The organism is Faecalibacterium sp. AF27-11BH, assembly GCF_003603005.1.
GTDB classification, from domain to species: Bacteria; Bacillota; Clostridia; order Oscillospirales; family Ruminococcaceae; genus Faecalibacterium; species Faecalibacterium taiwanense.
In genome coordinates this window covers 1-55,007 of record NZ_QVGS01000015.1, presented here as the reverse complement: position 1 = coordinate 55,007, position 55,007 = coordinate 1, and the positions used below count along the sequence as shown (strand labels likewise).

Sequence of the window (55,007 nt, the reverse complement as noted above, 5' to 3'; positions counted from 1 at the left end):
AGTTGCAAATAAAAATACTATTTCCGCTATTTATGCTCAGAGCGAAGCGGAGAGCATTCCAAATCGTCTCTCCCGCTTTAATGCGCCTTCACAAAATCCTCCGGCGAGACTTCACCGTTCTGGCGGAGCACCTGTTTCAGCACCTGCATCACGCCGTATTCCCGGTGGGACGGTGCCAGAAACGGCACCTGCGCCCGCAGCGGTCCGCTGCCGTTCTCCATCAAAAAGCCGTACTTCGCGGTGGTGAGCATCTCGGCATCGTTGTAGGTGTCGCCAAAGGCCATCATGCTGTCGGCCGGAATGCCCAGCAGTGCACCCACCTTTGCCAGTGCTGCACCCTTGTGCACACCTGGGTTCATCACGTCCACCCAGTTTCTGCCTGCCACTGCCACCGAGAATGCACCGCCATTTCCGGTGTGGAATGCGCCGTAGATCCGGTCGAAGGCTTTCTGCGAGTCGTCGTTGGGCAGATAGACGGTAAACTTATCCGCCGCCGCTTCCACCGCAGTCAGGTCATCCACGTATTCCACCCGGGTATAAAAATTCTTGAAAACTTTATCGTATTTCTCGTCCTGCTTTTCCGCGTAGGCCGCCTGCAGTCCGCACAAAAGGCCCACGTCTCCGGCCTGCTTTGTGCTGCGGGCCAGCTGCCGCCAGCCCTCGGCAGGCATTTCGGACACAAACAGGTCTTTCCCCTTCCAGCGGGCAGCGCCGCCGTTGTCGCCAATGAGAATGATCTCCTCCAGCAGATCCGGGAACATCGTTTCCAGTGTGTACAGAGGCCGCCCGCTGGCCGCGGCAAACAAGATGCCCTGCCCGGCCAGTGCACGGATGGTCTCGGTAAACTTTGGCGGCAACTGGCTGTACTCGTCCAGAAGGGTCGCGTCCATGTCCGATGCGATCAGGCGAATGCGGTCCATTGCAGTTTCCTCACTTATCCGATGTAGCTGATGTTCACGTCCATATCGCCCTTATAGCCGGGCAGGCGTGCCGTGCAGGTGCCCTGCCACAGGGCGCAGTCGATGGGGCTGCTGGCAACACCATAATGCGCGTTCCAGATGGTATATTTTTTCAGGCTGTTCAGATCGACACGCTTGCGGTACCACAGGGTAGAGGCATACACACCGGGTTTGTAGCCCTGTGCCTTGACCTCCTCACAGAAGGCGATGGCGCACTTGGTGCGGTCCTCCATACCCAGACCGTCGGCGCGGCCGGAACCATTGGAAGCGCCGGATGCTTCGGTGTCAAAGAAGATGGGGTAATCCAGCTTGCGTCCGTTCAGTACGTAGGCGCAGGCAAAGGCTTCCTCCTTGGCTTCCTCCTCGGTGGTAGCCTGACTGAAGAAATACACGCCCACCTTCAGGCCCGCATTCTTCACATTGGTGAAATGCTCCTCGAACATGGGGTCCAGCACCAGCGTGCCGGAAGCACCATAGCCGCGGTAGCCGATGCGGACGATCACAAAGCTCACGCCTGCCTTTTTGATCTGGTTCCAGTCGATGTTCTTCTGATACTTGGAAACATCCACACCGAAGGTCTTGCCATTTTCCAGCACACCGTCCGCATTGAAGTAATAGAGTTTATTGTCGATGCACTGGATGCCGGTCACCGGCTTGTTGGTGGTCTGGCTGTAGTAGTAGGTCTTGCCGCCGGAGGTGCGCCAGCCGGAATAGACCGGCTCCGGCTGAGACTCGTCTTTTCCCAGCCAGCCGAACAGGAAATTGAGCAGCCAGCTGAAAAATCCGTTCTCATCGCTCAGGTCGATGCACTGGGCCTCGGCGGCATCCATGGCACCGGCATCCAGCGCGGCACGGATTTCTTCCGGTGTCAGCACCACGCTGTTTTCCGGCGTGTGCTGGTTCGTGCTGTTCTCCTCCGCTTCAGTGGCCTGTACAGGCGGTGCTTCCGGGTCCTGTGCAGCAAGCTCCGGGGTCTCCGTCTGCAGGGTGGGCATTGCCGTTTCCTGCTGTGCAGAAACAGTCTCGGTCACTGCCGCGGTACTTTCTTCCGGCTGTGCAGCCAGTGCCAGCGGTGCGCCCATTGAAAAGGTCATTGCCAATGCCAGAACTGCCGCTGCACACCGCGTTTTGCCGCGGGTGCTGCGGGCAGTCAGTTTATTCCAGAACGTTTTTTTCATGCTGTGCTCCATACCTCATGTATTTTTATCGGGATGCCGCCCTTCGCAAAAAGGGCAGCGTTTCATCTTCTCAATACTCTTTCAGTATACACCCGCGGGCAAGCCCCCGTCAATTGCCGCACACTGCAAAGCGCAGCTCCGAAAAGCTGCCGCCCCGGTATCAGAAAATGCTCCAAAATAGATACGTCTCAGCCCGCAAAAACATTGCACAAAGCCAAAAATTGCAGATATTTCCAGCAAAATCAGCATTTTGTCTTGTTGTCTTGACATGTGTATGGTATTATACTTGACATGCAGTTTTTGCATTGAATCCACCATCTTGAAACAGAAAGGCAGTTTCTCATGTCAAATGTGAAAGATTTCTTAAAACGCAAGGATATCGTCATCACCCCGCAGCGCTATCTCATTGAAGCGCTGGGTGCCATGGCGCAGGGCCTGTTTGCCAGCCTGCTGATCGGCACCATCATCAAGACGCTGGGCCAGCAGACCGGCCTTAACGTGCTGGTAGACCTTGGCGGCTACGCCACGGCCATGAGCGGCCCGGCCATGGCCTGCGCCATTGGCTGGGCGCTGCACTGCCCGCCGCTGGTGCTGTTCAGCCTGATCACCGTAGGCTACTCGGCCAATGCTCTGGGCGGCGCAGGCGGCCCGCTGGCCGTGCTCATCATTGCCATCGTGGCTTCCGAGCTGGGCAAGGCCGTGAGCAAGGAGACCCGCGTGGACATCCTCGTGACCCCGCTGGTGACCATTTTTTCCGGCGTGGGCCTTTCCATGCTGATCGCCGCACCCATTGGCGCTGCCGCAAGTCAGGTGGGCACCCTGATCATGTGGGCCACCGAACAGGCTCCGCTGGTCATGGGCATTCTGGTATCCGTCATTGTGGGCGTGGCGCTGACCCTGCCCATTTCCTCTGCCGCCATCTGCGCCGCGCTGGGTCTGACCGGCCTTGCCGGCGGTGCCGCCGTGGCAGGCTGCTGCGCCCAGATGATCGGCTTTGCCGTGATGAGCTACAAGGAGAACGGCGTGGGCGGTCTGGTCAGTCAGGGCCTTGGCACCAGCATGCTGCAGATGGGCAACATCGTCAAGAACCCCCGTATCTGGATCGCGCCCACACTGGCCAGTGCCATCACCGGCCCGCTGGCCACCTGCGTGTTCCACTTTGAGATGAACGGTGCCGCTGTCTCTTCCGGCATGGGCACCTGCGGTCTGGTGGGCCAGATCGGCGTGTACACCGGCTGGGTCAGCGACATTGCCGCCGGTACCAAAGCCGCCATCACCCCGATGGACTGGGCTGCCATGGTGCTGCTGTGCTTTGTTCTGCCCGCCGTGCTGAGTGTGATCTTCTGCGAGATCGAGCGCAAGCTGGGCTGGATCAAAGAGGGCGATCTGAAGCTGAACTAACTTTTAGAATTGTCTCCGCTTCGCTCTGACAATATCAGCAGAAAAATATTTTTATATATAGCAACGCCGGAATGACTGCGGTCATTCCGGCGTTGCCTTTTCACGATAAGGGGCCGGGCGGTGAACAGCCTTTTGCTACCGTCAGCCTGCAGCTGTCGCGCAGCAGATGGAGCACAAGCTTGCCCGCACGGTTCGTCGCGTAAGCGACTCAAAATCGGCGCAACACAAAAAATCCTCTAGCGCAGCGACTTGGATTTTTTGTATGGAGCCCAACTGCTTTGGGGTTACTAGGGGCGAGCAGCCCCTAGTTCGTGCCTCCCGCGCCTCGAAAGTAGCGGAGACCTTGCCGCGCTGAACACGCGGCATTTGCTGCGCAAACCGGTCTGCGGCTTAAAAGCCCCACTGGGGCTTTCATGCCCTGCGGGCACCGCCGTCCTTTCTGGTTCTCTTTTGGCACGCAAAAGAGAACGTACCCAGCGGCGATACATTTTTCAAAAGCCATTAAACCCAACCCACACGCCTACGCTCTGCACAGGAAGCGCTCAAACGATTCGTTTCCCGTCCAGCACTGCCTGCGTGAGGGTGTCGCCTTCATACACCAGCTTGAGGGAGAAATAAGGCCGTTCCTCATTCAGCAGCCGGAAGAAGATTTTGTCGCCCTCCCAGATGGGCAGTTCAGCCGCCTTATCCTTCGGCACCCATTCCAGCACGCCTTCCCTGCAGGCATCGCCCTGCACCATCTCGCCCGTCCATTCATCAGCGGTGTACAGGTGGATGAACTCGGTCATGTTGCCCCAAATAAAGGTCAGCAGACCCCGGGCGCGGAAGCGCTTCAGCGTCAGGCCGGTCTCCTCCTTCACTTCCCGCAGCAGGCAGTCCTCCGGGCTTTCAAACCGCTCAAACTTTCCGCCTACACCGATCCATTTGTCGTGGTTGTAGTCGTCCTGCTTTTTGATGCGGTGCAGCATCAGGTAGGCATCCTCCCGTTCCAAATAACACAGCGTGGTGCTGAAAATGGGAAATTCCGGGTTCATGAAGGCTCCTAGATTCATTGCGTTCTCCTTCTGATCTTGTTTTTGTGGAAAATGCCGTTTTTCGCTGCGGCCCCTCCCGTGAAAAAACACCCCGGCAAAGCCCGCAGGCTTTGCCGGGGTGCAAACCAAAAATAACTTTTTCCTCTGAATATGCCAGAGCAACGCGGCGGCAATTTAAAATCATTGCCCCTTCCGGCTTGCTCTTCCCTTGCCCGCATTGTTCAGCTTGCGCACAAGGTCGTTCTGATGCTTGCGCTGGCTGGGCGTGGGCTGCGGGTCTTTGGCCTCCTCGGCACGGCGGCCGCTCTGGGCGGTGTCCGGATCGATGCGTTCCAGCGTCCACTCCTGATTGCCGCCTGCTACAAAGTTCCAGATCTGGGCCTGTGCACCGTTGGCGGTGTTCATGCCCACAAGGTCAATGTATTTATCCGCCAGCACATTGCGGATGCGGGTGCGCCCGCTGCGGGTGGGCTCCAGCGCCCAGCACTGACTCAGCCCGCTGGTGCGGTCCCACTGGTGCAGCCATGTGCCCTCCACCACACCGCCAAGGGCCAGATCCATCATCTTGCCGGTAAAGCGGTTGCAGATGCGCCAGCGGCCCTCGCCTGCATCCACGAACTGCCACTGCTGCCACGGATGGCCTGCATAGCTCCACAGCTGGATGGCCGCGCCGTTCTCGGTGTTGAAGTTCTTTACTTCCAGTACCTTTCCATTGGGGGCTTTGATGATATAAAATTCATTTTCCAGAATGACTGCCTGTGATGCCTTTGCCATAGAGCACGACTCCTTTCCAGTTTGGTAGCCCTATTATAGCGTATTTGTCCTTTGGCAGCAAGAATGCTTTTCCATAATCTTTTTACGTTTTATTGTGCATTTTGACATGATTCCCGCAACGATAACGTTTACGCGCAACAAAACCGTCTCTGCAGGGAATTTCTTTACACTCCGGCCTGTCTTGTGATACAATAAAGGCACACGCTTTTAGGGAGGGATTTGGAATGACCAACGAAACCTTGGAAACCATTAAAAGCCGCCGCAGCTGCCGTGCCTATAAGCCGGAGCAGATCACCGACGAAGAGCTGAATGCCGTGCTGGAAGCCGGCACCTACGCTGCCAGCGCCATGGGCCGCCAGAGCGCAAAGATCGTGGTGGTGCAGGACGCTGCCACCCGCGCCCAGCTCACCCGCATGAACGCCGCTGTCATGGGCAAGGACACCGACCCTATGTACGGCGCTCCTACCATTCTGGTAGTGCTGGCCGATGCCGGTTCCAAAAATGCCGTGCAGGACGGCAGCCTTGTCATGGGCAATCTGATGCTGGCCGCGGCCTCGCTGGGGCTGGGCAGCTGCTGGATCAACCGCGCAAAGGAAGAGTTTGAATCCGACGAGGGCAAGGCCCTGCTCCGGCAGTGGGGCATCGAGGGCGATTGGGTCGGCGTCGGCCACTGCATTCTGGGCTATCCTGCTGCAGACCCCAAGCCCGCCGCCCCCCGCAAGCCGGATTATATCGTAAAAGTATAAGGAGAACTATGAAGCCTGATTACAAGCTGGTCGCCAAGGCCAAATACATCCACGCCACCGCCGACCTTGCCAGTGAACTCTGGCATGAGGTGTACAAGCGCTATTACCCCGCAAAGCAGCTGGACACCCTTGTGGAAGAGCTGCAGAGCGCCGATGCCATTGAGGAGGACATCGACAACGATGTGAACTACTTCCTCGTGGTTCTGGGCGGCAAGACCATCGGCTACTTTGCGTGGAAGATGGAGAACACCGCCCTGCATCTGATGCACCTGTACCTCAGGCCCGAATACCGCGGCAAGGCACTGGGCCGGGACATCGTGCTCTCCTGCGAGCGGCTGGCCCGCGGCGAGGGCAAGGGCCGTGTGTGGTGCACCGTGCACGCCAAGGCCCTGCCGGTGCAGCAGTTCTTCAAGGCCCTGCGCTACCGCAATTTAAAGCCCGCCGAGCAGGAAAACGGCACCGTCCCCCGGGACGAAGTGGTATTTGAGCACACGCTGGGCTAAAAAGCCGCAAATGCTATTGAAATTTCTCCCCGTTTGTACTACACTGGTGTAGTGTAATAAAGTGTCTGCCTGTGGGCGGCATCTGCAAAAAAGGAGAACAACATGGCAAAAGATCATCCTACCGGCCAGTCCGGTCTGTATCAGGCATTTTTGCAGCTCAAGACCCCGGAACAGTGCTACCGTTTTTTACAGGATGTGTGCAGCTATTCCGAGCTGAGCGCAATGGAGCAGCGCTACAACATTGCCGAAATGCTGGTGGACAAGCGCATCTACACCGAGATCATGGATAAGACCGGTGCATCCAGCGCCATCATCAGCCGGGTAAGCCGGGTGCTGAGTGCCAACGACAGCGTGTTACGCGCCTTGCTGGAAGCGGAAAAAGCTGCCGACGATCAAAACTGAACTTCCACACAAACCATGCCGCGTGCCGCCCGTGCGGTATGCGGCTTTTATCATTCAACCGGGAAGGCAGAAGTCCCCACGCCAGCGGGGTACTTCTATCGTTTTTCCTCATGCGGCGCAGATGTGCCGTCTTCATCAGAAATCAGGGAGGTTTGATTTTCATGAGCAAAGCTGTTGTATTTTTTGCCGAGGGCACCGAGGAATGTGAAGCCCTGCTGGTGGTCGATCTGCTGCGCCGCGCCAAGGTGGAGGTGACCGTGGCCAGCGCATCCGGCAGCCGCGAGATCGTGAGCAGCCACAAGGTGCATATCACCGCCGACGCACTGGCCGAAGAGGTGGATTATTCGGATGTGGACATGGTGGTGCTGCCCGGCGGCATCCCCGGCACCCCGAACCTTGCCGCCAACAAGACCGTTACCGACACCTGCGTTTCCTTTGCAAAGAGCGGCAAAAAGGTAGCTGCCATCTGCGCAGCACCCAGCGTGCTGGCATCTCTCGGCCTGCTGGAGGGCAGAAAAGCCACGGCGCACGCCGGTTTCCAAGACAAATTGGCCGGTGCCGAGGTGCTGGATACCGAAGTGGTAGTGGACGGCAATATCACCACCAGCTACGGTCTGGGCGGTGCCATCCCCTTTGCGCTGGAGCTGGTGCGCCAGCTGGCCGGGCAGGCTGAGGCCGACCGCATCCAGAACGCCATCGCCTACCGCCACTGAGGGAGGGAGTCAGTATGCGTTTTGTTACCTGCCGCCTGCCGGACGGCGTGGAAGATCCGGCCATTCTTTCGCCGGACGGCACACAGATCTGGCCGCTGAGCTGGCTGGGCCTTTCCTATGAAACCTTGTCCGATGCCATCCCCTTTCTGACCCCGCAGGTGCGGGCAGGCCTGCAGCTTGCCATTGCGGGCATCCCGGCCCTGCCCGTGGATGCCGTGCAGCTGCAAAGCCCTATTCCCTGCCCGGCGCAGGATGTGGTGTGCCTTGGCATCAACTACATGGCCCACTCGGACGAAGCGGAGAAATACTCTGCCGATGCCTTTGCAACCAAACATCAGGATGCCATTTATTTTTCCAAGCGCGTTTCCCGCGCTGTGCCGGACGGCGGCTTTATTGAAGCTCACACTGACCTTGTGCAGAAGCTGGACTACGAATGCGAACTGGCTGTGGTTCTGGGCAAAGATGCCAGGGATGTGCCCGCCGGGCAGACAAAAGACTATGTGTTCGGCTACACCATCCTGAACGATGTTTCCGCCCGCGATGTGCAGACCGCCCACAAGCAGTGGTATTTCGGCAAAAGTCTGGACGGCTTCACGCCCATCGGCCCCTGCATCGTTACCGCAGACGAATTCGACACCTACCCGCCCAAGCTCGGCATCCGAAGCTTCGTCAACGGCGAAAAGCGGCAGGACTCGAACACCGGCCTGCAGATTTTTGACATCGACCATGTTATTCACGAGCTTTCGCAGGGCATGACCCTGAAGGCCGGCACCGTCATTGCCACCGGCACCCCGGCAGGCGTGGGCATGGGCATGGACCCGCCGCAGTTTCTGAAGCCCGGCGACACGGTGCGCTGCGAGATCGACGGCATTGGCAGTCTGACCAACACCGTGCGGTGAGCACTGGCATTTGTGCCAAACATTCACTGCGTTTTCCGTCTGTTTGCATGAAAATCCGCAGCGGCACTGCTCTTTTGCGGGTAGGTGTGGTATACTGGAACACGCGAAATACTGCGGCCGCTGGCCGTCAAAAAGGGGTAAATGAAACATGAAAGAATACGCATTCGGCATCGATCTGGGCGGCACCACCGCCAAGATCGGCCTGTTCAAGACCACCGGCGAACTGCTGGAAAAGTGGGAAGTTCCCACCGACACCTCCAACGCCGGTGAGCACATTCTGAAAAATCTGGCCTCTGCCGTGCAGGGCAAGATGCAGGAAAAAGGCCTTGCCGCTGAGCAGGTAGAGGGCGTGGGCGTGGGCGTGCCCGGCCCTGTGCTGGACAGCCGCATCGTGCCCATCATCTGCGCAAACCTCGGCGGCTGGGGCAAGCATAATGTAGCCGAAGAGCTGAGCACCATGCTGGGCGGCATCCGGGTCCTTGTGGGCAATGACGCCAACGTGGCTGCTCTGGGCGAGATCTGGATGGGTGCAGCCAAGGGCTGCCGCAGCGCAGTCATGGTCACGCTGGGCACCGGCGTGGGCGGCGGCGTCATCGTCAACGGCAAGGTCATCGATGGCACCCACGGTGCCGGCGGCGAGATCGGCCACATCACGGTGGACCGCCACGAGACCGCCGCCTGCGGCTGCGGCAAGCACGGATGTCTGGAGCAGTATTCCAGTGCTACGGGCGTTGTGCGCTGCATGAAGAAGCTGCTGGACGAGAACCCGGACACCCCCTGCACCCTGCGCGGCACCGAGTTTGCCGCCAAGGACGTGTTTGATGCCGCCCGCAATGGCGACGCCCTTGCCGCCCGCGAGGTGGACGAGATGACCGATACCCTTGGCATGGCGCTGGCGACCATTGCCGCCACCGTGGACCCGGAGATGTTCATGGTGGGCGGCGGCGTATCCCGCGCCGGTGATGTGCTGTTTGCCCCGCTGCGGGAGCATTTCAAGGTCTATGCCTTCAAGTCCTGCCGTGAGACCCCCATCGTGCCCGCCATCCTCGGCAACGATGCCGGTATCTATGGTTCTGTGCGCCTGATCGTGGGTGAATAATTCAGCGGTATTTTTTCAGAAACTTAAAAACCCGGAAACGACGGTCGTTTCCGGGTTTTTCTTTGTACGTTCAATAAAATTTACAGCGTATCTTCCCCCGGCAGCTGATTCCACAGGCGGTAGTAGACGCCCTGCTTTGCCAGCAGCTGGTCGTGGGTGCCGGATTCCACGATGCCCTCTTCGCCCAGCACAAGGATGCGGTCGTAGTCCTTGATGGTGGTCAGGCGGTGGGCGATGGTCAGGGTGGTGCGGCCATGGGCCAGCTTTTCAAGGCTCTGGCCCACCAGGATCTCGCTTTCGTTGTCCAGTGCGCTGGTGGCCTCGTCCAGAATGAGGATGGGCGGGTTCTTCAGGAACACCCGCGCAATGGCGATGCGCTGCTTCTGTCCGCCAGAGAGCTTGACACCGCGCTCGCCCACGTAGGTGTCAAAGCCGTCCTTCAGGGCCAGAATGAACTTCTCCGCCCCGGCCAGACGCGCCGCTTCCATGATCTCTTCGCGGGTGGCGCCGGGCTTGCCGTAGGCGATGTTTTGGGCCACCGTGCCGCTGAACAGATACACGTCCTGCTGCACGATGCCGATATCCTGCCGCAGGCTTTTCAGGGTGACATGGCGGATGTCCTGCCCATCGATCAGGATGCGGCCGCTGGTCACCTCGTAGAAGCGGGGGATGAGGTTGCACAGGGTGGTCTTGCCGCCGCCCGAAGGGCCGACCAACGCCAGCCGTTCGCCCGGCCGGATATCCAGACTGACGTTGTGCAGCACCTTGTTGTGGTCATCCGGGTACTCAAAGCTGACGTTTTCAAACCGGATGTCACCGGGGCCGGGCTGCAGCGGTACCGCATCCGGGACATCGCCGATGGTCACAGGGGTGTCCATGATCTCGGCAAAGCGCTCGATGCCGGTCATGCCGCGCTGGAACTGCTCGGCAAACTCCACGATGCGGCGGATGGTGGCAATAAGGGTGGTGACATACAGCATATAGGCCACCATGTCACCGGCGGTGATCCTGCCGTACACCAGCGAGAGGCCGCCTGCCAGAATGACCACCAGATACATCAGGCCGTCGAACAGGCGGGTGGAGGTGTTGAAGGCACCCATGGCGTAGTAGCCGAGAGTCTTGATCTGCTCAAAATCCTTGTTGCCCTTTGCAAACTTCTCGCGTTCCTCATCCTCGGCGGCAAAGGCCTTCACGACACCCTGCCCCAGCAGGCTGTCCTCGATGGTGGAGTTCAGCTCGCCGATCTGCACGCGCTGCTGGCGGAACCGCGCCCGCAGCCGTCCGTTCAGGTAAACGGACACCACGCCCATCAGCGGCACGCAGGCGAACACCGCCAGCGTCAGCGGCACACTGGCCCGGCACAGGATAATAAAGGACACCACGATCTTGATGGCCGCAATGAAAAATTCCTCCGGGCAGTGGTGGGCGAACTCGGTCACATCGAACAGGTCGTTGGTGATGCGGCCCATGATAGTGCCTACCTTGGTGTTGTTGTAGTAGGTGTGGTCCAGCTTGAGCAGGTGGTCAAAGGCATCGCGGCGCATATCCGTCTCGATGTGCACGCCCATGATATGACCGATGCTGGACATGTAATAGCTGGCTGCACCGTCGATGATGCGCAGCACAAAATAGAGTGCTGCCAGCCGCAGCACGATGCCCGCCGTCAGGGTGATGCCCACGCCCATGGCGGCGTTGGTGATGGTGCTCATGATCTTGGGCAGCACGATATCGCACAGGGTGGTCAGCGCTGCACAGAACAGGTCCAGAAACAGGGTCATTTTGTACTTTGCCAGATAGGGCAGAAAACGCCGGATCAGCGCACCGCTGCCTGCGTGGTGCGCCCCGGGGTCGTTGATCTTGGTTTTTGACATGGTTCCTCCGTTTTTTGGTTTCTTTAGGCCTTTACGATTCAGGATGTTTCAGATACTTTTCAGTGGGCTCGCCCTCTCAGTCAAATCCTTCGGATTTGCCAGCTCTCCCAAAGGGAGAGCCCTTGGCAAAGAGATGAAGTTTGCGTGGACTGCCAAAGGCTCCCACTCTGGGGGAGCTGTCGCGCAAGCGACTGAGAGGGCGAGGCCGTTTTTATTTTTACACTTTTTTACTGTAATCCCGCTCGCCGTAGATGGCGGTGCCGATGCGCACAAGGGTGGCACCCTCCCGGATGGCGTTTTCAAAGTCGCCGCTCATGCCCATGGAGAGGGTCTCCATGGACACGTTGGAATAGCCGCGCTCTCCGGCCTGCACAAACAGCTTGTACACCTCGGCCAGATAGCGGCGGTTGCGGGTATCGTCGTCGTTCACAGGCGGAATGGCCATCAGCCCCTTGACCCGGATGTGCTCCTGTGCGGCAGCAGCATCCAGCAGCGGCCAGAGCGCTTCCGGTGCCACGCCGGTCTTGCTCTCCTCGCCGCCGATGTTCACCTCCAGCAGCACGTTCTGCACGATGCCGGCCTTGGCTGCTTCCTTCTCGATAGCGTTCAGCAGATGCTCACTGTCCACGCTTTGGATGAGGCTGGCACGGCCCAGCACTTTTTTAATTTTGTTCGTCTGCAGATGGCCGATAAAGTGGCTGGGCTTGCCGCAGTAAGCACCTGCGTCAAAGTTTGCGCACAGCTCCTGCACATGGTTCTCACCGAACACATCAATGGGCAGGGCTGCGCTTGCAGCCACGGTCTGTGCCGTGCGGGTCTTGCAGGCGGCGCACAGCTGCACCGCTGCCGGGTCGCGGCCTGCTTCACGGGCCGCGGCTGCCATCTTTTCCCGGATCTCTGCCACGGCCTCCTGCATCTGTTCCAGATTCTTTTCTGCCATGATGCTCAGTCCTCCTCGGTATACTTGGCGCGTTCGCCGCCGATGAGCTTTGGGCGGGTGCGGGCGCACAGAATGTTCGCTTCACCAATTTTGGAAAGGCTCAGCCGCACCGGCACCGCCACCCGCTTCAGGTGCATCCCGATCAGGGTGCCGCCGATATCAATGCCTGCATGGGCACGGATCTCTTCCACGGCCACCGGCTCCCGGAACTTCTTCCAGCAGGTAGTGGCCCAGCTGCCGCCTGCGTGGGGGCGGGGCACCACGCACACCTCTTCCCAGCCGTATTTTTCGGCGGCTTCCCGCTCGATGATAATAGCGCGGTTCAGATGCTCACAGCACTGCGCGGCCAGCCAGATGCCGTTTTCAGCCAGCACTGGGGCAATGCCCGCGTACACGGCCTGCGCGGCTTCCAGACTGGAATCCTTGCCGATGTGCCCGCCCACGATCTCGCTGGACGAGCAGCCCACCACGAACACATCGCCCTTTTTCAGCTTTGCTTCGGCCAGCAGTTCGGTCACTGCCTGCCGGGCCTGCGTCTCGATCTGTTTTTTGAATTCTTCTGTCATAAAAAACACCTCGGTTTTTATCAAAAATCAAAGATTTGCACTGCGCACCTTTTCGCTGCCTGCAAGGCCGAGATACAGCCTGCTCTCCACCGGGCACAGAGCTGTCACACCGCCTGCACCCTTGCTGGAGACCGTCCGCTTCCAGCTGCCGTCTGCCGTATCTACAGCTTCCGCGCAGGGCGCATCGGCAGGCAGACTGAACAGCTTTTCCTGTAGATTCCGGCCTGCACGCAGGGCAATGCCCCGCAGCAGGGTGCTGTCGGCGTTCTTTTCCAGCCAGCTGCTGCGCGCCCACCGGTAGCCGATGTACAGGGTGCCGTCTGCATCCATAGCAAGCGCACCGGGATACCCCGGCAGGCCGGAAACAAAGCTCTGGCAGTTTTTACCGCCCGCCGTCAGGTCGCGGGCATCGGCGGCAGCGCTCCACACACAGCGGTTCCCAAGGTCAGCCACGAACAGCGTGCTGCCGTCCCGGCTCAGGGCCAGCCCGGAAGCACCGGCCACACCGCCCAGCACCTTCTGCACCGTGCGTGCTGCCGGGTCGTATACATACACGCAGCCCGTGCCGGTGTGGGCCAGCAGTTCGGTGCGCAGAGTGCTCTCCAGCCCGTCCGCGGCACCGGCAGCGGCAGCAACCGCAAAGTAGATCCTGCCGTCCGGCGCGGCTTCCACCGCTGAGACAGCCCCCAGCGGTGCACCGTCGATCTGGGTCACTACCTGCTCCACCGCCGTGCCCCAGCTGTCGTGGGCGGCGCGGCACAGGCTGCCGCCGCCGGGCGTGAGGATGCTCAGCCACAGGTCCCCGCTGCCGTCAAAGGCAAAACCGGTCAGCTCACCGTCCACGGAAAGGATGGCCGCATCGTGTCCGCCGTCGGTGCGCACAAGGTCGCTCGTGCGCTTTTTTAAGGCTGCGCCGTCGTATGCTGCGGCATACACAAGGCCGTCCTGTGTGCGGATGCAGTCCACACCCTGATATTCGCCCAGATCCAGCGTTCCCTTATGGTCGGCGGCAAGGGCCGTCTGTGCTGCACCGGTGTCCTGCCGTACATCAGGGGCATCGTACGCCTGCGGCGGCGTATCGATGGGCCGGAACACCAGTGCATACACCAGCGCCAGCAGGATGCACACGCCAAACACCGTGCTGGCCGTGCGGAACCGCTTGAGCAGCGCGTCCCGCTCCACCGCCATCTGGGCCGCATACTCGGCACGGCGGCGGGCGGCGCGGGCATTGGCGCGGTTTGCCCGGCGCATCCAGCGATCCACGAACAATGCCACCTGCGGCCCGATGGTGAGCGACGCAATGGCAAGGATGAGCAGAAATTCAATAAGTCCGATCCTCATAGGGCTTTTTCCTTTATCTTCAGAGCTTTTTCAGGGGGATATCCCCTTATCATTTCAGTATAGCATCTGTGGCGCGGCAGTTCAAGCACCCAACTCTGTCTCCCGGCTTTTGCCGCCGCCTGCCGCCTTTTTCTCCATCTTTCCTGCCAAAGCCTTTTTTGCCGTGCTGAAATATGCTATACTGATTATAAATATGGCATTCTGCACCGGAATGCCGCGTGTCAGTGTAAAAGAGGATAACATGGAAGCATTCAAATATAATGTGCAGCCGGGCCGCTACCGGCATTTCAAGGGCAACGAATACGAAGTGCTGGGCATGGCCCGCCACAGCGAGACCGAAGAGGAAATGGTGGTGTACCGCGCCCTGTACGGGGAACGCGGGCTTTGGGTGCGTCCTGCCGCCATGTGGTGCGAGACCGTGGAGCGGGACGGCAAAGTGCAGCCGCGCTTTGTGCGCATTGAGGAGTGAACCGGCAGTTTTTGCCGATGGGATAAAACGGAGGGTGATACTTTTGTACAGTGAACAAAAACAGGCGCTTGCCGCCGAACTGAGCTTCAAGCATCCGGCAGTGCTGGCTGTCAGCGGTTCCGCAGGCAGCGGCAAGACCGCTCTGCTGGCCGCGCTGCTGCCGGTGCTCAAGAGCCGCGGGCTGAAGGTGGGCATGATCCGCGAGGCTGACGATCTGCGCCTGCCCGCCGAGACCGACCGCCTGCATGAGGCCGGTGCCGAGGGTGTGGCCGTGTTTACTGCCGGGCGCTATCTGCTTACCGAGCAGTTCCGCCTGAACGAGCAGGACCTGCTGGCTTTGTTCGAGCGCCACGGCTACGACCTTGTACTGCTGGAAGGCTTTGGCGACAGCGGCTGGGCCAAGATCGAAGTGGTGCGCAGCTCGGTCAGCCCGGTGGGCACCGCGTTCCAGCCCATGGCCATCGTGGGCGATGTGCCGGGCGCTGATTTCGCACTGGACGATCCTGCTGCTCTGGCAGACTGGATCGAGAACCAGATGCCGTCCCTGTAACGGAGGTTCTGCATGAAACTCATCCGTACCGAAGACGCTGTCGGGCAGGTGCTCTGCCACGACATTACACAGATCATTCCCGGCCAGTTCAAGGGAGCACGCTTCCGCAAAGGGCACATCGTCCAGCCGGAGGATATCCCCGTGTTGCTTTCCATTGGCAAAGAGAATCTCTATGTCTGGGAGAAGCGCCCCGGCATCCTGCACGAGGACGAAGCCGCTGCCCTTTTGTACAAGGCAGCGGCGGGCCGCAACATCCACGGCACTGAGCCGAAGGAAGGCAAGATCGAACTGGTTGCCGACTGCGACGGTCTTTTGAAGATCGACCGCGCCGCCCTGCTGGCCGTGAACCGCACACCCCAAATGATGATCGCTACCATCCACGGCGACCTGCCCGTGAAAAAGGGCCAGAAGCTGGCCGGCACCCGCATCATCCCGCTGGTGATCGAGCAGGAGAAGATGGATGCCATGCAGGCTGCGGCAGGCAGCGAGCCCATCCTGAACGTGCTGCCTTTCCACCCGAAAAAGTTTGCGGCCATCACCACCGGCAGCGAGGTATTCAAGGGACGCATCGAGGACAAATTCACCCCCATTCTGGTGGGCAAGCTGGCCGAATACGGCTGCGAGATGACCTATCACAAAACCTGCGACGATGACCCCGCCGGGATCACCGCCGCCATTCTGGAAGCAAAGGCCGCAGGCTGCGAGCTGATCTTTACCACCGGCGGCATGAGCGTAGACCCCGACGATCGCACGCCGCTTGCCATCAAGAACACCGGTGCCGAGATCATCACCTATGGCGCACCGGTGCTGCCGGGTGCCATGTTCCTTGTGAGCTATCTGGACGGTGTGCCGGTGTGCGGCCTGCCCGGCTGCGTGATGTACGCCAAGCGCACCATTTTTGACCTGCTGCTGCCGCGCCTGCTGGCCGACGACCCCATCACTGCCGAGGACATTGCCCGGCTGGGCGAGGGCGGGCTGTGCTTAGGCTGCGCCGAATGCCACTGGCCCAACTGCGGCTTCGGGCATTGCTGAAACCCTCTCAGTCAAAGCCTTACGGCTTTGCCAGCTCTCCCAAAGGGGAGAGCTTTATCAAGGTAAAAATTATGAGCGAAACAAAACTTTCTCATTTTGATGCGTCCGGCAGCGCCGTGATGGTGGATGTGAGCGAAAAGCCCGTCACTGCACGGCAGGCTGTGGCCCGCGGCATCATCACTATGAATGCGGCAGCCTTTGCCGCTGTTCGGGACGGCACCGCCCAGAAGGGCGACGTGCTGGGCGTGGCCCGCATTGCAGGCATCATGGCGGCCAAGCGCACCAGTGAGCTGATCCCCCTGTGCCATCCGCTGCCGCTGAGCAAGCTGACTGTGGATTTTCACCTTCTGCCCGAACAGCAGGCCGTAGAGGCCGTGTGCACCGCCAGGACCATCGGCGTGACCGGCGTGGAAATGGAAGCTCTTACCGGCGTTTCTGCCGCGCTGCTCACCATCTACGATATGTGCAAGGCCGTGGATAAGGGCATGGAGCTGGGCGAGATCCACTTGGTCGAGAAGACCGGCGGCAAGAGCGGGCACTATGTGCGGGCCGAGGGCGGCTATGTTTGATGCATACGGCCGCAATATCCACTATCTACGCCTTTCGGTCACCGACCTGTGCAACCTGCGCTGCCGCTACTGTATGCCGGACGGCGTGCCAAAGCTGGCTCACGAAGATATTCTGACCTATGAGGAATTTCTGCGGCTGGCTGCGCTGTTCGCCCAGTGCGGCATCGACACGGTGCGCATCACCGGCGGTGAACCGCTGGTGCGCCGGGGCGTGGAACAACTGACGGCGGGCCTGAAAGCCATTCCCGGCATCCGCCGCGTTGCCCTTACCACCAACGGCGTGCTGCTGGCCCAGAAGCTGCCCGCCCTGCTGGCGGCGGGCCTTGACAGCGTGAACATCAGCCTTGACACCTTGCACCCGGAGACCTTCCGGCGCATCACCGGCAAAGACGAGCTTGCCGCCGTGCAAAACGGCATCCGGGCGGCCCTTGCCAGCGGCATTCCGGTCAAGCTGAACTGTGTGCCGCAGCCCGGCGTGAACGAGGGCGAGCTGGAAAGCCTTGCTGCCCTCGCACAGGAGCATCCGCTGCAGGTGCGCTTTATTGAGATGATGCCCATTGGCTTTGGTGCCGGGCTGCCCGGCCTTTCCGGCCCGAAACTGCTGGAGCGCTTTTGCCGCCGCTGGCCGCAGCTGCAGCCGGTGACCGGTGCGGCCTTTGGCGATGGGCCGGCGGTGTATTATTCTGCGCCCGGCTGGCGCGGCAGCATTGGGTTGATTGCTGCCGTGCACGGCAAATTCTGCGCTTCCTGCAACCGGGTGCGGCTGACAAGTCAGGGCTTTCTGCGTCCGTGCCTTGCCAGCGAATCCGGCACCGATCTGCGTGCTCTGCTGCGCAGCGGCGCGGACGACGCGGCCCTTTTGCAGGCCATTCAAAACACGATTCTGGCAAAACCCCGGGAACATCACTTCGGCCAAGGCTCCATGCCCGCCACACGAGGGATGTACCGGATCGGAGGATAACACAAATTTATGGGTAAAATTCTGGCTATCTGCACAAGCCCCCGGCGCGGCACCTTGAAAACGCCGGTGCCGTCCGCTGTTCTCACCCCGGAGTGGGGTATTGTGGGCGATGCCCACGGCGGCAGCTGGCACCGGCAGGTCAGCCTGCTGAGCGCGGAAAAAATTGAAGCTTTCCGTCAAAAGCTCTGGGTGGACTACGGTGCCTTTGGCGAAAATCTGGTGGTGGCAGGGTTCGATCTTGCCACCCTGCCGGTGCCCAGCTTTTTTGCCATTGGGGATGCCGTGCTGGAAATGACCCAGATCGGCAAGGAGTGCCACAGCGACTGCGCCATCCGCCAGCAGACCGGCGACTGCATCATGCCGCGGGAGGGCGTGTTCGCACGGGTGGTAAAAGGCGGCACCATCCACACCGGCGACGAGATGAAGTTGCTGCCCACCCCGGCAGACCTGCCCCTGCGCGCGGCGGTGATCACCCTTTCCGATAAGGGCAGCCGCGGCGAACGGGAGGACAAAAGCGGCCCGCTCATTGTGGAAATGCTCACCGCCACAGGCTACAAGGTGGAAGAAACGCTGCTTCTGCCGGACGATGCCGCCCAGCTCAAAACCCAGCTGCTGCGCCTTGCGGATGCCCGTCAGGTGAACCTGATCCTCACCACCGGCGGCACCGGCTTTGCACCCCGGGATATCACCCCGGAGGTGACTTTGAGCGTAGCCGAACGCAACGCGCCCGGCATTGCCGAGGCCATGCGGTACCATAGCCTTACCATCACACCGCGCGGGATGCTCAGCCGCGGTGTCAGCGTGCTGCGCGGCAAGACCCTGATCGTGAACCTGCCGGGCAGCCCTAAGGCCGTAAAAGAAAACCTCGAGTACATCCTGCCCAGCCTTGCGCACGGCATCCGCCTTGCCGCCGGGCTGGACGGCGAATGCGCCCGGAAGTAAAAAAGTATCCCGGTGGGCGGCACCGCATCCTGTACCGTATCAAATGCAAAGATTCATTTTAAAAACAGGAGCGCTTATCATGAACAACACTAAAATTTCCCGCCGCAGCTTTCTGGCTGCTGCCAGTATCGCCGGTGCCGCTGCGGCCCTGACCGCCTGCGGCTCCTCCGCTTCCAGCACTGCATCTTCCGTGGCAGGCTCTGCCGCTGCTTCTTCTGAAGCTACCGGTGGATCCATGGAGCTGATCGTGTTTGCCGCCGCATCCCTCACCGAGACCCTCACCGCCATCGGCGAGATCTACTCTGCCGAGAACCCCGGCGTGACCTTCAGCTTCAACTTCGACTCCTCCGGCACCCTCAAGACCCAGATCCAGGAAGGCGCGGACTGCGACCTGTTCATCTCCGCCGGTCAGAAGCAGATGAACCAGCTGGACAGCACCGCTTCCGCCGATGTGAACACCGAAGGACTGGACTTCGTGGACAGCGATTCCCGCGTGGACCTGCTGGAGAACAAGGTCGTTCTGTGCGTGCCCGAGAATGGCGATAAGGGCATCGACAGCTTCGATTCTCTGGCCGAGCACCTCAAGGCCGGGGACATTCTGTTCTGCATGGGCAACAGCGATGTGCCCGTGGGCCAGTACACCCAGAAGATCCTTGCCTACTACGATCTGGACGAGGAAGCACTGGCCGCAGCCGGTGTCATCACCTACGGCTCCAACGTCAAGGAGGTCACCACCCAGATCACCGAAGCCAGCGTGGATGCCGGTGTCGTGTACTGCACCGATGCCTACAGCGCAGGCCTGACCCCCGTGGATGAGGCCACCAAGGAGATGTGCGGTCAGGTGATCTACCCTGCCGCCGTGCTGAAGGCCGCCCCCAACGCCGAGGCTGCCAGGGAGTTTCTGGCCTATCTGCAGACCGACCGCGCCGCGACCGTGTTCGAGAGCGTGGGCTTCACCGCACTGTAAATTCGTTGTTTTTCAGAGCTTCCCCTCCGGGGGAAGCCTTTTTATTCGGAGGTATCATTTATGGACTGGTATCCCCTTTGGAACAGCCTGCGCATCGCCCTCGTCAGCTGCGCGGCGGTGTTCTTCCTTGGCATTTTTGCCGCCTACTATATTGCCAAGCTGCCGCGCACTGTCAAGGGCGCGCTGGACGTGGTGCTCACCCTGCCCATGGTGCTGCCGCCCACGGTGGTGGGCTATTTTCTGCTGCTTTTGTTCGGCGCAAAGCGGCCGCTGGGTGCCTTTTTCATGGAGCATTTCGGCGTGAAGCTGGTCATGAACTGGTACAGTGCCATCTTTGCATCTATCGTGGTGGCCTTTCCGCTGATGTACCGCACGGCGCGCGGCGCGTTTGAAAGCTTTGACGAAACGCTGGCATGGTCGGCGCAAACGCTGGGCCAGTCGGACGTGTGGATCTTCTGGCGGGTGCGGATGCCCTGCTGCCGTCAAGGCATTCTGGCCGGCACGGTGCTGGCCTTTGCCCGCGCGCTGGGCGAGTACGGTGCCACCAGCATGATCGCAGGCTACACCCCCGGCAAGACCGCCACCATTGCCACCACCGTGTACCAGCTGTGGCGCACCAACGACGAAGCCGGTGCCATGCGCTGGGTGCTGGTGGATATCGTGATCTCGGCAGTGGTGCTGCTGGCCGTGAATCTGCTGGAGAAAAAACAGAAAGCAAGTGGCCGCGCATGAGTCTTGAAGTGAACATTACCAAAAAGCTGGATGGCTTTACCCTTCACGCCAACTTTGCCGCGCGCAGCACCGCCACAGCCATTCTGGGCGCGTCCGGCTGCGGCAAAAGCATGACCCTGCGCTGCATTGCCGGTATCGTAAAGCCGGATGCGGGCCGCATCGTACTGGGCGGCCGGGTGCTGTTTGACAGCGCCCAGCACATCGACCTGCCGCCGCAGCAGCGCGGCGTGGGCCTGCTGTTCCAGAACTACGCACTGTTCCCCAACATGACCGTGGAGCAGAACGTGCTCTGCGGCCTGAAAGCCGAAAAAGACAAGGCCGCCCGCAAGGCCCGCTGCGCCGAAATGCTGCAGGCCATGCGGCTGGAATCCCTTGCCAAGCGCTACCCGGCCCAGCTTTCCGGCGGACAGCAGCAGCGCACCGCGCTGGCACGCATCCTTGTGGGCAGGCCCAAAATTCTGATGCTGGACGAGCCGTTCAGTGCGCTGGACAGCTACCTGCGCGAGGAAGTGGAGGGCGAAGTGGGCAGCCTGCTGGCCGGGTTTGGCGGCACGGTGCTGCTGGTCACCCACAACCGTGACGAAGCCTACCGCCTGTGCCGGGATATGATCGTGATGGATGGCGGGCAGGTACTGCGCACCGGCGGCACCAAAGAGGTGTTTGCAGACCCGCAGAGCACCACCGCTGCACGGCTGACCGGCTGCAAGAACATTCTGTCCTGCACCCGCGTGGATGCCCACACCGTGCGCCTGACTGGCTGGGATGCGCCCCTTCACCTTGCCGCCGAGGTGCCGGAAACCTGCACCGCCGTGGGCATCCGCGCCCACGACTTTGCCCCCTGCGCACCAGCTGCGCCGAACGCTCTGCCGGTGCAGCTGAACTCCACCAGCGAGAATCCCTTTGACTGGAACCTGATCTTTACCGCGCCGGACGGCACTACCCGCCTGTGGTGGAAGGTGAGCAAGACGAACCTGACCGCTGCGTCGCCGGAGGCACCGGCGTTTCTGGGCACTGCACCGCAGAACATCATGCCGCTGGGGTGACGGACAGTGCAAAAACCGCCCTGAAGGGCGCTGTGGGTAGCAGCGGATTTGCAAAGCCGCACAGCATATTCCCCGGCCAGAAAGCCGGATAAAACAAAAAGCGCGTACATTCGGCAGTTTGCTAAAATGTACGCGCTTTGATTTGTGCATTATTCTGGTATCCCCGTTTTTTTGTGGATTGCCTCGCGGTAGCGCCATGCGATCATACCGCTGATGAACGGATACGCTGTGCGGTGGGTGTGCACCTCGTTGATGGCAAGGCTGTGCACCGGGCAATTCTTCTGCCCGGCGGCGCTGCCCAAAAAGCGGGCGTTTTTCTTTTGGATTGCTGTGCTTGGCACTTGTTTTTGTATTTTTCATGCTTTTATCCGGTCGTTTCAGTGTCAATTCCAACGTTCTGGGCATAAAATGGTATTATGGCTAATATTATCACACTTCGCCGTTTTCCGTAATAAACTTCCCGGTATTCAGCGGCCTGCGGTCTGCCCCGCAAACTCCGGCTGTGCAGGGCCGTTTTTCTGTGGTATACTGGTACTGGAAGCAGCCCGCCGCTGCGGGCACTTTTTTTGAAAAGCATTCACGCAAACTTCACAGCTTTTTTTTATTCTTGCTGTATGATATTCTGGTCAAGAAGTCTATTATTGAGGAAGGTGTCTGTATTATGGCTAAGATCCTGATCGTTGACGATGAGCCGCGTATCCGCGAGCTGATCCGCGAACATTTACAATATTCCGGTTATATCTGTGAAGAAGCCGCTGACGGCACAGCTGCGCTGACCCAGCTTTCCGGCGGAGCCTTCGATCTGGTCATTCTGGACCTGATGATGCCGTTCATGGACGGTATGACCTGCCTGCGGGAGATGCGCGCCCGCCACATCAACACGCCGGTCATCATCCTGACCGCCCGCGGCGAGGAATACGACAAGCTGGCCGGCCTGGAGAGCGGTGCCGACGACTACGTTGTCAAGCCCTTCTCTCCCCGTGAGCTGGTAGCCCGCGTCAAGGCCGTGCTGAACCGCACCATGCCCAAGCCCGCCGCTGCCTCCGACACCATGACCTTTGGTGAGCTGACCATCGACACGGCCAGCCACACGGTGCGCGTTTCCGGCGAGGAGGTGGCCCTGACCCCCAAGGAGTTCGACCTGCTGGTGTTCCTTGCTTCCAACAAGGGCATCGCCCTCAGCCGTGAAAAGATCCTGCAGAAGGTGTGGAACTACGACTACTTTGGCGAGGACCGCACCGTGGATACCCATGTCAAAATGCTGCGGGGCCATCTGGGCAAGTGCCGCAGCTACATTGCTACCGTGTGGGGCATCGGCTACAAATTCGACCCCGACGCAACGCGCTGATAAAGGAGCGGAGGATTCATGCGGCACCATCACTCCCCCGGCATCCGCGGCCAGCTGATGTGGTTTTTGTGTTGTATCTGTCTGTTCCTGCTGGCACTGGTGTGGTTTCTGTCCACCCAGCTGCTGGAACCGCTGTACACCAAGCACATTGAAAAACAGCTGACCACTCAGGCAGAAAGCATCACCGCCGAGCTGGACAAGGCTATTGCAAACGGCGAAGCCCTTTCGGCATGGTCTTTTGGCCATCTTACGGTCAACACCGCGTTTTTTGACCGGCTTGCCACCCAGCTGTACGCCAGCGGTTCGCTGAACAGCTTCTGTGTGGATATTTCCGATACCACCATGCGCACGATCTATAAGATCGAGAACCAGTCCTACTGCAACCTGCACGAAACGCTGCTCTCGGATTCCGCCAACAACGATATGATCGTTTCCACCGCTGTGGCCATGCGCAAGAAATGCCGCACCACCGGCGGCTTTGTGCAGACCCTGAATCCGCCGCGGCTCTCCGGCTCGGCACAGCTGCTGGTAGGGCGCAACACCTCCGGCGGCGAGTACACCGTTCTGGTCACTACCAGCCTTGTGCATGTGGCTGAAGCCGGCAAGGTGCTGAGCACCGTGCTGCCCATGGCAGCGGCGCTGATCTTTGCCTTTGCCATGACGGCGGCATGGCTGTTCAGTGAGTGGTTCACAAAGCCGCTGCGCCAGCTTTCCAGCGCTGCCCGCCAGATGGCCATGGGCAACTATGCCGTGCAGGTGGATACCCGCCGCAGCGATGAGCTGGGCGATCTGGCCCGGGACTTCAACCACATGGCAAGCGAGGTGCAGCATTCTTCGCAGATGCAGCGCGACCTGCTGGCCAACGTCTCCCACGACCTGCGCACCCCGCTGACCCTTATCAAGGGCTATGCCGAGACGGTGCGCGACATTACCGGCGACGACAAGGCCCACCGCGATGAGCAGATGAACATTATCGTGGACGAGACCGACCGCCTGACCGCACTGGTCTCCAGCGTGATGGAGCTGAGCAAGGTGACCAGCGGTGCCGACAAATGCGAGCGCGTGCACTTTGATATGGGCCAGCTGTGCGACGAGGTGAGCGAACGGTACGATGCCATCTGCGCCCAGAACGGCTGGCAGCTCCAGCTGGAGCTGCCGGACGAGGAACTGCCCGTTTACGCAGACCCCAACATGATGCAGCGCGCACTGCATAACCTGCTGGGCAACGCCATGCACCACATCGGCAAAGACGGCATCTTCATCCTGCGGGCCCAGCGCTGCACCGAGGGCGTGCGGATCGAGGTGGAGGACCACGGCCCCGGCATCTCTGCCGACGACCTGCCCTATATCTTTGATCGGTACTACCGCTCCCGTTCGGATGCCGGCAAGCAGGGCACCGGTCTGGGCCTTTCCATCACCAAGGCCATCTTCCAGCAGCACGGCTTCCGCTTTGGTGTGCAGAGTGCCATCGGCATGGGCACTACGTTCTGGTTCATCATGAACGACCTGCCCGCCAATGCAGCCGAGATGGCCGGGCAGGAATAATCAGGAATAATTTTAAAGCCGGGATGACCGTGTGGTCGTCCCGGCTTTTGCTTTTTCTATAGAGCATCGTTTCTGCCCGCAATGCTGCGGCCATTCCAAATGATTTACTGGCTGGAATCTGCTGTGCGATAAATTCCGAATGTATTATCCGGTGCGGGCATTTCCACCCGGGAGGCACGATCATTCACAGCCCACATCATCCAGCCCATTGCAGCCAGTGCCGCCAGAATGATGATCCATTTGACAAAATTCGGCAGTTTTTTCATAGAAGATCCTTCAAAAATCCGTTTTATACTTTATTTTATATTTTCCGCTTTTATTCCGGTCTGCAAAGCTTCCGTGCACATCTGAGCAGCTCTTCGGCCTGCTGGCTGTCCAGCTGCTTCACCCATGCACCGCGCGCTGCTGCGCCCTCGCCGGTGCTGCCCGCTTCGGCAAAGCTGGCAAGGTCCGAGTCGGTGCGGCTCTGCCAGGGCGAAAAGCCTTCCGGTGCAATGTGGGCTCCCAGGCGGCAGTCCAACACAGCCGTTTTACCGGTGGGCCGCCACGGCCTGCCCAGAAACACCGTGCCTATCGGGCAGTCGTCCGAAACAAAGTCGCAGTCCCAGAACACAAAGCCAAGGCCGTTCGCACCGCCGGACGGCGCTGTGACGTAGCTTGCAGGCAGGTGGTTGTTCACGGTGCGGATGGTGCACTGCTCAAACAGAGCGTCCGCGCCGCCAAAAATAAAATCGATATCTCCCGCGATCTCGCAGTGCCGGTAATACTGGGCCGTCGGGCGGCGGGGCGCAAAGCGGCCCGGGCCAAGGAAGCCATCCCTCTCCCGCTCCTTCTCCGGCAGAGGGGCGCAGAACAGCGTATCCTGATTGCCTAGCAGCCGCACATTCTCAAAGAGGGTGTGTGAGCAGTCCACATAAGCCGCCACGGCCTGCCCCACCTTTGCCCCGGGGCCGGCATCGTTTTCAATGGTCAGGTCCCGCACCCGCAGTTCTATCCCCCGGAAAAACGCGGTATAGCTGCGGAAGGTGTGGGTGGGCCTGCCGTCCGGGTGCGGCAGACTGCCGCCGTCGCCCCACACGATGCGGGTGCTTTCCATGCCTGCGCCGATCAGGGTGATATCCTGTTTTTCGCACACCAGCTTTTCGCGGTAAACGCCCGGGCCAATGCGGATCTCTGCTGCGCAGGCATAAGGTACGGCCAGCACCGCTTCGGACACCGAAGCAAAATCGCCGCTGCCATCCTGCGCTACGGTTATGGTAAGCATGTTTCTGTCCTCCCGTTTTGTTTCTATGCTTCCATAGTATACCTTCTCCTCCGTCGAAAATCAACGAAGTTTGTATGAACATCAAACGCATTTTTCCAGCCGCAGCACCGCCGCCGTAATGTCGTCCGGCCTGCCGGTCTTCTGGGCGCGCACGCGGGCCGTTTCCACCAGCGTTTTTGCAACTTTTTCCGGTGCTTCTCCTGCCGCAGCGGAAAGCTCCAGCTGCTTTGCCACCCAGCCCGGGCCGTCCACCAGCAGCCCGTCCGAGACCAGCACCGCATAATCGCCCACCGTCAAATGCACCACCCGGCTCTGGCCGTTCACTCCGCCCAGAATGCCCACCGGCAGGCTGGTGTCGCCCACAGCACGCACCCGCCCTCCGTGCACAAGGAAGCCCGGTGCCGCACCGGCCTTGAACAGCCTTGCCGTGCCGGTGTAAAGATCCACGCTGATGAGGTCCAGCGTGGCACCGCTCTCATCCTCACTTTTCAGGGCAAGGGCCACGTTGACCAGCCTTGCCGCCAGCTCTGCGGTAAAGCCCGCCTTGAGCAGCCGGGCCGTCAGCTCGGCGGCAAGGTTGCCATCCACGGCTGCAGGCCTGCCGGTGCCCATGCCGTCGCACAGGATCATCTGCGCTGCCGCCGGGCTACAGAACTGCTGCACCGCATCGCCGGAAATACTGCCCCGCGCCGCCGCGCCCGCCATGCCGAACACGGCCCGCAGCACAGGCTTTTCGCTGAACAGCAGGGTGGTCATTCCCTTGCAGGAAAGCACCTGCGGCACTTCCAGCGTGCGGCGGCAGATGCGGCCCACCTCCCCGGCCAGCGCGGCCAGCTCCTGCGCCGAGAAGCGGGTGCGCGGCAGCGTGACCGCCGCATGGGTGCGGCCCAGATCATCCAGCGTGACGGCACACTCCTGCGGCGGAGTGCCAAGCTGCGCAAAAAAGTCCGCCACCCGGCCGGATTTATAGGGTTCCGGGTCGCCCGGACGGCCCAGCTGTTCTCCCAACACGCCCAGCGCTTCGGCCACGGCGCTGTACTGCTCGGTCAGGGCAGTGCGCATGGCTTCGGCATGAAGGCGGGCCTCCTTGCGGCTGCGGTACAGCGCAAAGGAGCGGTTTGCCGCTGCGCACAGTGCTGCCGGGTGGATGCACCGGGATAATTGTCCGGGCAATTGAGCCGTTTCCAGCCCGCCGCTGCTTTCCAGCAGAGGGCGCAGTGCTTCCATGCCCTCCAGCGTGGCGGCATACTCCTGCTTCCAGCAGGTATCCCGCCGCCCGCAGTTAAAACAAAGGGTATCATGTGTGTTGTCAATTACCCAATGGAAATCCTCACACCGGTGCGGCAGCGTTTCGTAGACATCGTTCACGGTCTCTGCCAGCGATGCAAGGCTCTGGGACACCTGTTCCAGCCGGGTGGCCGCTGCACTGTACTGCTGCGGCTGGGCCTGCCCTGCCTGCGGCTTTTCTTCCGGCTCCGGCACAAGCCATGCTGCGGGCATGGCCGCTACGGCCGTGATGCCGATGCAGACGTTCAGCAGATATTGGAACGCGCTCCCGGGCGGCTGCACACAGAGTGCACCGGTCACGCAGCCGCCCGCGTAGGCGGCTACCGTTTCCATGCGCCGTCCGGGTGCCAGCACTGCCGCTGCCGCCGTGGCACAGGCAAGGCCGGATGCCGCAAAGCTGAGGGCCGGGTCTGCCGCGCACAGCGCAGTGCCCAGCACCGCGCAGGTCGCAAGCGCGGCTTTGGCCTGCCCTTTGCTGCATAAATACAGTTCCAGCGCCGCGCAGACGATCACGCCCGGCAGCAGCTGCCACAGCTGCACACTGCCCAGCGCCGCCGCTGCCGCCGCACCCACCAGAAGCATCCCGGCACCCGGCTTTTCGGGCGCGAACTGCCGCAGACAAAAGCCCATGGCTGCGGCCAGCAGGGCATCTGCCGCACTGTAAAGCACCAGCTCTGCCCCGCCGCCGCCAAAGGCAAAGCACAGCGCCACGCCCACCAGCGTGCCGCAGCCCGCCAGTGCCGCCGGGGTCAGTGTTCTGGCACCCATCCACCGCGCTGCCACTGCAGCACCCAGTGCGCACAGCATACAGACACTGCGCAGCGAGAGCGCGCCAAACCCGTGCAGCAGCACACCCAGCGCCGCACCCGCCGCACAGGGGGCAAAGCAGTCCTCTGCAAAGCCCAGCACAAAGCCCAGACCAAAAGGCATCAGTGCACCGTACACAACGGCCCAGCCGCCTGCAAATCCCACTGCCACAGCCGCCAGCCTGCGCGCTGCCGGGCGCAGCTCCGCCCGCCGTGCCAGCGCTGCCCGCTGTGCATTCTGCCGCCCGACCGCTGCCAGACCCATCCGCTCTGTCATAAAAACTCCCCGCTTTCCGGCGGGGCGTTGTGGTTCTGTTCCCCGCGCTTTCTGCATATACTGTAGCGCGGGCGCGCGGCGATTTTTGGCGCGGTGCAGTGTTCTGCCGCAAACCGGCCCAAAGACGCAAAAAAGCCCTGCAGCGTTCAAAAATGCTGCAGAGCTTTGTGGTTTTATGGCAAAAATCAGCCGTTCAGCTTTTCAATTGCCGCTTTTACGCGGGCAAGGGTGGTTTCGCGGCCCATCATGCAGGCAAGGTCGGTGCCGCCGCCGGGGGTGCGCTGCTTGCCAGAAAGGGCAATGCCCAGCGGGTACAGCAGCCAGCCGTTCTTCTTGCCCAGCTCCTCAGCCTTGGCCTTGCAGGCATCGAAGACGGCATCGCGATTGCCAAAATCCAGTGCTTCGTCGCTGAGCACAGGCAGCAGGGCTTCCAGTGCCTCCTTGGCGGTCTCCGGGGTGGTCTTCTGCTTCTTGTTGGCGTACATGCTCACATCGTACTCGGGCATCGCATCAAAGAAATCCAGCTGCTCCGGGATCTCGCCCAGCACTTCGCAGCGGGGCTGCAGGTTTGCGCACAGCAGCTTCTTGTCGATGGAGGTGTGCACGGCCTTGTCGATCCACGGCTCCGCCTTTTTCTGGAACTCTTCCGGGGACAGGCGGCGGATATATTCCGCGTTGATGGCCCGCAGCTTGAGGGGATCGAAGATGGCCGGAGACTTGGAGATGCCGTCCGGAGACCAGATCTTGACCAGCTCCGGCAGGGAGAAGATCTCCTGCTCGGCATACTCGCCCTTGGGGCTCCAGCCCAGCAGGCAGATGTAGTTCAGCACGGCCTCGGTCAGGTAGCCCTTTGCTACAAGATCCTGATAGCTGGCATCGCCGTTGCGCTTGGAAAGCTTATTCTGTGCATCCTTCATGACCGGCGGGCAGTGGATGTAGGTGGGGATCTCCCAGCCGAACGCCTGATACAGCAGGTTGTACTTGGGGGTAGAGGACAGATACTCGCTGCCGCGGATCACGTGGGTGATGCCCATGAGGTGATCGTCCACCACATTTGCAAAGTTGTAGGTGGGCATGCCGTCGGTCTTGATGAGGATCTGGTCGTCCATCTCGCTGTTGTTCACCTCGATGTGGCCGTACACCACATCGTCGAAGCCGGTCACGCCCTCGCGGGGGATCTTCTGGCGGATAACATAGGGTTCCCCGGCAGCAAGACGCTTTTCCACTTCCTCCTTGGGCAGGTCGCGGCAGCAGCCGTCGTAGTGGGTCATCTCACCGTTGGCGCGCTGCTCGGCGTGCAGGGCCTCCAGACGCTCCTCGGTGCAGAAGCAATAGTACGCCTTGCCCTCGGCCACCAGCTGCTCGGCATACTGTTTGAACATGCCCATGCGCTCGCTCTGCACATAGGGGCCCACGGGGCCGCCGATGTCCGGGCCTTCGTCCCACAGCAGGCCGGTCTCCCGCAGGGTGTTGTAGATGACATCCACAGCGCCCTCCACATAGCGGCCCTGGTCGGTATCCTCGATGCGCAGGATGAAGGTGCCATCCTCGTGCTTTGCCATCAGATAGGTGTACAGGGCAGTGCGCAGGTTGCCAACGTGCATATAACCCGTGGGCGACGGCGCAAAACGGGTGCGGACTTTATTGCTCGGCATAGAAAAACGCTCCTTTATTCTCATGCAAAAAATTTGCGGATAGCTATGTTTTATTGTACTGATTCTGCGCAGTTTTGTCAATGCGGGATAATATCATGCATTCACAGCTTTGCTTTTTTTGTTCGCAATATGCTATACTTGATTCAACAAATCGGAATTTGTGGAGAGATTTCCTGAACTTTCCTTATTTTACAGGCTTTTCAGCCCATTAAATAGTGAAATGATATGTATTTTCCCTTATTTTTGCCCTTATGCGGAATCCGCAAGGGAAATAAGGGAAATTTTTAGTTAAGCATTGCTCGCTACTTTATCAAGAAGTCTTGCGGAATCCCGTTTTGCTTTTCTTGTTGAGTGAGCGTAAATATTCATTGTGGTACTGACATCAGAGTGTCCTAACAGTTCCTGTACATCTTTCGGTGCAGCTCCATTGGAAAGCAGATTGCTGGTATAAGTGTGACGCAACTGGTGAAAATGGAAATCTTCAAATCCTTCCAGCTTCTTTGCCACTGATCTGCATACAATGCTGAGTGTACTCGGCAGTTCCAAAGAGCCATCTGGTCGCAGGCAGACAAAGGAGATTTCTTTGTAATCTGTCGGGACTTCCTGTGTTCCGTCAAGATGATAGTATTCATAATATACCCTGTTTTTCACATGCACTTCTTTGTAGTAATTGCGGTGATATAATTCGCCATACTGCATCCGGTTTTTGAGCTGTTCTTTTCTGGCAGCTTTCAGTATTTCAGTCAGCGTATCTCCAAAATCAACAATCCTTACTTTTTTCCGTTTCGTTGGTCCGATAATATTTTTGTGTTTCATGCCGTCGTAGCGGATACTGCGTTTTATGGTCAGGCATTGTTCCTCAAGGTTAATGTCCTGCCATGTAAGACCACAGGTTTCCCCGATACGGAGCCCGGCATAATACGCAATTTGAATCGGAAGAATAGCAGGTGGATTTTTCTTTTCCAGATATTGGATAAGCCGTTCATAATCCTCATGTGAAATCGGCTGTGTACCTTCTTCCACTTCATCATCGGAAAAGAGGTCAACTTCCTCTGCCTGCTTTTTCAGCTTAATATACTGCATCGGATTGAAACTGATTAACTGTTTTGGAAATACTGCAAAACGGAATGACTGCTGTAACACTGCGGAAAAAGAATGGATATAATCTTTGCTGTATCCCTTTTTTACTTTCCCGTCTGGAAACTCACCACCGAATGTAAGCAGATCAAGAAATGCCTGTAAATGTTCGGCAGTAACTGTTTTCAGTTTGCGGTCTGCAATCGGGTGTTTTTTGATACATCGGATTGCACCAAGATAATTTTCCACTGTACCGTTGCTGAGTGTCCCAGTTTTCAGTTCTTCTTCTGCCCACATATCCAGAAGTTCCCCTACGGTAAGATTATCTGCCTTTGCAACAAACTTCTTATCTTCGTAGTCTTCCAGTGCCTTGCGGAGAAGCTTTTCCGTCTCACTTTTACTTTCGGTTCCGGCGTATTCTTTCTGAACCATTTTACCGCTTGCATCTTCTACATAGAAACGATAGTACCATTTTTTTCCTTTTTTTCTAACAGATCCTTTTGCCATAATCGTATGTCTCCTTTCGATATCAGACAATCGGAACTGCTGAAATGCTTCTTGCGTGTAGGCATCTTATGGACAAGTCCATAAGCCAATTCGCCGCTCGTCAAATCTGTAAACAGCTTGACTCGCTTGCGCTCATTGTATCATAACTCCGATTATCTTACTATACCGATTCAGAATCGTCATACATAACTTCGGATAAAAGATTTGCAAGCCTTTGTTCTGCCGCTTCCGGTTTCTTTGAATAGAGCCTTACAACATCTGCCATATCATTAAATGCGTTGACAGTATGTGTGATCTCCCTGAGAAACATAATCTCATTATATTCATCTTTCGATTCAAATCCCATTACTTTGGCAATGTCCGCATCTTTGGTACTGCCTTTGTAATTTTTACAGGCGAACTGAAACGAATCCAGAAACAGTTCATATTGCTTTAACATTAACAGCAGTAAGTCTTTAGAAAAAGCGTCTTCTGTTTTATTGAGGTCAAGAGGAAACTGTTTGAGAATGTCGCCCATCGCATCACGAATCTGCAATTCTTTCTTATCCGTAATATCAGTTTCATATTCATCGGTTTCCCCTTTGAGCCATTCAATCGATACATGAAGTGCTTCCGAAAGACCTTCCAGTACCATCTTTTTGGTATTGTCAATCGAACCATTCTCATAACGCAGGATTGTGGAAGCGGTAACTCCCATCTTCTCTGCGACATAAGGCTGTGTCAGATTTAATTCCAGACGGCGCTGTTTTGCCCTGCTGCCAATCAGCTTGCGTAGTTCTTTATCTTTCATGCTGATGTGCCTCCTTTTTCGGTATGTCATTACTATACCACGCAACAAAATATATTGCAATATGCAATTTTAAGAAAAGCAGAAAAATTTCATAATGCTTGACAAAGCAATATAAACACGCTATACTGACAGCACAAATGAAATTGCATAATGCAATTCGAAAGGAGGTGGTCATATGACGCAAAGAAAGATTGCCTTATCTATTGAGGAAGCTGCTGATTATACGGGAATTGGCAGGAACACCCTGCGAAAGTTGGTAGAGTGGAAGAAACTTCCGGTATTGAAGGTTGGGAGAAAAGTCCTGATCAAAACGGATATGCTGGAACTTTTTATGGAAGCCAACGAGGGCAGGGACTTGAGGGATAAGGGAAATGTGAAAGCAGTCACAAGAAACGGTTCAACTTAAAAAAGCGGTTCCCGAAGAAACCGCCAAAGGTTCTATCAGACCGGAGTCATGATATACCTACACGCAAGCAGATTATACCATGTACTTCGTCTGACAGACAACAGGAAACTTATGTTTGGAAAAAAAGAAAGGACGATGATATTTATGGCAAGATCAACAAAGAGTTATGAGGAGCGTATGCTCCAGTTGGAAAAGAAAGAACAGGAAAGCCTTGAGAAAGCAAAACAGTATGCAGCACAGAAACGGGAACTGAAGAAACGTCAGAAAGATGTGGAAACCAAAAAACGGACACACAGGCTCTGCCAGATTGGCGGTGCAGTGGAATCGGTACTGGGTTCTGCGATTGAGGAAGATGATATCCCAAAGCTGATCGGCTTCTTAAAAAGGCAGGAAGCAAATGGGAAATTCTTCTCAAAGGCAATGCAGAAAGAGCCAGTTGCAAATACGGAGGAAGTGTAATGCCGGAGGGAGTGGAGTTTCCATTCCCTTCATTGCTTTTTTATGAAGGGCGCACTTATGGACAACCAGAGGTCGTCCGTATAAGTTTGCCACAGGTGGCAACCGGTCTGCGCTTACGCTTGCCGGGCTCGTTCCGTCGGCGGGGCTTTCAGCCAGACCTGCTCATGCCGCAGGAGGCACTCTTCGCCAGAGGGGCACATTCCATGCAGGCTGTTATGCACAGGGCACTCTTACGCAGAGGGTGCTCCGGCAGATACCATTTTCTTTTAGGAAAAACGTTACCTGCCGGAAATCAAAGCCGGATACGGCAGAATGGGGGAAACGGAGCATGGCGATTTTTCATTATACAGTAAAGATTGTTGGACGCAGCAAAGGAAAATCCATCATATCGGCGTCTGCTTATCTCAATGGCGATGTGATGAAAAATGAAGAAACAGGCAGGATCAGCTACTATACTTCAAAAAAAGAAGTCGTTTATACCAGCCTGCTGATGTGTGAAAATGCACCACAGGAATGGCAGAATGTACCTGCTGAAAATATCAGACGGTTCCAGAAATCTGTCCGATATAAAAGGGCAGATAACCAAAATGCTGCACTGGAAAAATTCAAACTTACTTTTCAGAAGCAGCGTTTATGGAATGAAGTCTTGAGGATAGAAAAAAGTTCAGATGCACAACTCGGCAGGTCATTTGAGTTCTCACTTCCGAAAGAATGGAGCCGACAGGAACAGATTGATTATACAACTGAATATATTCAAAAGACCTTTGTAGATAAGGGAATGTGTGCGGATTGGAGTATCCACGATAAAGGAGATGGTAATCCCCATGTGCATTTATTGGTGACGTTGCGACCATTCAATTCAGACCACTCATGGGGTAACAAAGAAATCAAGGATTGGGAGTTTGTCAGAGATGAAAATGGAAATATTGTGGTGGATGAATCCCATCCGGACTGGTGGCAGGATAAAAAGAACCCTGACCGTCATGGAATCCGAATCCCCGTACTTGATGAAAATGGAGTCCAGAAAGTCGGGACAAGGAACCGCAAACAGTGGAAACGTGTATTAACCGATGCTACCGGGTGGAACAATCCGAAAAATTGTGAGCTATGGCGGAGCGAATGGGCAAACGTCTGTAATGCACATTTGAAAACGGAAAATCACATTGACCATCGTTCTTATGCAAGGCAGGGAAAATTAGAGATACCGACGATCCATGAGGGCGCAGATGCCAGAAAAATTGACGAGAAATTTCAAAACGGACAGACATCCTCTACTTCATGGAAAGTAGAGGAAAACCAGATCATAAAAAGACAAAATGCACTGCTGGATAAAATACAGATTTCTTTTGGAAAAGTATCCAGTGCATTAACACAATGGAAGGAGCGATTGCGTGACATTAGAAGAAAGCCGGGAAGTCATTCCCATGATGGAGACAATGATAAACCAGATCGAGGAACAGCAGAATCTTATGGCAGAGATGGTACAGGAATTGCAGGAACGGGACAGGCAGCTCCTGTCTTTTCAGGAGCAGAACCAGAGTTTAAAAAGCTTAAACAGCGAATTATCCAGGCTGCTAAATCTTTTGCCAGATACAGAAGAACTGCTCTCACAGATCGAGCAACAGAAAACCAGAATCGAACAGTTGGAAAACGAGAATCAGCAATGGCAGGAATTAACGCAGAAGCTGAACAACGAGAACAGCTTATTGCAGAAACAGAACAGCGAATTGCTGACCTTAAACAGCAGATAGAGAAAGCGAGGGAGATCGATGAGCGAATGCAGAAACTTAGAGAACGTCGGGCAGGTGGAAGAACTTCTGCTGATGACCGAACAGATGCAGGACGAACTGGATCAGAAAGACCAGACAATCCAGGAACTAAACAGGCAGCTAAGCGAATCGCTGACCTTGAACGAGAAATTGAACAGCGAAAACAGAGCCGAGAATATCGAAGCATTGCGGACAAGATTAAGGCAAACAGAGGAACGATTGACCAGCGAGACAGACAGCAGGAAAAGAGCCGACGCAGAAGCCGTGGCATGGAAATTTAAGTATGAAAAAGCAGAGCAGGAAAAACTTTATGCACAGACACACCAAAAGACGGTAGAGGTAGCTGTTGAGAAAAAAGTGCCTTATGAGAAATGTGAAAAATGTGACCGTACTGCTTACCGGAAAGCAAAAGAAAAATGCGATAGCCGTAAAAGCCAGTTAGAAAAGAAATATAAAAATATGACGATTGGTTATGAAAGTATCTTGTTTCTACTGGCATGGTACAGCATAACAACAACACTGTTTACTGCGATTCTTTCGCCGGTTTTCCTTAACGACTGTATCGTCTTTTTCGGTGCGTTAGGAAAAGGAATGGGAAGTTTATTTCGGGAGTTTGTGACAGGTGCAGACTCTTTCGGACAGTTAAGCAGTGGAATACCTAACAGTATTCTTTCCGGGATTGTGTACTGGCTGATTGCCGGTACTGTCATGGCAATTTTATTCGTAATAACCGGGTGGCTGATAATCGGGATTGGTTATCAGGTAGGAAAAATCTACCGGAAATATTGTTGGGATATCATCAGTATCGTGGTAGCGATAACGAGTACAGCTGTTGTAATTTACTTTGGAGAATGGATTAAAAACGCTAATCCGATAAATCTTATTGTATTGCTATTACTGTCGCATATTATTTATATTGGAATCAGATGTTATGTGAAAGACTGGATGGAAGAACGAGGATATTATTAAAAGAGGACAGGGAAATTTCATAATCTTCCTGTCCTTAGTAAGGGACTATTGATTGTTTATATAAAGAAAAAGTATATAAATAAATCTTGACAATTAGTACGAACTCGGACTATAATACAAAAGTCCGGATTCGTACTAATTTAAGGAGGAAAAAGATGAGAAAAGATAATAATATGATAATACAGTTGCAACGATATTATGCTTTATGGAAAGAATGTACAGCAATGTATGAGGAATGGTCAAAGGATCAGGGACTGTCTTCAAATGGAGTTTTTGCTTTGCATTCATTTTATGAAAGTAATGGAAGATGCACGCAGAAAATGATAAGTGAAAAATGGAATATACATAAGCAAACGGTAAATACGATACTAAAAGATTTTCAGAAAAAAGGATACATCAATATGGTATCTGATGATTCAGACAAGAGAAATAAGCTGATATGCCTCACAGAATCAGGAATGGAATATACGAAAAATATCATAGAAAAACTGCACTCAAAAGAAATATATGTAATCGAAAAAATGGGATTAGAGAATATAGAAAGTCTTAATGATAATACAGAGCTGTTTATCAGACTTTTCAAGGAAGGAGATTGTAAGAAAAATGAATCATAAATCATTATTTTTTAAATATGTTATTCCATCTATTATAGCATTTGCATTATCAGGAATATATGCGATAGTGGATGGATATTTTGTAGGCAATACCATAGGAGATGCTGGACTTTCGGCTATTAATATTGCATATCCGATTGAGGCTTTGATTCAGGCTCTTGGAACAGGAATTGGTATGGGAGGAGCTGTTTATTACTCAATTAATGCAGCAGAAAAGAAAGGAAAACGGGCAGAAGAATTTATTGCTACAAGCTGGTGGCTTCTTGTAATAGTAAGTGTTATCAGTACCATAATTATTTACTCCTTTTCGTCTAAAATTTTAGGATTGCTTGGAGCAGATGGAATTATATTAACAAATGCGACAGATTATATCAAAATTATAGCACTTGGAGCAATATTGCAGATTCTTGGAACTGGAATGATGCCATTCATTAGAAATTATGGAAACTCTTTCTGGTCAATGTTTGCGATGGTTGGTGGATTCATAACCAATATTGTTCTGGATTTTATCTTTGTATGGATATATGAAATGGGCATGAAAGGTGCAGCCACAGCTACAATAGCCGGACAGGGTGTGACTGCAGCAATTGCAATCATATACGCATTATATAATAAAAAGTTTTATGTGTATGTATCCTTAAAAAATGTAAAAGAAATGTGTGGCGCTATATTCAGAGTAGGTCTTGCACCATTTGGGCTAGCATTGACTCCTAATATTTCATTGGTGTTTATAAACCGATTCTCCGCTTCTTATGGGGGAGAAAAAGCTATTGCAACTTATGCATGTGTATCCTATATTATCTGTATCATATATCTCATATTGCAGGGCGTAGGTGATGGAAGTCAACCTTTAATGAGCCGTTTTTATGGTGAGAAGGATCAAGAAAGCCTGAGAGGAGTTCAGAGAATGGCATACATTTTTGCAATAATTCTTGCTGTTTGTGGTGGAATTATCATGTATGTAAACAGAGCAAATATTGGAGGGGTTTTCGGAGCTTCTTATGAAGTAAGTATTGAGATTTCTAAAATTGTACCTATATTTTTAGTGTCATTACCATTTGTTGCGATTACCAGAATAGCGACAGCTGGATTTTATGCTACTGAAAAAAGTGGATTGTCATACATTCTTACATTCATTGAACCAGTATTGATGCTGATATTTATGCTTGTTTTACCACCTTTATTTGGTGGACAGATTATGATATGGTGGAGTACGGTATTGGCACGTGTTTTTTCAGCGATTCTGGCATTCATACTAATAAAATATTGCGAAAAGGGAGATTTGCAATATGGAATACAGAAAATTTAACAATCAGATAGTAGCAAGAATAATCTAGGTTTATCTATTGTATTTTTAAGGACAGCCTCATAGCAATAGGGCTGTCCTTTTAAAATTATGAAGCTAATTTTTAATAAATTCTAGTAGATTTTGATTGGAATAATCATAACTCTAATGAATCTTCAGCATCTACCCACATCTGTAAATTCCCATCAAGATATAACCTTGCATATTCTAATGGCTCATCGATTGCAAGCGATGTCAAAGCACAATCAGATCCAGGTGTGGTTCTTAAATTTTTTTCTGCTTCCCAACAATCAATACGGAGTATATAGCCCGTATTAGTATATACATCAATGCTGTTGCACTGTGGATTGTATTCTGCAAATATTGTTCTCATCGTATCCCATCTCCTTATCATTTAATCAATCAGTAGTAGCAAAAATTAAGAAGCATTTCAATCAGTTCACCATGTCACTTTTATTTTGTGTTATACTGTCTTATAGATTTTTCTTGCCCTTGTATTTGCCCTTATCAGAGTGCATAAACACTGATGGGACGATATAACACAAGGGAAATAATAAGGGAAAGCTCACCTGCGACAAATCCAGTGTTTTCAAGGGGTTGCGAAGAATTTAATAATAAAATATAACAGTTATTAAATTTCTTAAAACAGGTGAAATCTCAATCGGAATTTATATATAAAGGAGAATATTGATGAAACTGTTTTTATGTTCGCACTTTTCAAGTGTAGGAAGTCTGATAAAGGAAGAAATTGAAAATAAAAAAGTCGCATTTATTCCAACAGCTTCGCTGCGTGAAGGCTACACCGGTTATGTCGGCTCGGCTCGAAAATTATTCAAAAAGTTGGGAGCAATCGTAACTGAAATTGATATTTCAACGGAGGCTTATTCAACGATACAGTCTGTTTTTGAAGATGCGGATGTGATATATTTTACCGGCGGAAATTCTTTTTTCCTTATAGACCAGCTCCGTAAAACGGGAACGGATGAGCTGTTGAAGAAAGAATTGGCAAAGGGAAAACTGATGATTGGTGAATCGGCAGGTGCGATTATATGCGCTCCAAGCATCCAATATATCGAGCAAATGGATGAAAAGCCGGAGGACTACTCACAAGAAGATGATGCAGGGCTTGATTTGATTGATTTCTATGTTCTTCCGCATTATCTTACAGCACCATTTAAGAAAGTTACCGAGAAAATACTGACTGAGTTTTCGGATTTGAATCTATGCCCAATTAACAACCGTCAGGGAATTGTAATTGATGGTGAAGGTTCAAAGGTTATTTGCAAAGACTAATTTGAAAATTCCAGTTTGGAGAATTGAAAAAACGGAATTTACCTATTAAGACATATAAACTCTTGACAATAAAGCTCCTATATAGTATGTTTTTAATAAACTACTATATAGGAGCTTTTGTATGGAAATGAATGGAGGATTTCTTGTCACCAAAATAAAACAGCTTGGAGACCGGATTTTCGAGAAGATTCTCAGTGAAAAGAATATTGATGCGTTTAATGGAGCCCAAGGGCGTATTCTTTATGTGCTGTGGCAGAAGGATGGTATTTCAATCAGGTCACTCTCGACTAAATGCGGATTAGCGATAACGTCTCTTACTACGATGCTGGAAAGAATGGAAAATCAAGGGCTGATAAGCCGTGTTCAGTCTGAAACGGACAAAAGGAAAACGCTCCTGTTTCTGACTGAGAAAGCACATTCCTTAAAGGGCGAGTACGATTCTGTATCGGATGAGATGGGCAGTATTTACTACAAAGGTTTTTCAGAGGAAGAAATTACCCGGTTTGAGGAATGCCTCGACCGCATCAGAAAGAATCTTGAGGAGTGGCAGAAGTCATGAGTATTTGTATCAAAGATCAGATTCAGAACATGAATATCGTCATTGGCTGCACAGTGGGGTGTACATATTGCTATGCCCGCAACAACGTGAAACGCTGGCATATGATGGATGACTTCGCTGACCCTGAATTCTTTCCGGGTAAGCTCAAGATGATGGAAAAGAAACGTCCGCAGAACTTTCTTCTTACCGGCATGAGCGATCTCTCCGGATGGAAGCCGGAATGGAGAGACGAGGTATTTGCAAAGATCCGTGAAAATCCACAGCATCAGTTCCTGTTCCTTACCAAGCGACCTGATTTGCTGGATTTTGATACCGATCTGGAAAACGCATGGTTTGGCGTTACGGTGACGAGGAAAGCAGAACTGTGGCGTATCGACGCCCTTCGGAAAAACGTCAGAGCAAAACATTACCATGTTACCTTTGAGCCGTTATTCGACGATCCCGGCACAGTTGACCTTTCCGAAATCAATTGGATCGTTGTCGGCACCATGACCGGAGCTCAGAGCAGGAAGATTCATACGGAGCCGGAATGGGCATGGTCTCTGGCGGATCAGGCAGATAAGCTCGGCATTCCGGTGTTTATGAAGGAAGACCTTGTCCCTATCATAGGGGATGAAAATATGATTCAGGAAATGCCGGAAGGATTTAATAAAGTGTTAGAGGTACAGAAATCATGGAAGAAGTAATAAATGGAATCCTCATTCGTGAGGTGGAAACAAAGAACATTATGACGAAGTCTAGTCTGCCGGTAGGCGGTTACTCGGTCAATCCCTATGTGGGCTGTACACATGCCTGCAAGTATTGCTACGCTTCTTTTATGAAGCGATTTACCGGGCACACGGAAGAATGGGGCACATTCCTTGATGTGAAGCATTGGCCGGAAATTAAAAATCCGAAGAAATATGCCGGACAGCGGGTGGTCATCGGTTCTGTGACAGATGGCTACAATCCGCAGGAGGAGCAATTCGGGAATACCAGAAAACTTCTGGAGCAGCTGATCGGCAGTGACGCAGATATTCTGATCTGCACAAAGTCGGATCTTGTGGTACGGGATATTGATCTGCTGAAGAAGCTTGGACGTGTAACCGTTTCATGGTCGATCAACACACTGGATGAAAATTTCAAGAACGATATGGACTCTGCTTCGAGCATTGAGCGCCGTATCTCTGCTATGAAGCAGGTATATGAAGCAGGTATCCGTACGGTCTGTTTCGTATCCCCGGTATTCCCCGGTATCACGGATTTTGAAGCAATCTTTGAGCGGGTAAAGGATCAGTGCGATCTGTTCTGGCTCGAAAATCTCAATCTTCGAGGCGGTTTCAAAAAGACAATTATGGATTATATTGCCGGAAAATATCCTGATCTTGTACCACTTTACGACGAGATCTATAACAAGCATAACCGCAGCTACTTTGAAGCACTTGAAGTAAAAGCTGAGAAAATGGCTAAGAAGTATGATTGTGCCTTTGTGGATAATGAAATGCCTTATGGCAGAGTCCCGCAGGGGCATCCGGTGATCGTAGATTATTTCTATCATGAGGAAATCCGTGGGACAGAGAATACCGGAAAAAGAAATCGCTAACTTCGCGTTTGTGGAGCGAAGTGGAACAATGAAAGCCCCAGTGGGGCTTTTAAGCGACCGAACGGTCTTGCGGCAGCAAGATGGAGGGGCCTCGCCCCGACAAGTTCCAGTTTGCCGTACAGCACTGAACAGCGGAAAAGCCCCTGCATTCCAAAAACGGATGCAGGGGCTTTCTCTTTGTTTACTTCAAGATGATCTCGCCGTTTTCATCGGCATCCACCACAAGGGTGCCGCCGGAAGCAAGGCTGCCGTCGATCAGGCGCTCGGCGGCGGGGTCTTCCACGGCCTTGCGGATCACGCGGCGCAAATCGCGCGCACCAAACTTGCCGCCCTGACTCTTTTGCACCAGAGCCTTGAGGGCTGCCGGGGTGTAGCTGTAGGCGATGCCCTTGGCCTCCATGCCGGGCTTGTACTCGTCCAGCATCAGGGCCGCGATGCCCTCCAGCGTCTGCTGGCTCAGCGGCTTGAAGGCGATCACTTCATCCACGCGGCCAAGGAACTCCGGGCGCAGGAACTGGGCCAGCGCCTTGCGGGTCTTTTCCTCGCTGAGCTGTTCCTCGCTCTTGTTGAAACCAAGCCCGCCGGTGCTCTGGTCGCTGCTGCCGGCGTTGGAGGTCATGCAGATGACCGTGTTGGAGAAGTCCACCGTGCGGCCCTGCGCATCGTTGATCTTGCCCTCGTCCAGAATCTGCAGCAGAATGTTCATGACATCCGGGTGCGCCTTTTCGATCTCATCGAACAGCACCACGCTGTAGGGGCGGCGGCGCACCTTCTCGGTGAGCTGACCGGCTTCCTCGTAGCCCACATAGCCCGGAGGCGAACCGATCATGCGGGACACTGCGTATTTTTCCATATATTCGCTCATGTCCAGACGAATGAGCGGGTCGGGGCCGTCGAACAGCTGATTTGCCAGCTGCTTGACCAGCTCGGTCTTGCCCACGCCGGTGGGGCCCACAAAGATGAAGCTTGCGGGACGGCGGCGGCCGGAAAGGTCAGCGCGGCTGCGCTTGATGGCCTGCGCCACCAGATGCACGGCTTCGTCCTGCCCGATGATCTTCTTTTTCAGCTCGCCCTCAAGGTTTGCCAGCTTTGCGAACTCGGTCTCCCGAATTTTGACCGCCGGAATGCCGGTCCACAGCTCGATGACCTTGGCCACATCGTCCATGGTCACCTGAATCTCGCTGGCAGCAGCCTGCTTTGCGGGCAGGTCGGCTTCGAGCTTTGCAATGCGGGTCTTGCGCTCGGCCACACGCTCGTAGTCGATGGGCTCGTTCACATCCGCATTCTCCATCTCGGCTTCTTCCTGCTTGAGGGCATCCAGCTCCTTCTGCATCCCAAGATACTCGGAAATGACCGGGTGGGCCAGATTGCAGCAGGCGCAGGCTTCGTCCAGCAGGTCGATGGCCTTATCGGGCAGATAACGGTCGGTGATATAGCGCTCACTCAGGGTGACAGTGGCAGAAAGCACATCGGCAGGCACCTGCACATGATGGTGCTGCTCGTAGTAGTGCTTGATGCCGTTCATCACAGCAAGGGTATCGGCCACGCTGGGTTCTTCCACCCGCACGGGCTGGAAACGGCGTTCCAGCGCCTGATCCTTCTCGATATACTTGCGGTACTCGTTGAAGGTGGTGGCACCGATGACCTGAATTTCACCACGGGAGAGGGCGGGCTTCAGGATATTGCCCGCGTTCATGGCACCCTCGCTCTCACCGGCAGAGGTGATGGTGTGGATCTCGTCGATGAACAGGATCACGTTGCCTGCGGCCTTCACTTCGCTCAGCAGGCCCTTGACCCGCTGCTCGAACTGGCCGCGGAACTGGGTGCCTGCCACAAGGCTGGTGAGGTCCAGCAAATAGATCTCCTTATCCTTCAGGCCGATGGGCACATTCCCCTTGGCAATGCGCTCCGCAATGCCCTCGGCAATGGCGGTCTTGCCCACGCCGGCTTCGCCGATGAGGCAGGGGTTGTTCTTCTGGCGGCGGCTCAAAATCTGGATGGTGCGGTAAATTTCGCGGTCGCGGCCAATGATATCGTCCAGTTTGCCTTCCCGGGCCTTGCGGGTCAGATTCTCGCAATAGGTATCCAGAAATTTGCGCTTAGGCGGCTTTTTGCCGTTTTTGCGGTCGGCCTTTTTGTCGCCATCTTTCTTCTCGCTGCTGGTAAAGCCCAGTGGGAAGGTGGCATTGCTGCCGGGGATCAGATCTTCGTCCATGCTGTCCGGGTCAGCATCCTCGCCGCCGTTCGCCATGTTCATCATCATGGAGAGCGGGTTTGCATCGCCCATCTCCTCCATCATGCTTTCCATGCGGTTCTCCATGTTATCAAGATCCTGATCCGACATGCCGAACTGCTTCATCAGATCGTCCACCGGCTTGATGTGCAGCTCACGGGCGCAGTGCAGGCAGTAGCCCTCCTGCTTCATCTGACCATTGTCCATCCGCTGGATGAAGATGATCGCCGGACGTTTCTGGCATCGAATACAGACCATAGTTCCTCCTTTATGCAAAACCCTTTACAGGAAAGGGTTGAAGAGATTGAAGATTTTGTAGTAAAGACTGCTGCTCATCACCGTATCGTTGAGCACATTCAGGTTGCCGCCTGTGATGACGATGATGCCCCACAGGATGCACAGCACCAAATAGATATCCAGCAGCGCCGTGGCACCGCCCACAAGCCAGCCAAGGCCGCGGTTTACCGTGCCAATGACCGGCAGCTTGTTCACAAGGCCCAGCACCGTGACCAGCATACTGACCAGCAGGCGCAAAAGCGCGTAGAACAAGAAGAACAGCACCAGCGTGATCACCGGTGTGAGCAGCGGCTGCAGCACGTTTTCCACAATGGAATCGGCCAGCACCACCGCGTTATCGGCCAGCACAGCGCCAATGGAGCGCTCGCAGGCTGCCACGATGGAAGCGCGGAAAGAAGCAGGCAGGAAGCCCGCATACTTTTCCGCAATGCCGGAAAGGTCTACCGCACCGCCCGCAGCAATATTTGCTGCGATCTGGGTGCGGAAGCCGCCTGCCAGCATGTGCTCGAACACCCAGCCGGCGCAGGCAGCGGAAAGCTCCTTGGCCCCCAGCAGACTGAACAGGTTGCCCACCAGCTGCACAATGGACGAAAGAAAGCCCTTGCGCGCATAGCGCACCACCAGAATGATCCATGCTGCCGTGCATATGATATCAAAAAGAAATGACGGATTCTTGAACATACCTTGTTTTCCCTGTTATTTTTATCACTTTCCCCGCAAGAGTGCTATTTACGCATGATCTTCTCACCCAAAAATCACTGTCCACTGGAAGCTGTCTGCTCCGGCGGTGTGACCGCCTGCACCGTGTTGCCGCTGAGCACCATGATCTGCTTGCCCTCGATCAGTGCCCGGGGCCGGGCCGAAAGCGGCTGGCTCCACTGGAACTCGCCCACATTGTTGAAGCGTTCCACCGTGCTATCGGTGAGCAGATAGAAGCCGTCGTTCTTTGCCCGGATGATCTGGCTGGCCGAGAGCACGCTGCCGCTGTAACCCACGGTCAGCTCCCCGTCCAGCAGCACCGCCGTGCTGGTCTGGCCATTGCTCAGCAGCAGGGCCGCACCGTTACTGGTGTTGGACACGCTGACGAGGGTGCCGCCGCCAAAATCGTAGCTGGCGCGTTCGCCTGCGCTGCCGCCGCTCGTGTTGTACAGCACGGCGCGGTTCTCATAAAGCACCAGCAAAAAGCCGTTGGACATCCAGCCCATCCACTGGGGCACACTGTTCTCGGAGCCAAGGCATACCGGGTCGCCCTGCGAGAGGGGCAGTACATAAAGGTTCGTGGTCAGCTGGCCGCCCACCGCCGATACAGCGGCCACGGCAAGGCGGCGGCTGTCCGGCGCAAAGGCCATGCGCAGCGGGGTGCCCTGCTCACTGGTCAGGTTCCACACCAGCTGCTGCTGCATACTGGAATTGTAAACGGTCAGCTTTGCCACGCTGTCGATGCTGTCGGTCACAACAGCCACCTGTCCGGCATCTGCCACGGCGCACAGCGAGATGGTGCTGTCCATGGTTTTTGTATAAAGGTTCTGGGTGCGGCTTTCCACCCGAAGCTCATTGCCGGAGCGGTTGTACAGCACAAAGCGGGTCTTGCCTGCAGCAATGGCCGGGCGGGCATAGCCGCTCTGGATGCTGTTCAGGCGGGTGCCGCCAAGACTGTATACCACGCAGCTGTCGCCGCCCATCTCCACAAAGCTGCCAGACATCTGCGCCACCGCATCCGGGTCGGTGATGCCGGTCTGCTGCGGCCAGCCTGCGGCTGGTGCCAGCGCGATGACGGCAGTATCCACAAGGTCTTTTGCGCGCGCAATGGAAGACCCCACTGCGCCGGTGGCAAACAGGACAAGGATGGTCAGCACCGCTACGATGACGACGGTGCGGCGGATGCGCCGTGTGCGCACCCGGGCCCGGGCGGCTTCCAGATATTCGACGCGTCCGGCAGAAAGCGTCTCCCCTTCGGCGGAATGTCCGCCGCGGCGAATTTTGCTCATGAATGGTTCTCCTTACAGATCATACTCCACACACTTCAAAAACAGGCCCTTGGCGGGCAGGGTCGGCCCGGCGCGGCTGCGGTCACGGCTTTCCAGAATGGCGGGAATTTCCGCCGGGTCCAGCCGGCCTGCGCCCGCTTCGCACAAAGTGCCTGCCAGAATGCGCACCATGTTGTACAGGTAGCCGTCGGCGGTCACTTCAATGTCGATCTCGTCCCCCTTGCGGGTAACATGACAGTCCGTGATGGTGCGCACGGTATCGCCATGGGCTGCAGCGGAAGAGCCCGCCGCGCACAGGGCCAGAAAATCGTGCCTGCCCACGAACTGCTGCGCCGCCGCCTGCATTCTGGCTTCGTCCAGATGCCGGGGCACCCGGGTGTAATAAGCCGCGTCAAAAGGCGAGTCGATGGGGTGGTTGTGGATGCGGTAGAGGTAGGTTTTGGTATGGGCCGCGTACCGGGCGTGGAAGTCCTCCGACACCACCTGCGCGTCCAGCACCCGGATGTCCGGCGGCAGATGTTGGTTGAGCGCCAGCGGGAGCTTTGCCGCCGGGATGCGGGTATCGGCGTGGAAGTTGAGCTTGAAGCCCAGCGCGTGCACCCCTGCATCGGTGCGGCTGCAGCCCTTGATATCGGGGCGGCTGCCCAGCACGGCCTGCAGCGCATCCTGAAAGGTTTGGGCCACGCTGCGGCCATTAGGCTGCACCTGAAAGCCGCAGTAGTTCGTGCCGTCGTAGGCAAGGGTAAGTAAAAAGTTCTGCATGGAACTCCTTCCGTCACGGCTTTGCCGTGCCACCTCCCTCAAAGAGGGAGGCTATAAGGCCCCCTCCTCGAGGGGGCTGTCGCCGAAGGCGACTGGGGGAGTTTTAAAAATTCGGGAACACCAGCCGGGAGGCAAGGATCACTGCAAAGCAGGCGATGCACACGGCAAGGTCGATATAATCCTGCTTTTCGCAGCGCAGCACCTTCAGGCGGGTGCGGCCGTCGCCGCCCCGGTAGCAGCGGCATTCCATGGCCATGGCCAGCTCGTCCGCGCGGCGGAAGGCCGAAATGAACAGCGGGATGAGCACCGGCACCAAGGCTTTTACCCGGTCGGTCATCTTGCCGGTATCCAGCTGGGCACCGCGGGCCTTCTGGGCGTTCATAATTTTGTCCGTCTCCTCAATGAGGGTAGGGATGAACCGCAGGGCAATGCTCATCATCATCGCCAGCTCGTGCACCGGGAAGTGCAGTTTGCCCAAGGGCTTCAGCAGCTGCTCGATGGCATCCGTGAGCACAATGGGGCTGGTGGTGTAGGTGAGCAGGCTGGTGCCCGCGATGAGCGCCATGACGCGCACTGCCATCAGCACAGCATAGCGCACACCCTCGGCATAAATGGTCAAAAACCAGATGTGCACCAGCGGTTCGCCCTCGCCCGACACAAAGAACAGGTTCAGCACCGCTGTGAAGATCACGATGGGCAGGATGGGCTTCAGGCTCTTCAGAATCATTTTGCCGGGAATTTTTGCCACCTTGTACATTGCTGCAAGGAACAGAATGGAAAGGGCAAGGCCCAGCGGATTGGAAGCTGCAAACAGCAGCACGATATAGGCGATGGTCAGCACCAGTTTCAGGCGCGGGTCGAACCGGTGCACCAGACTGTCGCCCGGGAAGTGCTGGCCAATGGTGATATCTCTCAGCATCCGGCAGCGCCTCCTTCCTTCTTTGCTTCCCGCGGGAGCACAAGGCTCTCGCCTGCCTCCCGGCGGCGCTTGGCCTCCAGGATCATCTTGACCGCATAGGGGATGGTGTACACATCAGCGGGCACATCCACACCCATCTCCCGCAGCTTGAGGAAGATCTTCGTCACCTGCGGCACGGAAAGCCCCAGCTCCAGCAGCTCCGGAGCGCGGGCAAAGACTTTTTCCACGGTGTCGTACATGGCAATTTTCTTGTTGCTCATCACCAGAACGCGGTTGGCGTACTTGGCAATGTCCTCCATGCTGTGGGACACCAGCAGCACAGTGGTGCCGGTCTTTTTGTGGTACTCCTTCACCTCGCTGAGGATGTCGTCCCGTCCCTCCGGGTCAAGGCCCGCAGCAGGCTCGTCCAGCACCAGAATGCGGGGCTTCATGGCCATAACGCCCGCCACGGCCACCCGGCGCTTCTGGCCGCCGGAAAGCTCAAAGGGACTGCGCTCCAGCAGGGCCGGGTCAAGGCCAACGAAATCGGCGGCTTCATGCACGCGGCGGTCGATCTCGGCTTCGTCCAGACCCATGTTCTTGGGGCCGAACGCGATATCTTTATAACAGGTCTCCTCAAACAGCTGGTACTCCGGGTACTGGAACACCAGACCGGTGAGGAAGCGGAAGTCTCGGATCTTCTCCGGATCTTCCCACAGGTCGCGGCCATCGATATAAATTTTGCCGCTGGTAGGCTTGTTCAGGCCGTTCATATGGGTGATGAGGGTGCTCTTGCCGGAGCCGGTGGCCCCGATGATGCCCACAAAGTCGCCCTCTTCCACCGTAAAGCTCACGTCGTCCAGCGCAGTGACTGCATTGGGCATGCCGGGGTTGTAGACGTAGCTCAGATGTTCTACTTTGATGATATCTGCCATTTGCGTCTGCCCCCCTTACTGCAAAAGCTCGTACAGAGCCTGTGCGCATTCGCCGGTGTCGATGATGCCCTCCGGCATCGGGATGCCGGCCTTCACCAGCTCGTCCCGCAGCTCTGCGGCCTGCGGCACATCCAGATGCAGGGAGCGCACCTTCTCGGTCTGGCTGAACACCTCTTTGGGGGTGCCCTCCATCACCACATGGCCCTTGCTCATCACCAGCACACGGTCTGCCTGCGCAGCTTCCTCCATGTAGTGGGTGATGGACACCACGGTGATGCCCATATTCCTGTTCAGGTAGTGGATGGTCTGCATCACCTGCTCACGGCCCCGGGGGTCCAGCATGGCGGTGGCTTCGTCTAATATCAGGCAGTCTGGCCGCATGGCAACCACGCCTGCAATGGCAACGCGCTGCTTCTGGCCGCCGGAAAGGTTGTGGGGTGCGCGCTCGCGGTACTCATAGATGCCGGCCATCTTCATGGAGTCGTCCACGCGGCGGCGCATCTCCTCCGGCGGCACACCGAGGTTTTCCAGTGCAAAGGCAACGTCTTCCTCCACCACGGTGGCAACGATCTGATTGTCCGGGTTCTGGAACACCATGCCCACGGTCTGGCGGATATCATAGAGCTTGTCGTCGTCTGCGGTGTCCATGCCCTCCACGTAGACCTTGCCGCTCTCCGGCAGCAGGATAGCGTTGAAGTGCTTTGCCAGCGTGGACTTGCCGCAGCCGTTGGCACCCAGCACGGCCACGAATTCGCCGCGCTTTACTTCCGTTGAGACACCGTCCAGTGCGTAAACCGGCTGGTCGCTGTCGTAGCGGAATTTCAGATTTTGTGCTGTTAAAATCGTCTCTTCCATTTGTGTTTCTCTTTCTGGTGGTGCGCCCCTCTGAAAGAGGCTGTACCCCATCCTTGGATCTTCTTCATTTTTTCAGGAAGGCTGCCTTTGGGCGGCCCCTCCCGTGAAAATGCGTTTGGAGCGGCCCGCAGGCCGCGACAAACGCAAAATTAAAAATCTATTTTCCGCTGAATATGGCCAGAGCAAAGCGGAGGCCATTTCAATCGTTTCGGCTTATTTATTCTTCCCAGATGGCGGTTGCGCCGCAGGGCACCACGCCGCCGGTGGCAGAGACCGGCAGGCCGATCTCGTCGCAGGAGGTCTCGCCGCCAAAGCGGGGCACCAGCGTGGTCTTGAGCATATATTCCATGACCGCCGGGGACAGGCCTGTAGTGTAGCTGTTCACTGCAAAAAACAGCGGTGTATCGCTCAGCACCTCTTCGCACTGGCTGATGAGGTCGTAGATGCAGTCCTCCAGCTTCCAGATCTCACCGCCGGGGCCGCGCCCGTAGCTGGGCGGGTCCATGATGATGCCGTCGTAGGTGTTGCCGCGGCGCTTTTCGCGGGCAACGAACTTGGCACAGTCGTCCACCAGCCAGCGGATGGGCCGGTCGGCAAGGCCGCTTGCCGCAGCATTGTCCTTGCCCCACGCCACGATGCCCTTGGAGGCATCCACATGGCAGACGGTGGCACCTGCCGCCGCACAGGCCAGCGTGGCACCGCCGGTGTAGCCGAACAGGTTCAGCACCTTTACCGGGCGGCCTGCGGCACGGATCTTTTTGGCGTACCATGCCCAGTTGACAGCCTGCTCCGGGAACACGCCGGTGTGCTTGAAGCCGGTGGGGCTGACGATGAGGGTGAGCTTATCCTCGCCCTCGCCGCAGCTGATCTTCCACTTTTCGGGCAGACGGCGCTTGTACTCCCACTCGCCGCCGCCCTGATTGGAGCGGTGATAAACAGCATCTGCCTTTGCCCACAGCGGGCTCTGCTTGGGCGTTTTCCACACCACCTGCGGGTCCGGGCGGATGAGGATGGTCTCACCCCAGCGCTCCAGACGGTTGCCGTCGGTGGCATCCAGCAGTTCATAGTCTTTCCAGGTATCTGCAGGGCGCATAGCGTCCTCCCTTCTCTTTTATCCGTTTCTTACTGGCCCAGAATGCGCTTGTTGATCTTATCCACGATGCGGTCGGCGCAGCGGTGGATGGCGTCCAGATCCTGGCCCTCCACCATCACGCGGATCTTCGGCTCGGTGCCGGACACCCGCACCAGCACGCGGCCCATGCCCATGAGCTTCTGCTGCTCGTTCTCAATGAAACCGGCCAGAACTTCGTCCTCTTTGTAGGCTTTTTTCTGGGCGGCGTTGGCGGTCACATTCACCAGCACCTGCGGGTACTGGGCGTAGATGCCGTTCAGCTCGCTCATCTTCTTGCCGCTTTCAGCCAGCAGCTTGAGCAGCTTGCCGGCGGTCAGCTCACCGTCGCCGGTGGTGGCATGGTGCAGCAGGATGACATGGCCGCTCTGCTCGCCGCCGATGGCAAAGCCGTTCTCGCGCATGTTTTCCAGCACGTAGCGGTCGCCCACGGCGGTCTTTTCGGTATTGATGCCCTGACTCTCCATATATTTGATGAAGCCCAGATTGGACATGACCGTAACCACGGCGGTGTCGCCGTCCAGACGGCCTTTTTCCTTCATGGTCATGGCCAGCAGGGCAATGATCTTGTCGCCGTCCATCTCCTGACCCTTTTCGTCGCAGCCAAGGCAGCGGTCGGCGTCGCCGTCAAAGGCAATGCCGCAGTCAAAACCGCCTTCCACCACGGCCTTTTCCAGATTTTCCAGATGGGTACTGCCCACGCCCTTGTTGATGTTCTGGCCGTCAGGCTCAATGCCGATAAAGGTGCACTTTGCGCCCAGACGGGGGAACAGCTTCTGTGCCACGGCAGCCGAAGCGCCGTTTGCACAGTCGATGCAGATGTTCAGGCCGGTCAGGTCGCCGTGGATGGACTCATACAGGTGATCCACATAGTCCTGCAGGCCGTCATCGCGGCGGTACACACGGCCCACCTCGGCACCGGTCTTCAGCTCAATGCCCGCGCAATCGTTGTCGATGTAGGCTTCGATCTGGTTCTCCACCTCGTCCGGCAGCTTATAGCCGGTACCGGCAAAGATCTTGATGCCGTTGAACTCCATCGGATTGTGGGAGGCAGAGATCACGATGCCGGCATCGGCATTGTACTTGCCCACCAGATAGGCCACAGCGGGCGTTGGCAGAACGCCCAGACTTTCCACATCCGCACCCACGCTGCACAGACCGGCGGTCAGGGCTGCTTCCAGCATATCACCGGACTGGCGGGTGTCCTTGCCGATCAGGATGCGCGGACGGTGGCCGGTGCTGCCGGTCAGCACCGCAGCAGCGCCGCGGCCGATCTTCATTGCCAGCTCACAGGTCAGGTCTGCGCCCGCTACACCGCGCACGCCATCGGTTCCAAAATATTTTCCCATAATAATACCCCACTTTCTATAGAAAGAAGAACCCTCTCAGTCAATGCCTTGCGGCATTGCCAGCTCCCCCAAAAGGGGGAGCTTTTTGGCATCTTTTGGTTTTTCGCTCATGAAGCTCTCCCTTCGGGAGAGCTGGACGCGAAGCGGCCTGAGAGGGTCAGAACAAACTCTGCTGCCCGTTGTCTTCGGGCGCAGCGGCCTCCGGCGCTTTCAGGCCCAGATGTTCGTAGGCCAGCCGCGTTGCGCAGCGGCCCCGGGGCGTCCGGGTCAGAAAGCCCATCTGCATCAGATACGGCTCACACAGGTCTTCCAGCGTGACGGATTCCTCGCCGAGGGCCGCCGCCAGCGTTTCCAGACCCACCGGGCCGCCGTTGTACATTTCAATGATCGCACGCAGCATACTGCGGTCCAGTTCGTCCAGACCCAGTGCGTCCACGTCCATCCGCTTGAGGCCCATCAGGGCCACATCCCGGTCAATGATGCCGTCGCCCAGCACGGTGGCAAAGTCGCGGATGCGCTTCAAAAAGCGGTTTGCCACGCGGGGCGTGCCGCGGCTGCGCTTGGCCAGCTCGTAAGCACCTTCCGGCGTGATGGGCTGGTCGAGGATGCCTGCCGAGCGCTGGATGATCTTGCTCAGTTCATCCGGGCTGTACAGCTCCAGCTTGAGCAGCACGCCAAAGCGGTCGCGCAGAGGGCCGGTGATCTGGCCTGCACGGGTGGTGGCACCCACCAGCGTGAACCGCGGCAGGTTGATGCGGATGCTCTGGGCGCTGGGGCCTTTGCCGATCATGATATCCAGCGCATAGTCTTCCAGTGCCGGATACAGCACCTCTTCCACCTGACGGGACAGGCGGTGGATCTCGTCGATGAACAGTACATCGCCCTCCTGCAGATTGGTGAGCAGGGCGGCAAGGTCGCCGGGCTTTTCAATGGCCGGGCCGCTGGTAATACGGATCTGTACGCCCATTTCGTTGGCAATGATGCCTGCCAGTGTGGTCTTGCCAAGGCCCGGCGGGCCGTAGAGCAGGATGTGGTCCATCGGTTCGCCGCGCCGCTTGGCAGCTTCCAAGTAAATTTTCAGGTTCTGCTTGACCTTTTCCTGCCCGATATAGTCTTCCAGATGCTGCGGGCGGAGGTTGTTTTCCTCGCTGTCCGCCGCCGTCATGCCGGGCTGCATCATTTTTGCGCCGTACAGCGCAGTTTCGTCCTGCATTCTTTACCTCCTGCCTGCCATGCTGCGCAAGGCCAGTTTGATGATCTCTTCCACGGGCAATGCCGCGTCGATCTTGGAAACGGCAAGCGCTGCTTCGCTCTGGCTGTACCCCAGCGACACCAGCGCCGCAATGGCCTGACTGCTGCCCTGAGAAGCCTGTGTGTCGGCGGAAGCACCTGCCACATCTTCCAGCGAAATGCCATCCACAAAGCCCTTGGCGACCTTATCCTTCAGCTCCAGCACGATGCGCTGTGCAAGCTTCGGCCCCACGCCGGAAGCCGCCTTGAACGCCTTGTGGTCCCCCGCCGAGATCGCCAGTGCCACGCGGTCCGGCTCCATCACACTCAGGATGGCAAGGCCCACCTTAGGCCCCACGCCGGACACGGCGGTCAGCATCTCAAAGCAGGCCTGCTGCTCCTCGGTGGCAAAGCCGTAAAGGCTCACGTCGTTCTCGGTGACGCTCATCACGGTATAAATGGTGGCTTCCTTGCCCACGCCGGGCAAGGCCCCGGCCACGCTGGCCGGGCACTGGGCATAGTAGCCTACACCGCCGCAGCTGAGCACCACCGCACTCATGCTTTTTTTGACGATTTTTCCTGTCAGACAGTAGATCATTTAAAGCCCTCTCAGTTTCTGTGTCGGCCAATTTTCCTCTGTTCAGCTCGCCCTTCGGGAGAGCTTCGGTGCCGCGCCGCTGCAGGCGGACGGAACCGGTGAGAGGGTCAGATCGGCCCGGCCACACGGCGGACAAAGCGGTTGAGCTGGTTGCCGTTGGTGTGGCAGAAGGTGATGGCCATTGCCAGCGCATCGGCGGTATCGTCCGGCTTTGGCACGGCGGGCAGATGCAGCAGCACGCGGGTCATCTCCTGCACCTGCTTTTTCACGGCCTTGCCGTAACCGGTAACAGCCTGCTTTACCTGCATGGGGGTGTACTCGTAGATGGGCAGGCCTGCCTGCGCTGCCGCCAGCAGGATCACGCCGCGGGCTTCTGCCACGCCGATGACCGTGGTCTGATTGTGCTGGTAGAACAGCTTTTCGATGGCAAGCACCTCGGGCCGGGTGCGCTCGATCACCTCTTTGATGCCTGCATACACCTCGTCCAGACGGCGCTCGAACGGCACGCCCGCGTCGGTGCACACCGCACCGAAATCCACCGGCGCAAACCGGTTGCCTGCGTAATCCACCACGCCCCAGCCCACGATGGCGTAGCCGGGGTCGATGCCCAAAACTCTCATGCTGCAAATACCTTCCGATACTATTCCTATTATAACTTTATTATTATATCACAACAAAACAGTGTGAGCAACAGAAAACCTTTCGCCTGCCGCCGCCAAATGTGCGCTGGCGCGTAAAAAGGGCAGTCAGCGCCTCTGCCTTTAAAAAAGTTTTACAATTTTTGAAAAAGCACTTGCTTTTTGGCAGAAGGTATGGTAATATAATCAAGCTGATTTCGGCAAAACAGAATATGGACGGTTAGCTCAGCTGGTAGAGCATCTGCTTGACGTGCAGGAGGTCACAGGTTCGAGTCCTGTACCGTCCACCATACAGTTCGTACTCGAACCCGATTCTTTACGAGAAAGGGTTCGGGTACGTTTTTTGTTTATCGGAGGTTCTGCGGAAGGACTACTCGGAACGGTAAACGAGCAAAGGCAGGGTATCATCGTGGTGATGGTATCCTGCCTTTTGTTTTGCGGGATCAAGGTCGCTTTGTGCGAACTTGATCGTCCCCCTATATGGCGCGTTTGGGGGTAATCGCTGCGTACGTGCGTACCGGGAGCCTGTACACCTCTGACAATGTGTAACACACTAGACTTTGTTCCAAAGTCCGTGTGCTAAGGGGCAGGCCCCTTAGAATTCCTGTGGAGTGTGTACGCACGTACGCAGGAAAACGGCAAAATTTCACTATATCGGGGTGTTCTTTCATTGGAGAGTATGATATACTCGGCTTAGTTCAACAAATCGGAATTGAGGGAGTAGGAGAAATCGAGATTGGAGGATAAGTTGGTGAACAAGATTTTCAAAGGTCTTATTCGATTTTTGATAGAAGTGATAGTTATGACTGTTTTGATTGTTGGGATCAACATATTTACGAATGGTATGTATCTTTGGGGATTGCCCCGCATAAATGATATTCAGTCTGTAAA

General features: G+C 56.2%; 57 protein-coding genes and 1 tRNA gene. 30 read left to right on the top strand and 28 right to left on the bottom strand.

What is annotated here, in order from left to right; genetic code table 11:
• Positions 1 to 77: 77 nt before the first annotated feature.
• Both DWY76_RS12380 and DWY76_RS12375 read right to left on the bottom strand, forming a co-directional pair.
• Entirely contained in the window at positions 78 to 920 is an 843-nt protein-coding gene (locus DWY76_RS12380; RefSeq protein WP_120081486.1) for an HAD family hydrolase, read from the bottom strand.
• Between the two features lie 14 nt (positions 921 to 934).
• Positions 935 to 2,137 carry a GH25 family lysozyme gene (locus DWY76_RS12375; RefSeq protein ID WP_243112039.1) on the bottom strand — a complete coding sequence of 401 codons (1,203 nt, stop codon included), beginning with the start codon at positions 2,135 to 2,137 and terminating at the stop codon, positions 935 to 937.
• A gap of 342 nt (positions 2,138 to 2,479) precedes the next feature.
• On the opposite strand from DWY76_RS12375, the gene DWY76_RS12370 reads away from it, so the two are divergent.
• Entirely contained in the window at positions 2,480 to 3,538 is a 1,059-nt protein-coding gene (locus tag DWY76_RS12370) for a PTS sugar transporter subunit IIC (protein WP_120081484.1), read from the top strand.
• 542 nt (positions 3,539 to 4,080) lie between these two features.
• Here DWY76_RS12370 and DWY76_RS12365 read toward each other — a convergent pair.
• Positions 4,081 to 4,590: an 8-oxo-dGTP diphosphatase gene (locus DWY76_RS12365; protein ID WP_120081483.1), complete on the bottom strand. Its 510-nt coding sequence runs from the start codon at positions 4,588 to 4,590 to the stop codon at positions 4,081 to 4,083.
• A gap of 162 nt (positions 4,591 to 4,752) precedes the next feature.
• Positions 4,753 to 5,346 (bottom strand): RICIN domain-containing protein, encoded by a 594-nt coding sequence (locus tag DWY76_RS12360; RefSeq protein WP_097774277.1) that lies wholly within the window; start codon positions 5,344 to 5,346, stop codon positions 4,753 to 4,755.
• A gap of 224 nt (positions 5,347 to 5,570) precedes the next feature.
• Between DWY76_RS12360 and DWY76_RS12355 the strand changes: the two genes are divergently transcribed.
• From DWY76_RS12355 to DWY76_RS12330, 6 genes are all read left to right on the top strand, one after another.
• Complete coding sequence (locus DWY76_RS12355) at positions 5,571 to 6,092, top strand: nitroreductase (protein WP_097774276.1); 522 nt, start codon at positions 5,571 to 5,573, stop codon at positions 6,090 to 6,092.
• Between the two features lie 8 nt (positions 6,093 to 6,100).
• Positions 6,101 to 6,595 carry a GNAT family N-acetyltransferase gene (locus DWY76_RS12350; RefSeq protein ID WP_097776984.1) on the top strand — a complete coding sequence of 165 codons (495 nt, stop codon included), beginning with the start codon at positions 6,101 to 6,103 and terminating at the stop codon, positions 6,593 to 6,595.
• 102 nt (positions 6,596 to 6,697) lie between these two features.
• Complete coding sequence (locus DWY76_RS12345; protein WP_005937644.1) at positions 6,698 to 6,997, top strand: YerC/YecD family TrpR-related protein; 300 nt, start codon at positions 6,698 to 6,700, stop codon at positions 6,995 to 6,997.
• A 161-nt stretch (positions 6,998 to 7,158) separates the two neighbouring features.
• The gene (locus DWY76_RS12340) at positions 7,159 to 7,710 is read left to right on the top strand and encodes a DJ-1 family glyoxalase III (RefSeq protein ID WP_097774274.1); all 552 of its coding nucleotides are present in this window, start codon (positions 7,159 to 7,161) and stop codon (positions 7,708 to 7,710) included.
• Between the two features lie 14 nt (positions 7,711 to 7,724).
• Entirely contained in the window at positions 7,725 to 8,609 is an 885-nt protein-coding gene (locus tag DWY76_RS12335) for a fumarylacetoacetate hydrolase family protein (RefSeq protein ID WP_120081482.1), read from the top strand.
• A gap of 148 nt (positions 8,610 to 8,757) precedes the next feature.
• Positions 8,758 to 9,708: an ROK family glucokinase gene (locus DWY76_RS12330; RefSeq protein ID WP_120081481.1), complete on the top strand. Its 951-nt coding sequence runs from the start codon at positions 8,758 to 8,760 to the stop codon at positions 9,706 to 9,708.
• Between the two features lie 80 nt (positions 9,709 to 9,788).
• Here the strand turns inward: DWY76_RS12330 and DWY76_RS12325 are convergent, their stop codons facing one another.
• The 4 genes from DWY76_RS12325 to DWY76_RS12310 form a co-directional block, all read right to left on the bottom strand.
• The gene (locus tag DWY76_RS12325; RefSeq protein WP_120081480.1) at positions 9,789 to 11,579 is read right to left on the bottom strand and encodes an ABC transporter ATP-binding protein; all 1,791 of its coding nucleotides are present in this window, start codon (positions 11,577 to 11,579) and stop codon (positions 9,789 to 9,791) included.
• Positions 11,580 to 11,796: 217 nt separating this feature from the next.
• Positions 11,797 to 12,519, bottom strand: coding sequence for a YggS family pyridoxal phosphate-dependent enzyme (locus tag DWY76_RS12320; protein WP_097781234.1), 723 nt, complete (start codon positions 12,517 to 12,519; stop codon positions 11,797 to 11,799).
• 5 nt (positions 12,520 to 12,524) lie between these two features.
• Positions 12,525 to 13,085 (bottom strand): TIGR01440 family protein, encoded by a 561-nt coding sequence (locus tag DWY76_RS12315; RefSeq protein ID WP_005937663.1) that lies wholly within the window; start codon positions 13,083 to 13,085, stop codon positions 12,525 to 12,527.
• A gap of 27 nt (positions 13,086 to 13,112) precedes the next feature.
• Positions 13,113 to 14,426: an SMP-30/gluconolactonase/LRE family protein gene (locus DWY76_RS12310; protein WP_120081479.1), complete on the bottom strand. Its 1,314-nt coding sequence runs from the start codon at positions 14,424 to 14,426 to the stop codon at positions 13,113 to 13,115.
• A gap of 241 nt (positions 14,427 to 14,667) precedes the next feature.
• On the opposite strand from DWY76_RS12310, the gene DWY76_RS12305 reads away from it, so the two are divergent.
• The 9 genes from DWY76_RS12305 to DWY76_RS12265 all read left to right on the top strand — a co-directional run bounded on the left by DWY76_RS12305 (position 14,668) and on the right by DWY76_RS12265 (position 21,691).
• Positions 14,668 to 14,895: a DUF1653 domain-containing protein gene (locus DWY76_RS12305; protein WP_154260621.1), complete on the top strand. Its 228-nt coding sequence runs from the start codon at positions 14,668 to 14,670 to the stop codon at positions 14,893 to 14,895.
• 34 nt (positions 14,896 to 14,929) lie between these two features.
• Positions 14,930 to 15,445 (top strand): molybdopterin-guanine dinucleotide biosynthesis protein MobB, encoded by a 516-nt coding sequence (locus DWY76_RS12300; protein ID WP_243112038.1) that lies wholly within the window; start codon positions 14,930 to 14,932, stop codon positions 15,443 to 15,445.
• Positions 15,446 to 15,457: 12 nt separating this feature from the next.
• Positions 15,458 to 16,477: a molybdopterin-binding protein gene (locus DWY76_RS12295; protein WP_120081477.1), complete on the top strand. Its 1,020-nt coding sequence runs from the start codon at positions 15,458 to 15,460 to the stop codon at positions 16,475 to 16,477.
• A 71-nt stretch (positions 16,478 to 16,548) separates the two neighbouring features.
• Positions 16,549 to 17,046 (top strand): cyclic pyranopterin monophosphate synthase MoaC, encoded by a 498-nt coding sequence (moaC, locus tag DWY76_RS12290; RefSeq protein WP_097774263.1) that lies wholly within the window; start codon positions 16,549 to 16,551, stop codon positions 17,044 to 17,046.
• Positions 17,039 to 18,007: a GTP 3',8-cyclase MoaA gene (gene moaA / locus DWY76_RS12285; protein WP_120081476.1), complete on the top strand. Its 969-nt coding sequence runs from the start codon at positions 17,039 to 17,041 to the stop codon at positions 18,005 to 18,007. Before moaC ends, moaA begins: the two co-directional genes overlap by 8 nt.
• A 9-nt stretch (positions 18,008 to 18,016) precedes the next feature.
• Positions 18,017 to 18,949, top strand: coding sequence for an MOSC domain-containing protein (locus DWY76_RS12280; protein WP_120081475.1), 933 nt, complete (start codon positions 18,017 to 18,019; stop codon positions 18,947 to 18,949).
• Between the two features lie 79 nt (positions 18,950 to 19,028).
• Positions 19,029 to 19,916, top strand: a complete 888-nt coding sequence (gene modA / locus DWY76_RS12275; RefSeq protein ID WP_120081474.1) for a molybdate ABC transporter substrate-binding protein — start codon at positions 19,029 to 19,031, stop codon at positions 19,914 to 19,916.
• Between the two features lie 60 nt (positions 19,917 to 19,976).
• Positions 19,977 to 20,648 (top strand): molybdate ABC transporter permease subunit, encoded by a 672-nt coding sequence (modB, locus tag DWY76_RS12270; protein ID WP_120081473.1) that lies wholly within the window; start codon positions 19,977 to 19,979, stop codon positions 20,646 to 20,648.
• Positions 20,645 to 21,691 (top strand): ATP-binding cassette domain-containing protein, encoded by a 1,047-nt coding sequence (locus DWY76_RS12265; protein WP_120081472.1) that lies wholly within the window; start codon positions 20,645 to 20,647, stop codon positions 21,689 to 21,691. The genes modB and DWY76_RS12265 overlap by 4 nt, the downstream gene beginning before the upstream one ends.
• Positions 21,692 to 21,840: 149 nt before the next feature.
• Here DWY76_RS12265 and DWY76_RS13880 read toward each other — a convergent pair whose 3' ends face one another.
• Positions 21,841 to 22,032, bottom strand: a complete 192-nt coding sequence (locus DWY76_RS13880; RefSeq protein ID WP_133300817.1) for a hypothetical protein — start codon at positions 22,030 to 22,032, stop codon at positions 21,841 to 21,843.
• A 320-nt stretch (positions 22,033 to 22,352) separates the two neighbouring features.
• On the opposite strand from DWY76_RS13880, the gene DWY76_RS12260 reads away from it, so the two are divergent.
• Both DWY76_RS12260 and DWY76_RS12255 read left to right on the top strand, forming a co-directional pair.
• On the top strand, positions 22,353 to 23,039 hold the full coding sequence (locus tag DWY76_RS12260) for a response regulator transcription factor (RefSeq protein ID WP_044953253.1): 687 nt from the start codon (positions 22,353 to 22,355) through the stop codon (positions 23,037 to 23,039).
• 18 nt (positions 23,040 to 23,057) lie between these two features.
• Positions 23,058 to 24,584, top strand: a complete 1,527-nt coding sequence (locus DWY76_RS12255) for a HAMP domain-containing sensor histidine kinase (protein ID WP_097776970.1) — start codon at positions 23,058 to 23,060, stop codon at positions 24,582 to 24,584.
• 104 nt (positions 24,585 to 24,688) lie between these two features.
• Here DWY76_RS12255 and DWY76_RS14110 read toward each other — a convergent pair whose 3' ends face one another.
• The 6 genes from DWY76_RS14110 to DWY76_RS12230 all read right to left on the bottom strand — a co-directional run bounded on the left by DWY76_RS14110 (position 24,689) and on the right by DWY76_RS12230 (position 32,247).
• Positions 24,689 to 24,850: a hypothetical protein gene (locus DWY76_RS14110; RefSeq protein WP_165852638.1), complete on the bottom strand. Its 162-nt coding sequence runs from the start codon at positions 24,848 to 24,850 to the stop codon at positions 24,689 to 24,691.
• A 50-nt stretch (positions 24,851 to 24,900) separates the two neighbouring features.
• A complete protein-coding gene (locus DWY76_RS12250) occupies positions 24,901 to 25,848 on the bottom strand; it encodes a pectinesterase family protein (RefSeq protein ID WP_120081471.1) in 948 nt (315 codons plus the stop codon).
• Positions 25,849 to 25,929: 81 nt separating this feature from the next.
• A complete protein-coding gene (locus tag DWY76_RS12245) occupies positions 25,930 to 28,218 on the bottom strand; it encodes a PP2C family protein-serine/threonine phosphatase (protein ID WP_243112037.1) in 2,289 nt (762 codons plus the stop codon).
• 185 nt (positions 28,219 to 28,403) lie between these two features.
• The gene (gene gltX, locus DWY76_RS12240) at positions 28,404 to 29,873 is read right to left on the bottom strand and encodes a glutamate--tRNA ligase (RefSeq protein ID WP_082210819.1); all 1,470 of its coding nucleotides are present in this window, start codon (positions 29,871 to 29,873) and stop codon (positions 28,404 to 28,406) included.
• 288 nt (positions 29,874 to 30,161) lie between these two features.
• A complete protein-coding gene (locus DWY76_RS12235) occupies positions 30,162 to 31,457 on the bottom strand; it encodes a tyrosine-type recombinase/integrase (protein WP_009321335.1) in 1,296 nt (431 codons plus the stop codon).
• Positions 31,458 to 31,617: 160 nt separating this feature from the next.
• Entirely contained in the window at positions 31,618 to 32,247 is a 630-nt protein-coding gene (locus DWY76_RS12230; protein WP_009243739.1) for a helix-turn-helix transcriptional regulator, read from the bottom strand.
• Between the two features lie 175 nt (positions 32,248 to 32,422).
• Here DWY76_RS12230 and DWY76_RS12225 point away from each other — a divergent pair, with 175 nt between their 5' ends.
• The 7 genes from DWY76_RS12225 to DWY76_RS12195 all read left to right on the top strand — a co-directional run bounded on the left by DWY76_RS12225 (position 32,423) and on the right by DWY76_RS12195 (position 37,773).
• Positions 32,423 to 32,653, top strand: coding sequence for a helix-turn-helix domain-containing protein (locus DWY76_RS12225; protein WP_002578307.1), 231 nt, complete (start codon positions 32,423 to 32,425; stop codon positions 32,651 to 32,653).
• A gap of 144 nt (positions 32,654 to 32,797) precedes the next feature.
• Positions 32,798 to 33,112, top strand: coding sequence for a DUF3847 domain-containing protein (locus DWY76_RS12220; RefSeq protein WP_002578306.1), 315 nt, complete (start codon positions 32,798 to 32,800; stop codon positions 33,110 to 33,112).
• Positions 33,112 to 33,465 (top strand): hypothetical protein, encoded by a 354-nt coding sequence (locus DWY76_RS14555; RefSeq protein WP_058692446.1) that lies wholly within the window; start codon positions 33,112 to 33,114, stop codon positions 33,463 to 33,465. Before DWY76_RS12220 ends, DWY76_RS14555 begins: the two co-directional genes overlap by 1 nt.
• Positions 33,441 to 35,162 (top strand): MobA/MobL family protein, encoded by a 1,722-nt coding sequence (locus DWY76_RS12210; RefSeq protein ID WP_109214826.1) that lies wholly within the window; start codon positions 33,441 to 33,443, stop codon positions 35,160 to 35,162. Before DWY76_RS14555 ends, DWY76_RS12210 begins: the two co-directional genes overlap by 25 nt.
• Entirely contained in the window at positions 35,146 to 35,850 is a 705-nt protein-coding gene (locus DWY76_RS12205; protein WP_021369328.1) for a DUF6040 family protein, read from the top strand. Before DWY76_RS12210 ends, DWY76_RS12205 begins: the two co-directional genes overlap by 17 nt.
• A 155-nt stretch (positions 35,851 to 36,005) precedes the next feature.
• Positions 36,006 to 36,464, top strand: a complete 459-nt coding sequence (locus tag DWY76_RS12200; RefSeq protein WP_117787970.1) for a MarR family transcriptional regulator — start codon at positions 36,006 to 36,008, stop codon at positions 36,462 to 36,464.
• Positions 36,454 to 37,773, top strand: a complete 1,320-nt coding sequence (locus DWY76_RS12195) for an MATE family efflux transporter (protein WP_002595210.1) — start codon at positions 36,454 to 36,456, stop codon at positions 37,771 to 37,773. Before DWY76_RS12200 ends, DWY76_RS12195 begins: the two co-directional genes overlap by 11 nt.
• Positions 37,774 to 37,906: 133 nt before the next feature.
• Here the strand turns inward: DWY76_RS12195 and DWY76_RS12190 are convergent, their stop codons facing one another.
• Positions 37,907 to 38,143 carry a DUF6061 family protein gene (locus tag DWY76_RS12190; protein WP_002578301.1) on the bottom strand — a complete coding sequence of 79 codons (237 nt, stop codon included), beginning with the start codon at positions 38,141 to 38,143 and terminating at the stop codon, positions 37,907 to 37,909.
• 317 nt (positions 38,144 to 38,460) lie between these two features.
• On the opposite strand from DWY76_RS12190, the gene DWY76_RS12185 reads away from it, so the two are divergent.
• From DWY76_RS12185 to DWY76_RS12170, 4 genes are all read left to right on the top strand, one after another.
• On the top strand, positions 38,461 to 39,063 hold the full coding sequence (locus DWY76_RS12185) for a Type 1 glutamine amidotransferase-like domain-containing protein (RefSeq protein ID WP_120081469.1): 603 nt from the start codon (positions 38,461 to 38,463) through the stop codon (positions 39,061 to 39,063).
• Positions 39,064 to 39,184: 121 nt separating this feature from the next.
• Positions 39,185 to 39,622 carry a radical SAM mobile pair system MarR family transcriptional regulator gene (locus tag DWY76_RS12180; RefSeq protein WP_120081468.1) on the top strand — a complete coding sequence of 146 codons (438 nt, stop codon included), beginning with the start codon at positions 39,185 to 39,187 and terminating at the stop codon, positions 39,620 to 39,622.
• A complete protein-coding gene (locus DWY76_RS12175; protein WP_120081467.1) occupies positions 39,619 to 40,308 on the top strand; it encodes a radical SAM mobile pair protein A in 690 nt (229 codons plus the stop codon). Before DWY76_RS12180 ends, DWY76_RS12175 begins: the two co-directional genes overlap by 4 nt.
• Positions 40,296 to 41,204, top strand: a complete 909-nt coding sequence (locus DWY76_RS12170; RefSeq protein ID WP_055192296.1) for a radical SAM mobile pair protein B — start codon at positions 40,296 to 40,298, stop codon at positions 41,202 to 41,204. Before DWY76_RS12175 ends, DWY76_RS12170 begins: the two co-directional genes overlap by 13 nt.
• 181 nt (positions 41,205 to 41,385) lie before the next feature.
• On the opposite strand, the gene DWY76_RS12160 is transcribed toward DWY76_RS12170, so the two are convergent.
• The 12 genes from DWY76_RS12160 to ruvC all read right to left on the bottom strand — a co-directional run bounded on the left by DWY76_RS12160 (position 41,386) and on the right by ruvC (position 54,098).
• Complete coding sequence (locus tag DWY76_RS12160) at positions 41,386 to 43,695, bottom strand: ATP-dependent Clp protease ATP-binding subunit (RefSeq protein ID WP_120081466.1); 2,310 nt, start codon at positions 43,693 to 43,695, stop codon at positions 41,386 to 41,388.
• A gap of 24 nt (positions 43,696 to 43,719) precedes the next feature.
• A complete protein-coding gene (locus tag DWY76_RS12155) occupies positions 43,720 to 44,415 on the bottom strand; it encodes a hypothetical protein (RefSeq protein WP_097774251.1) in 696 nt (231 codons plus the stop codon).
• A 74-nt stretch (positions 44,416 to 44,489) separates the two neighbouring features.
• A complete protein-coding gene (locus tag DWY76_RS12150) occupies positions 44,490 to 45,722 on the bottom strand; it encodes a DUF5711 family protein (protein WP_120081465.1) in 1,233 nt (410 codons plus the stop codon).
• A 12-nt stretch (positions 45,723 to 45,734) separates the two neighbouring features.
• Positions 45,735 to 46,484, bottom strand: a complete 750-nt coding sequence (gene truA / locus DWY76_RS12145) for a tRNA pseudouridine(38-40) synthase TruA (RefSeq protein WP_120081464.1) — start codon at positions 46,482 to 46,484, stop codon at positions 45,735 to 45,737.
• Between the two features lie 103 nt (positions 46,485 to 46,587).
• Positions 46,588 to 47,403 (bottom strand): energy-coupling factor transporter transmembrane component T, encoded by an 816-nt coding sequence (locus DWY76_RS12140; RefSeq protein WP_097774248.1) that lies wholly within the window; start codon positions 47,401 to 47,403, stop codon positions 46,588 to 46,590.
• Positions 47,397 to 48,317 carry an energy-coupling factor transporter ATPase gene (locus DWY76_RS12135; RefSeq protein ID WP_005943466.1) on the bottom strand — a complete coding sequence of 307 codons (921 nt, stop codon included), beginning with the start codon at positions 48,315 to 48,317 and terminating at the stop codon, positions 47,397 to 47,399. The genes DWY76_RS12140 and DWY76_RS12135 overlap by 7 nt, the downstream gene beginning before the upstream one ends.
• A 15-nt stretch (positions 48,318 to 48,332) precedes the next feature.
• Positions 48,333 to 49,172: an energy-coupling factor transporter ATPase gene (locus tag DWY76_RS12130; RefSeq protein WP_097776961.1), complete on the bottom strand. Its 840-nt coding sequence runs from the start codon at positions 49,170 to 49,172 to the stop codon at positions 48,333 to 48,335.
• Positions 49,173 to 49,389: 217 nt separating this feature from the next.
• A complete protein-coding gene (locus tag DWY76_RS12125) occupies positions 49,390 to 50,265 on the bottom strand; it encodes a class I SAM-dependent methyltransferase (RefSeq protein ID WP_097774246.1) in 876 nt (291 codons plus the stop codon).
• 29 nt (positions 50,266 to 50,294) lie between these two features.
• Positions 50,295 to 51,650 carry a phosphoglucosamine mutase gene (gene glmM, locus DWY76_RS12120; protein ID WP_120081463.1) on the bottom strand — a complete coding sequence of 452 codons (1,356 nt, stop codon included), beginning with the start codon at positions 51,648 to 51,650 and terminating at the stop codon, positions 50,295 to 50,297.
• A 157-nt stretch (positions 51,651 to 51,807) separates the two neighbouring features.
• Positions 51,808 to 52,863: a Holliday junction branch migration DNA helicase RuvB gene (gene ruvB / locus DWY76_RS12115; protein ID WP_005943473.1), complete on the bottom strand. Its 1,056-nt coding sequence runs from the start codon at positions 52,861 to 52,863 to the stop codon at positions 51,808 to 51,810.
• Positions 52,864 to 52,866: 3 nt separating this feature from the next.
• On the bottom strand, positions 52,867 to 53,478 hold the full coding sequence (gene ruvA / locus DWY76_RS12110) for a Holliday junction branch migration protein RuvA (RefSeq protein ID WP_120081462.1): 612 nt from the start codon (positions 53,476 to 53,478) through the stop codon (positions 52,867 to 52,869).
• A gap of 107 nt (positions 53,479 to 53,585) precedes the next feature.
• Complete coding sequence (gene ruvC / locus DWY76_RS12105) at positions 53,586 to 54,098, bottom strand: crossover junction endodeoxyribonuclease RuvC (protein ID WP_005943476.1); 513 nt, start codon at positions 54,096 to 54,098, stop codon at positions 53,586 to 53,588.
• A gap of 232 nt (positions 54,099 to 54,330) precedes the next feature.
• Here ruvC and DWY76_RS12100 point away from each other — a divergent pair.
• Positions 54,331 to 54,406, top strand: a tRNA-Val gene (locus tag DWY76_RS12100).
• Positions 54,407 to 55,007: the final 601 nt, after the last annotated feature.

What these genes read in the sequence shown, in the direction of transcription:
- DWY76_RS12360 (WP_097774277.1), bottom strand. Translation starts at nt 5,346, where the DNA reads ATGGCAAAGGCATCACAGGCAGTCATTCTGGAAAATGAATTTTATATC.
- gltX (WP_082210819.1), bottom strand. Translation starts at nt 29,873, where the DNA reads ATGCCGAGCAATAAAGTCCGCACCCGTTTTGCGCCGTCGCCCACGGGT.
- ruvC (WP_005943476.1), bottom strand. Translation starts at nt 54,098, where the DNA reads ATGAGAGTTTTGGGCATCGACCCCGGCTACGCCATCGTGGGCTGGGGC.
- DWY76_RS12155 (WP_097774251.1), bottom strand. Translation starts at nt 44,415, where the DNA reads ATGTTCAAGAATCCGTCATTTCTTTTTGATATCATATGCACGGCAGCA.
- DWY76_RS12320 (WP_097781234.1), bottom strand. Translation starts at nt 12,519, where the DNA reads ATGGCAGAAAAGAATCTGGAACAGATGCAGGAGGCCGTGGCAGAGATC.
- DWY76_RS12180 (WP_120081468.1), top strand. Translation starts at nt 39,185, where the DNA reads ATGGAAATGAATGGAGGATTTCTTGTCACCAAAATAAAACAGCTTGGA.
- moaC (WP_097774263.1), top strand. Translation starts at nt 16,549, where the DNA reads ATGAGCGAAACAAAACTTTCTCATTTTGATGCGTCCGGCAGCGCCGTG.
- DWY76_RS12260 (WP_044953253.1), top strand. Translation starts at nt 22,353, where the DNA reads ATGGCTAAGATCCTGATCGTTGACGATGAGCCGCGTATCCGCGAGCTG.
- DWY76_RS12340 (WP_097774274.1), top strand. Translation starts at nt 7,159, where the DNA reads ATGAGCAAAGCTGTTGTATTTTTTGCCGAGGGCACCGAGGAATGTGAA.
- DWY76_RS12380 (WP_120081486.1), bottom strand. Translation starts at nt 920, where the DNA reads ATGGACCGCATTCGCCTGATCGCATCGGACATGGACGCGACCCTTCTG.
- DWY76_RS12225 (WP_002578307.1), top strand. Translation starts at nt 32,423, where the DNA reads ATGACGCAAAGAAAGATTGCCTTATCTATTGAGGAAGCTGCTGATTAT.
- DWY76_RS12150 (WP_120081465.1), bottom strand. Translation starts at nt 45,722, where the DNA reads ATGAGCAAAATTCGCCGCGGCGGACATTCCGCCGAAGGGGAGACGCTT.
- ruvA (WP_120081462.1), bottom strand. Translation starts at nt 53,478, where the DNA reads ATGATCTACTGTCTGACAGGAAAAATCGTCAAAAAAAGCATGAGTGCG.
- DWY76_RS12130 (WP_097776961.1), bottom strand. Translation starts at nt 49,172, where the DNA reads ATGGAAGAGACGATTTTAACAGCACAAAATCTGAAATTCCGCTACGAC.
- DWY76_RS12305 (WP_154260621.1), top strand. Translation starts at nt 14,668, where the DNA reads ATGGAAGCATTCAAATATAATGTGCAGCCGGGCCGCTACCGGCATTTC.
- DWY76_RS12135 (WP_005943466.1), bottom strand. Translation starts at nt 48,317, where the DNA reads ATGGCAGATATCATCAAAGTAGAACATCTGAGCTACGTCTACAACCCC.
- DWY76_RS12335 (WP_120081482.1), top strand. Translation starts at nt 7,725, where the DNA reads ATGCGTTTTGTTACCTGCCGCCTGCCGGACGGCGTGGAAGATCCGGCC.
- DWY76_RS12375 (WP_243112039.1), bottom strand. Translation starts at nt 2,137, where the DNA reads ATGAAAAAAACGTTCTGGAATAAACTGACTGCCCGCAGCACCCGCGGC.
- DWY76_RS12355 (WP_097774276.1), top strand. Translation starts at nt 5,571, where the DNA reads ATGACCAACGAAACCTTGGAAACCATTAAAAGCCGCCGCAGCTGCCGT.
- DWY76_RS12310 (WP_120081479.1), bottom strand. Translation starts at nt 14,426, where the DNA reads ATGAGGATCGGACTTATTGAATTTCTGCTCATCCTTGCCATTGCGTCG.
- DWY76_RS14110 (WP_165852638.1), bottom strand. Translation starts at nt 24,850, where the DNA reads ATGAAAAAACTGCCGAATTTTGTCAAATGGATCATCATTCTGGCGGCA.
- DWY76_RS12350 (WP_097776984.1), top strand. Translation starts at nt 6,101, where the DNA reads ATGAAGCCTGATTACAAGCTGGTCGCCAAGGCCAAATACATCCACGCC.
- DWY76_RS12200 (WP_117787970.1), top strand. Translation starts at nt 36,006, where the DNA reads ATGAGAAAAGATAATAATATGATAATACAGTTGCAACGATATTATGCT.
- DWY76_RS12255 (WP_097776970.1), top strand. Translation starts at nt 23,058, where the DNA reads ATGCGGCACCATCACTCCCCCGGCATCCGCGGCCAGCTGATGTGGTTT.
- DWY76_RS12175 (WP_120081467.1), top strand. Translation starts at nt 39,619, where the DNA reads ATGAGTATTTGTATCAAAGATCAGATTCAGAACATGAATATCGTCATT.
- DWY76_RS12235 (WP_009321335.1), bottom strand. Translation starts at nt 31,457, where the DNA reads ATGGCAAAAGGATCTGTTAGAAAAAAAGGAAAAAAATGGTACTATCGT.
- DWY76_RS12245 (WP_243112037.1), bottom strand. Translation starts at nt 28,218, where the DNA reads ATGACAGAGCGGATGGGTCTGGCAGCGGTCGGGCGGCAGAATGCACAG.
- DWY76_RS12220 (WP_002578306.1), top strand. Translation starts at nt 32,798, where the DNA reads ATGGCAAGATCAACAAAGAGTTATGAGGAGCGTATGCTCCAGTTGGAA.
- DWY76_RS12325 (WP_120081480.1), bottom strand. Translation starts at nt 11,579, where the DNA reads ATGTCAAAAACCAAGATCAACGACCCCGGGGCGCACCACGCAGGCAGC.
- DWY76_RS12345 (WP_005937644.1), top strand. Translation starts at nt 6,698, where the DNA reads ATGGCAAAAGATCATCCTACCGGCCAGTCCGGTCTGTATCAGGCATTT.
- DWY76_RS12125 (WP_097774246.1), bottom strand. Translation starts at nt 50,265, where the DNA reads ATGCGCCCTGCAGATACCTGGAAAGACTATGAACTGCTGGATGCCACC.
- DWY76_RS12295 (WP_120081477.1), top strand. Translation starts at nt 15,458, where the DNA reads ATGAAACTCATCCGTACCGAAGACGCTGTCGGGCAGGTGCTCTGCCAC.
- DWY76_RS12140 (WP_097774248.1), bottom strand. Translation starts at nt 47,403, where the DNA reads ATGCTGAGAGATATCACCATTGGCCAGCACTTCCCGGGCGACAGTCTG.
- truA (WP_120081464.1), bottom strand. Translation starts at nt 46,484, where the DNA reads ATGCAGAACTTTTTACTTACCCTTGCCTACGACGGCACGAACTACTGC.
- DWY76_RS12365 (WP_120081483.1), bottom strand. Translation starts at nt 4,590, where the DNA reads ATGAATCTAGGAGCCTTCATGAACCCGGAATTTCCCATTTTCAGCACC.
- modB (WP_120081473.1), top strand. Translation starts at nt 19,977, where the DNA reads ATGGACTGGTATCCCCTTTGGAACAGCCTGCGCATCGCCCTCGTCAGC.
- DWY76_RS12280 (WP_120081475.1), top strand. Translation starts at nt 18,017, where the DNA reads ATGGGTAAAATTCTGGCTATCTGCACAAGCCCCCGGCGCGGCACCTTG.
- modA (WP_120081474.1), top strand. Translation starts at nt 19,029, where the DNA reads ATGAACAACACTAAAATTTCCCGCCGCAGCTTTCTGGCTGCTGCCAGT.
- DWY76_RS12250 (WP_120081471.1), bottom strand. Translation starts at nt 25,848, where the DNA reads ATGCTTACCATAACCGTAGCGCAGGATGGCAGCGGCGATTTTGCTTCG.
- DWY76_RS12185 (WP_120081469.1), top strand. Translation starts at nt 38,461, where the DNA reads ATGAAACTGTTTTTATGTTCGCACTTTTCAAGTGTAGGAAGTCTGATA.
- DWY76_RS12230 (WP_009243739.1), bottom strand. Translation starts at nt 32,247, where the DNA reads ATGAAAGATAAAGAACTACGCAAGCTGATTGGCAGCAGGGCAAAACAG.
- DWY76_RS12315 (WP_005937663.1), bottom strand. Translation starts at nt 13,085, where the DNA reads ATGACAGAAGAATTCAAAAAACAGATCGAGACGCAGGCCCGGCAGGCA.
- DWY76_RS12210 (WP_109214826.1), top strand. Translation starts at nt 33,441, where the DNA reads ATGGCGATTTTTCATTATACAGTAAAGATTGTTGGACGCAGCAAAGGA.
- DWY76_RS12190 (WP_002578301.1), bottom strand. Translation starts at nt 38,143, where the DNA reads ATGAGAACAATATTTGCAGAATACAATCCACAGTGCAACAGCATTGAT.
- DWY76_RS12160 (WP_120081466.1), bottom strand. Translation starts at nt 43,695, where the DNA reads ATGGTCTGTATTCGATGCCAGAAACGTCCGGCGATCATCTTCATCCAG.
- DWY76_RS12195 (WP_002595210.1), top strand. Translation starts at nt 36,454, where the DNA reads ATGAATCATAAATCATTATTTTTTAAATATGTTATTCCATCTATTATA.
- glmM (WP_120081463.1), bottom strand. Translation starts at nt 51,650, where the DNA reads ATGGGAAAATATTTTGGAACCGATGGCGTGCGCGGTGTAGCGGGCGCA.
- ruvB (WP_005943473.1), bottom strand. Translation starts at nt 52,863, where the DNA reads ATGCAGGACGAAACTGCGCTGTACGGCGCAAAAATGATGCAGCCCGGC.
- DWY76_RS12370 (WP_120081484.1), top strand. Translation starts at nt 2,480, where the DNA reads ATGTCAAATGTGAAAGATTTCTTAAAACGCAAGGATATCGTCATCACC.
- moaA (WP_120081476.1), top strand. Translation starts at nt 17,039, where the DNA reads ATGTTTGATGCATACGGCCGCAATATCCACTATCTACGCCTTTCGGTC.
- DWY76_RS12170 (WP_055192296.1), top strand. Translation starts at nt 40,296, where the DNA reads ATGGAAGAAGTAATAAATGGAATCCTCATTCGTGAGGTGGAAACAAAG.
- DWY76_RS12330 (WP_120081481.1), top strand. Translation starts at nt 8,758, where the DNA reads ATGAAAGAATACGCATTCGGCATCGATCTGGGCGGCACCACCGCCAAG.
- DWY76_RS14555 (WP_058692446.1), top strand. Translation starts at nt 33,112, where the DNA reads ATGCCGGAGGGAGTGGAGTTTCCATTCCCTTCATTGCTTTTTTATGAA.
- DWY76_RS12265 (WP_120081472.1), top strand. Translation starts at nt 20,645, where the DNA reads ATGAGTCTTGAAGTGAACATTACCAAAAAGCTGGATGGCTTTACCCTT.